The sequence below is a fragment of the Holophagales bacterium genome (assembly GCA_016719485.1).
Classification (GTDB): Bacteria; Acidobacteriota; Thermoanaerobaculia; order UBA5066; family UBA5066; genus UBA5066.
This window is the reverse complement of the sequence record JADJZB010000009.1, coordinates 1-57,671: the sequence shown is the minus strand read 5'-3', so window position 1 is coordinate 57,671 and position 57,671 is coordinate 1. Positions and strand designations below refer to the sequence as shown.

Annotated in this window: 50 protein-coding genes (1 of these 50 running past the window's edge); 29 read left to right on the top strand and 21 right to left on the bottom strand. The window is 72.0% G+C overall.

Annotated elements, in window-relative coordinates:
* Nucleotides 1–294, bottom strand: the 5' end (the start) of a protein-coding gene (locus tag IPN03_07975) for a sigma-70 family RNA polymerase sigma factor (protein MBK9373662.1). Its footprint begins 363 nt before the window's first position; the window shows 294 of its 657 coding nt (coding positions 1–294); its start codon is at nt 292–294; its stop codon lies off the left edge, out of view.
* Nucleotides 295–429: 135 nt separating this feature from the next.
* Between IPN03_07975 and IPN03_07970 the strand changes: the two genes are divergently transcribed.
* From IPN03_07970 to IPN03_07960, 3 genes are read left to right on the top strand one after another with little or no spacing between them, the layout of a single operon-like run.
* Nucleotides 430–1,659, top strand: a complete 1,230-nt coding sequence (locus IPN03_07970; protein MBK9373661.1) for a 3-deoxy-D-manno-octulosonic acid transferase — start codon at nt 430–432, stop codon at nt 1,657–1,659.
* On the top strand, nt 1,656–2,681 hold the full coding sequence (gene lpxK / locus IPN03_07965; protein ID MBK9373660.1) for a tetraacyldisaccharide 4'-kinase: 1,026 nt from the start codon (nt 1,656–1,658) through the stop codon (nt 2,679–2,681). Before IPN03_07970 ends, lpxK begins: the two co-directional genes overlap by 4 nt.
* Nucleotides 2,682–2,683: 2 nt before the next feature.
* The gene (locus IPN03_07960; GenBank protein ID MBK9373659.1) at nt 2,684–3,574 is read left to right on the top strand and encodes a lysophospholipid acyltransferase family protein; all 891 of its coding nucleotides are present in this window, start codon (nt 2,684–2,686) and stop codon (nt 3,572–3,574) included.
* A gap of 309 nt (nt 3,575–3,883) precedes the next feature.
* Here IPN03_07960 and IPN03_07955 read toward each other — a convergent pair whose 3' ends face one another.
* Nucleotides 3,884–4,471 carry an HNH endonuclease gene (locus IPN03_07955; GenBank protein ID MBK9373658.1) on the bottom strand — a complete coding sequence of 196 codons (588 nt, stop codon included), beginning with the start codon at nt 4,469–4,471 and terminating at the stop codon, nt 3,884–3,886.
* 26 nt (nt 4,472–4,497) lie between these two features.
* Here IPN03_07955 and waaC point away from each other — a divergent pair, with 26 nt between their 5' ends.
* From waaC to IPN03_07915, 8 genes are all read left to right on the top strand, one after another.
* Nucleotides 4,498–5,514 carry a lipopolysaccharide heptosyltransferase I gene (gene waaC / locus IPN03_07950; GenBank protein MBK9373657.1) on the top strand — a complete coding sequence of 339 codons (1,017 nt, stop codon included), beginning with the start codon at nt 4,498–4,500 and terminating at the stop codon, nt 5,512–5,514.
* The gene (locus tag IPN03_07945; GenBank protein MBK9373656.1) at nt 5,480–6,388 is read left to right on the top strand and encodes a DUF3108 domain-containing protein; all 909 of its coding nucleotides are present in this window, start codon (nt 5,480–5,482) and stop codon (nt 6,386–6,388) included. Before waaC ends, IPN03_07945 begins: the two co-directional genes overlap by 35 nt.
* A gap of 46 nt (nt 6,389–6,434) precedes the next feature.
* Complete coding sequence (gene pilB / locus IPN03_07940; GenBank protein MBK9373655.1) at nt 6,435–8,162, top strand: type IV-A pilus assembly ATPase PilB; 1,728 nt, start codon at nt 6,435–6,437, stop codon at nt 8,160–8,162.
* Between the two features lie 58 nt (nt 8,163–8,220).
* Nucleotides 8,221–9,351 (top strand): type IV pilus twitching motility protein PilT, encoded by a 1,131-nt coding sequence (locus tag IPN03_07935; protein MBK9373654.1) that lies wholly within the window; start codon nt 8,221–8,223, stop codon nt 9,349–9,351.
* Between the two features lie 21 nt (nt 9,352–9,372).
* Complete coding sequence (locus IPN03_07930) at nt 9,373–10,578, top strand: type II secretion system F family protein (protein MBK9373653.1); 1,206 nt, start codon at nt 9,373–9,375, stop codon at nt 10,576–10,578.
* A 167-nt stretch (nt 10,579–10,745) separates the two neighbouring features.
* Nucleotides 10,746–12,461 (top strand): PAS domain-containing protein, encoded by a 1,716-nt coding sequence (locus IPN03_07925; protein ID MBK9373652.1) that lies wholly within the window; start codon nt 10,746–10,748, stop codon nt 12,459–12,461.
* 20 nt (nt 12,462–12,481) lie between these two features.
* Nucleotides 12,482–13,915 carry a sigma-54-dependent Fis family transcriptional regulator gene (locus IPN03_07920; protein ID MBK9373651.1) on the top strand — a complete coding sequence of 478 codons (1,434 nt, stop codon included), beginning with the start codon at nt 12,482–12,484 and terminating at the stop codon, nt 13,913–13,915.
* Nucleotides 13,881–14,390, top strand: coding sequence for a DUF192 domain-containing protein (locus IPN03_07915; GenBank protein MBK9373650.1), 510 nt, complete (start codon nt 13,881–13,883; stop codon nt 14,388–14,390). Before IPN03_07920 ends, IPN03_07915 begins: the two co-directional genes overlap by 35 nt.
* On the opposite strand, the gene IPN03_07910 is transcribed toward IPN03_07915, so the two are convergent.
* The 3 genes from IPN03_07910 to IPN03_07900 are packed head-to-tail and all read right to left on the bottom strand — an operon-like array spanning nt 14,371 to nt 17,456.
* Entirely contained in the window at nt 14,371–16,227 is a 1,857-nt protein-coding gene (locus IPN03_07910; protein ID MBK9373649.1) for a hypothetical protein, read from the bottom strand. The two genes, IPN03_07915 and IPN03_07910, sit on opposite strands and share 20 nt — an antisense overlap.
* Nucleotides 16,208–16,633, bottom strand: coding sequence for a hypothetical protein (locus IPN03_07905; protein MBK9373648.1), 426 nt, complete (start codon nt 16,631–16,633; stop codon nt 16,208–16,210). Before IPN03_07905 ends, IPN03_07910 begins: the two co-directional genes overlap by 20 nt.
* 19 nt (nt 16,634–16,652) lie before the next feature.
* Nucleotides 16,653–17,456 carry a DUF4388 domain-containing protein gene (locus tag IPN03_07900; GenBank protein ID MBK9373647.1) on the bottom strand — a complete coding sequence of 268 codons (804 nt, stop codon included), beginning with the start codon at nt 17,454–17,456 and terminating at the stop codon, nt 16,653–16,655.
* 88 nt (nt 17,457–17,544) lie between these two features.
* Here IPN03_07900 and IPN03_07895 point away from each other — a divergent pair, with 88 nt between their 5' ends.
* Genes IPN03_07895 through IPN03_07885 form a run of 3 tightly spaced genes read left to right on the top strand, consistent with a single transcriptional unit; the run spans nt 17,545 to nt 20,624 of the window.
* Complete coding sequence (locus IPN03_07895) at nt 17,545–18,807, top strand: beta-ketoacyl-[acyl-carrier-protein] synthase family protein (GenBank protein ID MBK9373646.1); 1,263 nt, start codon at nt 17,545–17,547, stop codon at nt 18,805–18,807.
* Nucleotides 18,808–18,813: 6 nt separating this feature from the next.
* Complete coding sequence (locus tag IPN03_07890) at nt 18,814–19,497, top strand: methyltransferase domain-containing protein (GenBank protein MBK9373645.1); 684 nt, start codon at nt 18,814–18,816, stop codon at nt 19,495–19,497.
* On the top strand, nt 19,494–20,624 hold the full coding sequence (locus IPN03_07885) for an FAD-dependent monooxygenase (GenBank protein MBK9373644.1): 1,131 nt from the start codon (nt 19,494–19,496) through the stop codon (nt 20,622–20,624). The genes IPN03_07890 and IPN03_07885 overlap by 4 nt, the downstream gene beginning before the upstream one ends.
* Before the next feature lie 9 nt (nt 20,625–20,633).
* Here the strand turns inward: IPN03_07885 and IPN03_07880 are convergent, their stop codons facing one another.
* Nucleotides 20,634–21,311, bottom strand: coding sequence for a DinB family protein (locus IPN03_07880; protein MBK9373643.1), 678 nt, complete (start codon nt 21,309–21,311; stop codon nt 20,634–20,636).
* Between the two features lie 72 nt (nt 21,312–21,383).
* On the opposite strand from IPN03_07880, the gene nadC reads away from it, so the two are divergent.
* Nucleotides 21,384–22,280 carry a carboxylating nicotinate-nucleotide diphosphorylase gene (gene nadC / locus IPN03_07875; GenBank protein ID MBK9373642.1) on the top strand — a complete coding sequence of 299 codons (897 nt, stop codon included), beginning with the start codon at nt 21,384–21,386 and terminating at the stop codon, nt 22,278–22,280.
* Nucleotides 22,277–23,878: an L-aspartate oxidase gene (gene nadB, locus IPN03_07870; GenBank protein ID MBK9373641.1), complete on the top strand. Its 1,602-nt coding sequence runs from the start codon at nt 22,277–22,279 to the stop codon at nt 23,876–23,878. The genes nadC and nadB overlap by 4 nt, the downstream gene beginning before the upstream one ends.
* Before the next feature lie 863 nt (nt 23,879–24,741).
* On the opposite strand, the gene IPN03_07865 is transcribed toward nadB, so the two are convergent.
* From IPN03_07865 to IPN03_07845, 5 genes are read right to left on the bottom strand one after another with little or no spacing between them, the layout of a single operon-like run.
* The gene (locus IPN03_07865) at nt 24,742–25,188 is read right to left on the bottom strand and encodes an OsmC family protein (protein MBK9373640.1); all 447 of its coding nucleotides are present in this window, start codon (nt 25,186–25,188) and stop codon (nt 24,742–24,744) included.
* A gap of 22 nt (nt 25,189–25,210) precedes the next feature.
* Entirely contained in the window at nt 25,211–26,563 is a 1,353-nt protein-coding gene (locus IPN03_07860) for a hypothetical protein (protein ID MBK9373639.1), read from the bottom strand.
* Nucleotides 26,564–26,573: 10 nt separating this feature from the next.
* Nucleotides 26,574–28,325 (bottom strand): glycosyltransferase family 39 protein, encoded by a 1,752-nt coding sequence (locus IPN03_07855; GenBank protein ID MBK9373638.1) that lies wholly within the window; start codon nt 28,323–28,325, stop codon nt 26,574–26,576.
* 41 nt (nt 28,326–28,366) lie between these two features.
* Nucleotides 28,367–29,533: a hypothetical protein gene (locus IPN03_07850; GenBank protein ID MBK9373637.1), complete on the bottom strand. Its 1,167-nt coding sequence runs from the start codon at nt 29,531–29,533 to the stop codon at nt 28,367–28,369.
* The gene (locus IPN03_07845; protein ID MBK9373636.1) at nt 29,530–29,976 is read right to left on the bottom strand and encodes an ATP-binding protein; all 447 of its coding nucleotides are present in this window, start codon (nt 29,974–29,976) and stop codon (nt 29,530–29,532) included. The genes IPN03_07850 and IPN03_07845 overlap by 4 nt, the downstream gene beginning before the upstream one ends.
* A gap of 52 nt (nt 29,977–30,028) precedes the next feature.
* On the opposite strand from IPN03_07845, the gene truA reads away from it, so the two are divergent.
* Together truA and IPN03_07835 are read left to right on the top strand one after the other, a co-directional pair.
* A complete protein-coding gene (gene truA / locus IPN03_07840) occupies nt 30,029–30,865 on the top strand; it encodes a tRNA pseudouridine(38-40) synthase TruA (GenBank protein MBK9373635.1) in 837 nt (278 codons plus the stop codon).
* A gap of 75 nt (nt 30,866–30,940) precedes the next feature.
* Nucleotides 30,941–32,248, top strand: a complete 1,308-nt coding sequence (locus IPN03_07835) for a thioredoxin family protein (protein MBK9373634.1) — start codon at nt 30,941–30,943, stop codon at nt 32,246–32,248.
* 24 nt (nt 32,249–32,272) lie between these two features.
* Here the strand turns inward: IPN03_07835 and IPN03_07830 are convergent, their stop codons facing one another.
* The 3 genes from IPN03_07830 to IPN03_07820 all read right to left on the bottom strand — a co-directional run bounded on the left by IPN03_07830 (nt 32,273) and on the right by IPN03_07820 (nt 34,136).
* Nucleotides 32,273–32,824 (bottom strand): DUF4149 domain-containing protein, encoded by a 552-nt coding sequence (locus IPN03_07830; GenBank protein MBK9373633.1) that lies wholly within the window; start codon nt 32,822–32,824, stop codon nt 32,273–32,275.
* A complete protein-coding gene (locus tag IPN03_07825; GenBank protein ID MBK9373632.1) occupies nt 32,821–33,684 on the bottom strand; it encodes an ABC transporter substrate-binding protein in 864 nt (287 codons plus the stop codon). Before IPN03_07825 ends, IPN03_07830 begins: the two co-directional genes overlap by 4 nt.
* 293 nt (nt 33,685–33,977) lie before the next feature.
* Nucleotides 33,978–34,136 (bottom strand): hypothetical protein, encoded by a 159-nt coding sequence (locus IPN03_07820; GenBank protein MBK9373631.1) that lies wholly within the window; start codon nt 34,134–34,136, stop codon nt 33,978–33,980.
* Between the two features lie 153 nt (nt 34,137–34,289).
* Between IPN03_07820 and IPN03_07815 the strand changes: the two genes are divergently transcribed.
* Nucleotides 34,290–34,799: a PadR family transcriptional regulator gene (locus IPN03_07815; GenBank protein MBK9373630.1), complete on the top strand. Its 510-nt coding sequence runs from the start codon at nt 34,290–34,292 to the stop codon at nt 34,797–34,799.
* A gap of 6 nt (nt 34,800–34,805) precedes the next feature.
* On the opposite strand, the gene IPN03_07810 is transcribed toward IPN03_07815, so the two are convergent.
* From IPN03_07810 to IPN03_07795, 4 genes are all read right to left on the bottom strand, one after another.
* Nucleotides 34,806–37,100 (bottom strand): UvrD-helicase domain-containing protein, encoded by a 2,295-nt coding sequence (locus IPN03_07810; protein ID MBK9373629.1) that lies wholly within the window; start codon nt 37,098–37,100, stop codon nt 34,806–34,808.
* A 68-nt stretch (nt 37,101–37,168) separates the two neighbouring features.
* Entirely contained in the window at nt 37,169–39,013 is a 1,845-nt protein-coding gene (gene glmS / locus IPN03_07805; GenBank protein ID MBK9373628.1) for a glutamine--fructose-6-phosphate transaminase (isomerizing), read from the bottom strand.
* Nucleotides 39,014–39,016: 3 nt separating this feature from the next.
* A complete protein-coding gene (gene glmU, locus IPN03_07800) occupies nt 39,017–40,429 on the bottom strand; it encodes a bifunctional UDP-N-acetylglucosamine diphosphorylase/glucosamine-1-phosphate N-acetyltransferase GlmU (protein MBK9373627.1) in 1,413 nt (470 codons plus the stop codon).
* A 15-nt stretch (nt 40,430–40,444) separates the two neighbouring features.
* Nucleotides 40,445–41,014, bottom strand: a complete 570-nt coding sequence (locus IPN03_07795; protein MBK9373626.1) for a hypothetical protein — start codon at nt 41,012–41,014, stop codon at nt 40,445–40,447.
* Nucleotides 41,015–41,216: 202 nt separating this feature from the next.
* On the opposite strand from IPN03_07795, the gene IPN03_07790 reads away from it, so the two are divergent.
* On the top strand, nt 41,217–42,752 hold the full coding sequence (locus IPN03_07790) for an FAD-dependent oxidoreductase (protein MBK9373625.1): 1,536 nt from the start codon (nt 41,217–41,219) through the stop codon (nt 42,750–42,752).
* Nucleotides 42,753–42,762: 10 nt separating this feature from the next.
* Entirely contained in the window at nt 42,763–43,296 is a 534-nt protein-coding gene (locus IPN03_07785) for an NUDIX hydrolase (protein MBK9373624.1), read from the top strand.
* Nucleotides 43,297–43,307: 11 nt separating this feature from the next.
* Here the strand turns inward: IPN03_07785 and IPN03_07780 are convergent, their stop codons facing one another.
* Nucleotides 43,308–43,997 (bottom strand): hypothetical protein, encoded by a 690-nt coding sequence (locus tag IPN03_07780; protein MBK9373623.1) that lies wholly within the window; start codon nt 43,995–43,997, stop codon nt 43,308–43,310.
* Nucleotides 43,998–44,075: 78 nt separating this feature from the next.
* Here IPN03_07780 and IPN03_07775 point away from each other — a divergent pair, with 78 nt between their 5' ends.
* From IPN03_07775 to IPN03_07755, 5 genes are all read left to right on the top strand, one after another.
* A complete protein-coding gene (locus IPN03_07775) occupies nt 44,076–48,239 on the top strand; it encodes a PKD domain-containing protein (GenBank protein MBK9373622.1) in 4,164 nt (1,387 codons plus the stop codon).
* Nucleotides 48,240–48,328: 89 nt separating this feature from the next.
* Nucleotides 48,329–49,270 carry a carboxypeptidase regulatory-like domain-containing protein gene (locus IPN03_07770; GenBank protein MBK9373621.1) on the top strand — a complete coding sequence of 314 codons (942 nt, stop codon included), beginning with the start codon at nt 48,329–48,331 and terminating at the stop codon, nt 49,268–49,270.
* Between the two features lie 55 nt (nt 49,271–49,325).
* Entirely contained in the window at nt 49,326–49,946 is a 621-nt protein-coding gene (gene udk / locus IPN03_07765; protein MBK9373620.1) for a uridine kinase, read from the top strand.
* A gap of 65 nt (nt 49,947–50,011) precedes the next feature.
* Entirely contained in the window at nt 50,012–51,118 is a 1,107-nt protein-coding gene (locus IPN03_07760; protein ID MBK9373619.1) for a hypothetical protein, read from the top strand.
* A 60-nt stretch (nt 51,119–51,178) separates the two neighbouring features.
* Nucleotides 51,179–52,639 (top strand): serine/threonine protein kinase, encoded by a 1,461-nt coding sequence (locus tag IPN03_07755; GenBank protein ID MBK9373618.1) that lies wholly within the window; start codon nt 51,179–51,181, stop codon nt 52,637–52,639.
* Between the two features lie 6 nt (nt 52,640–52,645).
* Here IPN03_07755 and IPN03_07750 read toward each other — a convergent pair whose 3' ends face one another.
* Nucleotides 52,646–53,713, bottom strand: coding sequence for a PilT/PilU family type 4a pilus ATPase (locus IPN03_07750; protein ID MBK9373617.1), 1,068 nt, complete (start codon nt 53,711–53,713; stop codon nt 52,646–52,648).
* A gap of 224 nt (nt 53,714–53,937) precedes the next feature.
* On the opposite strand from IPN03_07750, the gene IPN03_07745 reads away from it, so the two are divergent.
* Together IPN03_07745 and IPN03_07740 are read left to right on the top strand one after the other, a co-directional pair.
* Nucleotides 53,938–55,173, top strand: a complete 1,236-nt coding sequence (locus tag IPN03_07745; protein MBK9373616.1) for a tyrosine--tRNA ligase — start codon at nt 53,938–53,940, stop codon at nt 55,171–55,173.
* 4 nt (nt 55,174–55,177) lie between these two features.
* Nucleotides 55,178–56,056, top strand: coding sequence for a prephenate dehydrogenase (locus IPN03_07740; protein MBK9373615.1), 879 nt, complete (start codon nt 55,178–55,180; stop codon nt 56,054–56,056).
* Here IPN03_07740 and IPN03_07735 read toward each other — a convergent pair.
* Nucleotides 56,001–56,309, bottom strand: a complete 309-nt coding sequence (locus IPN03_07735) for a hypothetical protein (GenBank protein MBK9373614.1) — start codon at nt 56,307–56,309, stop codon at nt 56,001–56,003. The two genes, IPN03_07740 and IPN03_07735, sit on opposite strands and share 56 nt — an antisense overlap.
* A gap of 97 nt (nt 56,310–56,406) precedes the next feature.
* Here IPN03_07735 and IPN03_07730 point away from each other — a divergent pair.
* The coding region (locus tag IPN03_07730) for a hypothetical protein (protein MBK9373613.1) at nt 56,407–57,671 on the top strand (1,265 nt) is incomplete at its 3' end.

The following is a 57,671-nucleotide window of genomic DNA, read 5'->3' as shown; positions in this document are numbered from 1 at the left end:
GAGATTGCCGGCGATCCGGAAGAGCCACGTGGAGAACGCGAACGTCGGGTCGTACCGAGGGAGGTTCTCCCAGACGCGGAGGAACGTGAGCTGTGCGACGTCGCGGGCGTCCTCCGTGTTGCCAAGCATCCGGCGCAGAAATGCCACGACGGAGTCCGTCCGGCCGCGAACGAGCTCGGCAAACGCATCCTCATCCCCCGCTTTCGCCAGCTCGGCGAGGCGCCGTTCGTCCCTGGGCTCGATCGTCGTCCCCTCCCGCGGCGCCCGCCGGACGTGAACCAGATGAATGGCCATGCCGGTGGTTCTACGGCTCCCCGCCCGGCATCGTCTAGGCTCCCGTCCCGGACGCTCAGCCCGCCGTTCGCGGCCCCCGCACGCCTATAATGCCGCCTCTCGGATGGGAATCGTAACTTCCTCCAGAAAGGCCGGTTGAGAGATCTCTTCGGTCCGAAGGGACGTTCCGGCCTCCCGGCGTTGATCGCCCGCCGCCTCCTCCCGCCGGGTGGACCGGAGCAGGCCGACGTCTGGGTCCAGGGTGTCTCCGTCGGCGAGGTCGAGCTCGCGCACACGCTCGTCCTCGCCCTCCGGTCCGAGCGACCCGCCCTGTCTCTCCTGGTGACCTCGTCGACGCCGGCCGGGGTCGGGCTCCTCGGACAGCGGTTCCGTCATCTCACCCCGCCCGCCCGGCTCCAGCCGTTCCCGCTCGACCTGCCCCCGTCCGTTCGTCGCCTCCTCGACTCGGCGGCCCCGAGGCTTCTCGTCCTCGTGGAGACCGAGCTATGGCCGGTCCTGCTGAAAGCGGCCCGGCGACGCGCGCTTCCGGTTCTCGTCGCCAACGGTCGCCTCTCCGAGCGTTCGGCCCGCCGTCTCCGCGCCGCAGGACGCCTGTTTCGCGGACCCCTCGAGGCCCTCTCCGCGGTGTCCGCCCGGACGCCCGAGGACGCCAGCCGTTTCGCGTCCATCGGCGTCCCCGAGGCCAGGATCCACGTGGCCGGGGACATGAAGTTCGACCGCCCGCTGCCGCCCGAGCCGGCGTTCGCGGCGCGGGTCCGCGCGCTCGCGGCGGGCCGTCCGGTCCTGGTCGCGGGATCGATCGCCGAGGAAGAGCTCGATTTCGCCCTCTCCCTTCCCCGGGCCCTGGCGACCGGGGGAGCCCCGCCGTTTCTCCTCCTCGCGCCCCGCCGCCCGGAAACCTGGGACGAGGCGGCACGCCGAGCCGGCGAGGCGGGCCTCGGCGTCGCCCGGCGATCGGCACCCGACGGGTCGGGAACGGCCGACGTCTTCCTCCTCGACACGATCGGCGAGCTCGCCTCGAGCTACCGTCTCGGCGACGTCGCCCTCCTCGGCGGGACGTTCGGGACGCGGGGCGGGCACAACGTCCTCGAGCCTCTCCAGGCCGGGCTGCCCGTCATTCTGGGCCCTTCGACGTGGAACATCCGGCGGGCGGTGGAAGCCGCGGGCGCGGCCGCCGTCGCGGTCGGGAGCACACGCGAGGCGACGGCGGCCCTGGCCCGACTGCTCGCGGACACCGGTGCGCGCGCCGCGGCCCGCGCCGCTGCCGAGGCCCTCTTCCTTCGGCACCGGGGCGCCACGCAACGGACGGTCCAGCTCGCGCTCGAGCTCCTCGACGGGCCCGGCGAGCAGCGGGGGCCGGCATGAAGAGCCTCCTCCTCCCCCTCGCCCGCCTCTACGGCACCGGTGTCGCACTCCGCCTCGACCTCTATCGGCGCGGCACGCTCCGCGTGAAGAGCGCGGCCCGCCCCGTCGTCTCCGTCGGGAACGTCGCGGCGGGAGGAACCGGCAAGACGCCGTTCGTCCGCTGGCTCGCGGCCGAGCTCCTCCGGCGCGGCCGCCAGCCGTCGATCCTCACGCGCGGCTACGGCCGCACGAGCCGCGGGACCGTCGTCGTCTCCGACGGACGGGGAACGCTCGCGACGGTCGCCGCGTCCGGGGACGAGCCGGCGCTCCTGGCCCGTGCGCTCCCCTCCGTCCCGATCGTCGCGAATGCCCGGCGGGCGATCGCGGCCGCCCGTGCCGAAACGCTCGAGGCGCCCGTGGACGTGCACCTCCTGGACGACGGCTTCTCCCACGTCGGCCTCGCCCGGGAAGTCGACATCGTCCTCCTCGACGCGACGGCGCCCGATGCGGGGGGCGCCCTCCTGCCGGCCGGTCTCCTGCGCGAGCCGCTGACGTCACTGGCGCGCGCCGACCTCATCGTCGTCACGAAGACCGAGCAGGCCGACCCGGCCCGGGCGCTTCAGATCGCCCGCCGCTACGCTCCCGGCGTCCCCGTCTTCCACGCCCGGACGGTGCTCCTCGGCATCCGCGACCGCGAAGGGACGAGCGTCGACCCGGCGGACCTTCCCGCCGGGACGACCGTGGCCGTCGCCGGCATCGCCCACCCCGCCTCGTTCCGCGCGACGCTCGATGCCGCCGGGGTCGTCCCTGCGGATTTCCTGGCGTTCCGCGACCACGAGCCCTACGGTCCCACCACGGTCGGGCGGATCGAGAAGGCCCTCGAGGAGACGGGAGCCACCGCCGTCGTGACGACGGAGAAGGACGCCGTGAAGCTGGACGCCGTGCTCCGCGCCCCGGTCTTCCGCGTGGCCGTCGAGGCGCGGGTCGTCGAACCTTCCTTCGTTTCCGAGCTCCTCTCTCTGCTTTCGAGGAGGCCCTCCTAGCCGTGGCGTCGAAGAGAAGCTCCCTGCGGAACCGGATCGAGCTGGCGGCCTACCTCGTCCTCAGGAGCCTGTTCCGGATCCTCCCTCTCCGCCTCGCCGACGGCCTCGGGCGGAGCGTCGCCCTTTTCTACCGGCTCGTCGACGGCCGCCGGCGGCGGCTCGTCGCCCGCAATCTCGCGCTCGCCTTTCCGGAGATGTCCCCCACCGAGGTCGACCGGCTCGCCCGGCAGGTCTTCGGCCACCTCGGCAGCCTCGCCGCGGACCTCTTCCGCTCCGAGAAGGTGCCGATCGAGAGGCTTCTCGCCCGCATCGAGATCGTCGGCCTCGAGCACGCCCGCGCGGCGGCCGCCTCGGGGCGGGGGGTCTTCTTCTCCACGCCCCACCTCGGAAACTGGGAGTGGGCCGCGCTCGCCACGGGCGCCCAGGGCTTCCCCGTGACGATCGTCGCCCGGCCGCTCGACAACCCCCTCCTCGACGCGCGCCTGACGGCGATGCGCGAAAAGGCGGGATGCCACATCGTGAGCAAGCGCAACGCCGCGCGAACGCTCCTGAAGACGCTGCGCTCGGGCGGACTCGTCGGCATCCTGGCCGACCAGCGGGCCCAGCCTCCCGACGGCATCGCCGTCCCGTTCTTCGGCAGGCCCGCGCTGACGACGACCTCGATCGCGCGCCTCGCCGGGAAAACGGGAGCCCTCTTTCTCCCGGTCGTCTGCCTGAGGGTCGCCCCCGGCCGCTATCGCCTCGTCTACTCCGAGCCGCTCGACGTGACGACGCTGCCGGCGGAAGATCGCGGCGTGGAGAGGCTCACCGCTCTCGTCACGGCCCTCGTCGAGAGCCAGGTCCGGGCGGCGCCGGAGCAGTGGCTCTGGCTCCATGACCGCTGGCGTTCCTGACCCCCGCACAAATTGAAGAACCCCGGTCTTTCGGCCGGGGTTCCTGAAGCTCGGGCTGTCAGTCTGCGTTTACTTCCTGCTCTCCTCCACAGCCGGGGGGGGCCGTCCTGGCACGCACCGGCTGCTCCCTCCCGTTCAACCTTCCTGCCAGTCTCGCCCGAGACCAGGGGATGGGACGCTAAACCACTGAACAGCAATTGTTTAATAGCACACAGACCGGTTTCCATCCCACCAGGGCGGCGCGCCGTTCACCCCATTCCGTGCACCCCGACTGTCCCGAATGCCGCGCTCGGGACGTCCGTCGACGCGTCACCCGAGCTCGACGGTCCAGTACGCCACGTCGAGGAAGTTCCGCCAGGCCGGGTGAATCCGGCTCGGGGCGAGGAGCCCCAGGGGCGAGGCCCTGGGCTTGGCCGGGGCCCGGCGCAGGGCCATGCCGGCCTCGTCGGGCAGGCGGTTTCCCTTCCTCACGTTGCACTTCAGGCAGGCGCACACGACGTTTTCCCACGAGGAGACGCCACCTCTCGAGAGCGGGACGACGTGGTCGAGCGACAGCTCCGATGTCTGGAAGCGCTTCCCGCAGTACTGGCATCGCGTGCCGTCGCGCACGTAGATGTTGTGGCGCGAGAACTTCACGTCGTACCGGGGCGGGCGGTCGCAGGAGAGGAGCTGGATGACGCGCGGCACCTTGAGGACCATCTCGGGCGTCCGGACGACGTCGGCGTCCCCGGGCTGGACCGGGATGTCACACCATTCCCCCCAGCCGTAGGTCGTGAAGTCGGGGAGGACGGCCCTCACGTGTCCCTTGTAGAAGAGGGTGAACCCGCGTCGCGCGTCCGTGAGGGCGAGGGCGGCGAACGTCCGGTTCAGCACGAGGACTGGCGCGTCGAGCACCATGACGAGGAGAGAATAGCGAATCGACGATGAAGATTCTCCTCGTTCGACTCTCCTCCTTCGGCGACGTCGTCTTCACTCTCCCGCTCGCGAAAGCGCTGCGCGGAGAGGGGGACCGTCTCGCCTGGGCGGTGGAGGGGCCGCTCGCCGAGCTCGTCGCGGGCGCGCCGTACGTGGACGAGGTCCTCGTCGCGACGACGCGGGCCTGGAGGAAGCGCCCCCTCTCCGCGGGAACGCGCGGGGAGCTCCGGGCCTTCCTCTCGTCCCTCGGCGCCTTCGAGCCCGACGTCGTCGTCGACGCGCAGGGGCTCCTGAAGTCGGCGTGGATCACGCTCGCCGCGCGCGCGCGGCGAAAGGTCGGTTTCGGGTTCCGGACGGCGACCGAGAGGGTGAACGCGCTCGTTACGGGCGAGAGGGTCGACGTCCCCGCGGGGACCCACGTCGTCGACCGCGGGCTCGCGCTGGCGGAGCACGTTCTCGGCAGGAGAGGCTTCCCGCGAATACCCGACGTCTCGCACCTCGTCGCGCGACCGGCACCGGAAGTGGACGACTGGCTCGCCGCGAGATCTGCCCGTCCCTTCGCGCTCCTGCAGCCGTTCTCGTCGCGGCGGACCAAGGAATGGAGCGCCGAGGAAACGGCGGCCTTCTGCAGGGCGCTCGCGGAACACGGGCTCGAGCCGATCGTCCGCTGGGGTCCCGGCGAGCGGGAACGCGCCCAGCTGATCGTCGCCGGCTCGGGCGGAGCCGCCTCGCTGGCGCCCGCGAGCCCGCCCGCGGCTTCGGCCCGCCTCGCCGCGCACGCCGCACTCTTCGTCGGCGCGGACACGGGCCCGACGCACCTGGCCGCCGCCGCGGGAACCCCGACGATCGCCCTCTACGGGCCGACCGACCCGGCGCGATTCGGGCCTGTCGGGCCGCGGGTCCGGATCTTGCGTGACGGAAGCGGGGCCTACAATGCCGGCGTGCCCGGCCTTCCCGGCCTGACCTTCAATGCCGTTCTCGACGCTTCCCTTGCGCTCCTCGGCGAGCGGGTGGTCGCCCCGTAAGGGGCGCCGTGCAGCGTCCGCGCTCCTCGCGCTCGCCCTGGCCGGCCCGCTCACGGCCTCCGTCACGGCGAACGTCCTGCCGAACCTCGGACGGGAGGAGCTTCCGAAGAGCAAGGTCGTGGCCGTCCCGTTCGAAGCCGGGGAGACGCTCGTCTACACCGTCTCCTGGCTGAAGATCGAGGGGGGCGAGATGACGCTCGCGACGTCGAGGGAAACGAGCCCCGACGGGGTCCCCGTCCACCGGATCCGCCTCTCGGCCGTCTCGAACGACTACGTCTCGCGCTTCTACCCGGTCGACACGCGATACGAATCCTGGATCGACGCCCGGGACTTCTCCCCCGTGAGGTTCGAGAAGCACGCGCGGGAGGGGCGCTACGCCTCCGACGAGGTCGAGGAGTTCGACCTCTCCCGGCGGATCGCGACCTGGAGGGACGCCAAGGAGCTGCGCGGCGTCGGGCCGATCCCGGAGCGGTTCCAGGACGTGATCTCCTCCTTCTACTTCATGCGGTCGGTCCCGCTCGTCCCCGGTGGGGAGACGCGCGTCGACCTCTACTCCCGCGGAAAAGTCTATCGCCTCGTCGTGGCCGTTCTGGCCCGGGAGAAGGTGGAGACCGAGCTCGGCGTCTTCGACGCCCTGAAGGTCCAGCCCCGGATGCACGATCCGGCTTCGGCCTCGAGCGTGGACCGGAACAAGGGAAAGCTGTTCCTCTGGTTCAGCGACGATGCCCGCCGGCTTCCGGTCATGGCCCGGACGATCCTCCCGATCGGCTCGGTCACGGCCCGCCTCAGCCGCATCAGCGGCGAAGCCCAGGCTCCTCTGGCCCCTCCGGCCGCCGTTCCCCCCTCCCCGACGCCCGCCCCCGCCGCCCGCTGAAAGGTGCGGCCCGCCGGCGGGCGGACGAGCGACTATCATTGCGCCCATGGCGGTCAAGCTCGGAGAACTTCTCCTGAAGGCGAAGCTCATCAACGGCGAGCAGCTCGCGGCGGCGCTCAAGCAGCAGAAGGACTCGGGAGTGAAGCTGGGCGAGACGCTCGTGCGGCTCGGCTTCGTCACCGAGGACGACATCACGGAGACGCTCTCGGCGCAGTTCGGCGTCCCGTCGATCAACCTGACGCACTTCGAGATCGACCCGAACGTCCTGAAGCTGGTCCCCGCGGACGTGGCGCGCAAGTACAACATCCTGCCGGTCAACAAGACGGGCGCCACGCTGACCATCGCGATGGCCGACCCGACGAACGTCTTCGCGATGGACGACCTGAAGTTCATGACCGGCTACAACGTCGAGCCGGTCGTGGCCTCGGAGATCGCCCTCCAGCACGCGATCGACAGGAACTACGGCGCCTCGCACGCCCTCGAGCTGAAGAAGGTCATGGAGGAGATGTCGGCCGTCGACGCCTCCGACACCTCGCTCGAGGTCGTGGACGAGGAAGAGCAGGACGCCATCGACCTCGAGAAGCTCGTCGAGGAAGGGGAAGAGGCCCCCGTCGTCCGGCTCGTCAACATCATCCTGACGGACGCCATCAAGCGCGGCGCCTCCGACATCCACATCGAGCCCTACGAGAAGGAGTACCGGGTCCGGTACCGCGTGGACGGCCAGCTGGCGGAGGTGATGAACCCTCCGAGCAAGCTCAAGGAAGCGATCGCCTCGCGCATCAAGATCCTCGCCAAGCTCGACATCGCCGAGAAGCGGCTCCCGCAGGACGGGCGCATCAAGATCAAGATGAAGCTCGCGGGGAAGGTGAAGGAGCTCGACTACCGCGTCAGCGTCCTGCCGACCCTCTTCGGCGAGAAGATCGTCTGCCGGCTCCTCGACAAGGACAACCTGATGCTCGACATGACGAAGCTGGGCTTCGAGCGGTCGAGCCTCCAGAAGTTCGAGAAGGCGATTCTCCGCCCGTGGGGGATGGTCCTGGTGACCGGGCCGACGGGGTCGGGGAAGACGAACACCCTCTACTCCGCCCTCTCGAGGATCAACACCCCCGACACCAACATCATGACGGCCGAGGACCCGGTCGAGTTCAACCTGCCCGGCGTGAACCAGGTGCAGATGAAGGACTCGATCGGCCTGAACTTCGCCGCGGCCCTCCGGTCCTTCCTGCGGCAGGACCCGAACATCATCCTCGTCGGCGAGATCCGCGACTTCGAGACGGCCGAGATCGCCGTCAAGGCCTCCCTGACGGGCCACCTCGTCCTCTCCACCCTCCACACGAACGACGCCCCCTCGACGATCAACCGGCTCATGAACATGGGCATCGAGCCGTACCTCGTCGCCACGTCGGTCGTCCTGATCGCCGCCCAGCGCCTCATCCGCCGGGTCTGCGCCAACTGCAAGGTCCCGACCGACGTCCCGCCCCAGGTCCTGATCCAGCTCGGCTTCACCCCGGAGGAGTCGAAGACGGTCCAGGTCATGAAGGGGAAGGGGTGCGAGCGCTGCAACGGGAGCGGCCTGAAGGGCCGCGTCGCCCTCGTGGAGGTCCTGGAAATCTCGGAAGAGATCAAGGAGATGATCCTCTCCGGCGCCTCGTCGCTCGAGATCAAGAGGAAGGGCGTCGAGGAAGGGATGGTCACCCTTCGCGGCTCCGGCCTGGCAAAGATCAAGGACGGCCTCACGACGATCGAGGAAGTCGTCCGGGAGACTGTCCTGTAGGAAGGCCCGTTCGTCCGCTGGGGTATGATTCCGGGCAGCTTCGTCACAGGGGGACCCGATGGCAGTCACGCTGCACCAGCTTCTGAAGACTCTCGTCGAGCGCGGCGGCTCCGACCTCCACATCACGACGAATTCGCCGCCGATGGTCCGGGTCCACGGCGACATCCAGCCTCTGGACTATCCCCCCCTCACGGTCCCGGAGACCAAGCAGCTCTGCTACTCGATCCTGACCGACGTCCAGAAGCACCGCTTCGAGGAGAACCTCGAGCTCGACCTCTCCTTCGGGGTCAAGGGTCTCGCCCGGTTCCGCGGCAACGTCTTCATGCAGCGCGGTGCCGTCTCGGCCGTCTTCCGGCAGATCCCCTACGAGATCCTCGGCTTCAAGGAGCTGGGGGTCCCCACCGTCGTGGAGGCGCTCTGCAACAAGCCCAGGGGCCTCGTCCTCGTGACCGGCCCCACGGGCTCCGGCAAGTCGACGACGCTCGCGACGATGGTCGACAAGGTCAACCGCGAGCAGGCCAAGCACATCGTCACGATCGAGGACCCGATCGAGTTCCTCCACACGCACAAGCGCTGCATCGTCAACCAGCGCGAGCTGCACGCCGACACGCACTCCTTCCCGAACGCGCTCCGCGCGGTCCTCCGCGAGGACCCCGACGTCGTCCTCGTCGGCGAGATGCGCGACCTCGAGACGATGGAGGCCGCGCTCCGGATCGCCGAGACGGGCCACCTGACGTTCGCGACCCTGCACACGAACAGCGCCGTCCAGACGATGAACCGGATCATCGACGCCTTCCCCGCCAGCCAGCAGTCGCAGGTGCGGGCCCAGCTCTCGTTCGTCCTGGAGGGGATCCTCTGCCAGACGCTTCTCCCGAAATCGTCGGGGAAGGGGCGCTGCCTCGCGATGGAGATCCTCATCCCGACGCCCGCGATCCGGAACCTCATCCGCGAGGACAAGCTTCACCAGATCTACTCGATGATGCAGACCGGGCAGAACAAGTACGGGATGCAGACGTTCAACCAGGCGCTCGCCACGCTCGTTCACCGCCGCGTCATCACGCAGGAGCTCGCGATGACCACCTCGTCGCTGCCGGACGAGCTCTCCGAGATGATCGCCCGCGGCGTTGGCGTCGTGGGACAGCAGCCGCCCGCGGCATCGGCAGCCGGCGCCGCCGCCCGGCGGCCCTGACGCCCACCGGAAGGAAGAGATATGGCCCAGTTCGTCTGGAAGGGGAAGACCCGCCAGGGCGTCATGACCGGAGGGGTCCTGACGGCCGACTCGAAGGACCTCGTCATCGCCGACCTGAGGAGGCGGTCCATCGAGGTCGCCTCCGTCAAGGAGCGTGGCAAGGAGTTCGCCGTCCCGAAGTTCGGCGCCGGGAAGGTGGCCGCCAAGCGTCTCGCCATCTTCACGCGGCAGTTCTCCGTCATGATCGACGCCGGCCTTCCCCTCGTGCAGTGCCTCGAGATCCTCGGAACGCAGCAGGACGACAAGGCCTTCCAGCGGATCATCCTGGCCGTCCGGCAGGACGTGGAGTCGGGCTCCTCGCTCGCCGACGCCCTCCGGAAGCACCCGCGCGCCTTCGACGACCTCTTCGTCAACATGATCGCCGCCGGTGAGGCGGGCGGCATCCTGGACACCATCCTGCGGCGGCTCTCGACCTACATCGAGAAGGCGGTCAAGCTGAAGGGCCAGGTCAAGACGGCCCTGATCTACCCCGTCTCCGTGCTCACGGTCGCCGCCCTCGTCGTGGCGATCATCCTCTGGAAGGTCATCCCGACGTTCGCGGCGCTCTTCGCGGGGCTCGGCGCGCAGCTCCCGCTTCCGACGAGACTCGTCATCCAGGCGTCCAATTTCCTCGCCAGCTATTTCCTCTTCATTCTCGCTGGCCTGGCCGCGATCATCTTCGCCCTCAAGCGCTACTACACCACCTACAAGGGGCGCCGGGTCATAGACGGGATCCTGCTCAAGCTGCCCGTCCTCGGCGACATCCTCAAGAAGATCGCCGTCGCCCGCTTCTGCCGGACGTTCGCGACCCTCACCTCCTCCGGCGTCCCGATCCTCGACGGCCTCGAGATCACCGCGAAGACCTCGGGGAACGCCATCATCGAGGACGCGATCATGATGGTTCGCAAGTCCGTCGAAACCGGCCGGACCATCGCCGAGCCGCTCGCCGAGACGAAGGTCTTCCCGCCGATGGTCGTCCAGATGATCGGCGTCGGCGAGCAGACCGGTGCCCTCGACGCCATGCTCTCGAAGATCGCCGAGTTCTACGAGGAAGAGGTCGACAACGCCGTCGAAGGCCTGATGAAGCTGATGGAACCGATCATGATCGCCATGCTCGGCACGATCATCGGCACCATCGTCGTCGCGATGTACATGCCGATGTTCGACCTCATCTCGAAGATCGGGTGATCGACGAGTGGATCGGGGAGGCTCGCCACGAGCCTCCCCGCGGCGCCTTCGGCGCCTCCCCTCCAATGGGGAAATTGGGACCGGCAATGACATGAACGCGACGGGCGCCCTCCGGGGCGCCCGTCGCACGTCAGGGGCAGGGCTCTGGCCGTTACAATCGCCGTCTGGTGAGCGAAGTCGTGCGCGCCCTCCCGCGTCCGGCCCCGGAGGCTCTCCGGGGCCTCCTCGCGACGCGGGTCGTCGTCGTCTCGACCCTCCTCGTCTCCGCGCTCCTCATCCAGCTCACCTTCAGCATCTGGCTGCCGCTGAGCCCGATCTACTACCTCGCGGCCGCCGCCTATTCCACCTCGATCCTCGCCCTCTCTACGCTCCGGCGGCTCGACGCCGGAGTGAACGCGGTGATCCAGCTCCTCGGCGACCTCGTCGTCGTGACCGGCCTCGTCTGGATCTCCGGCGGCCCCGACTCCGGGTTCACCTTCCTCTACCTCGCCGTCGTCGTCTCCGGAACGCTCCTCTTCGGAAAGGGGGGAGGCCTCGTGACGGCCGGCCTCGCGTCGGTCTTCTACGCGGTGCTCCTCCAGCTGATGCAATCCGGGGCCTTCCCTCCGCCGAGCACCGACGGGCTTCCGCCCCGGATCTGGACGAGGGGACAGCTCGCGGGCAACGTCGTGACGAACGTCGGCGCCTTCGCCGCGACCGCGCTTCTCGTGGCGGCCGCCTCGGAGAAGCTGCGCGACGCCCGGCTCCTCGCCGAGCGCCGGAGGGAGGAGGTCTCGCGCCTGCAGGCCCTCCACACCTCGGTCCTCTCCTCGATGTCCTCCGGCGTCGTCACCGCGGACCCGGAAGGGAGGATCACGTTTGCCAACCCGCCCGCCTGCGAGCTCCTCATGCGGCGGCCGGAGGAGCTGATCGGGCGGCCCCTCATCGAGACCGGGCTCGTCTCGGAGGAGGCCCTTCGGACGGAGGAGAGCCCCGGGGGCGACGTCCTGCGCTTCGAGGGGAACCAGACGCCCCTCGGCCCCGGTTTCTACTTCGGCGTCACCGTGACGCCGCTGCGCGACGGAGACGGGCAGGTCACGGGCCGGATCCTGATCTTCCAGAACCTGACCGAGCTGAAGAAGCTGGAGGGCGAGGTCCGGCTCAAGGAGAAGCTCGCCGCGGTTGGCGAGCTGGCGGCAGCAATCGCCCACGAGATCCGCAACCCGCTCGCCTCGATCTCCGGCTCCGTCCAGGTTCTCTCCGCCACCGCCCCTCCGGGCTCCTCCGAGCGGCGCCTGATGGAGATCGTCGTCCAGGAGTCGCACCGGCTCTCGTCGATCCTCGAGGACTTCCTCAAGTACGTCCGCCCCCGCGAGCAGGCGGTCGAGACGGTCGACGCGGCTGCCGCACTGCGGGACGTCGTCACGCTCCTGACGCACAGCGACGAGGTGACGCCCGGGCACCGCGTCACGCTCGACCTCGAGCCCGAGTCCGTCCTCCTCACGGCCGACCCCGGGCAGCTGAGGCAGGTCTTCTGGAACCTCCTGCGCAACGCCGTGGCCGCGATGCCGGGCGGCGGCGCCCTCGACCTCGTGGCCCGGGTTTCGGACGGCTCCTGGAGCGTCACGGTCGCCGACGAAGGGCGGGGAATGCCGCGGGAGGAGCAGGACCGCCTCTTCACACCGTTCGCCCACACCGTCCCCGGTGGCACGGGACTGGGGCTCGCGATCGTGTACCGTATCGTCGAGGAGCACGGAGGGAAGATCCGCGTGAAGAGCGCACCCGGGAAAGGCACGGCCATCACGCTGTCCCTCCCGCTCGCGGGGCCGTCCCGCAGCGGCGTCGCCGAATCCTCGACGGCCGGGCCCGGGCCGCTTCCGCCCGGGGAGGAGCCTCGTTCGTGACGACCGAGCCCCGAAGTCCCGTGGGCCCGTTGATTCTCCTCGTAGATGACGAGCCCGGCATCACGGGAATGCTGTCGATCGTCTTCGAGAAGGAGGGGTACGCCGTAAGGACGGCCGGGACCTGCGCCGAGGGGCTGAAGCTGGTCGAGGAGACCGCCCCCGACCTCGTGCTGACCGACCTGAGGATGCCCGACGGAACGGGCTTCGACATCCTCCGACGGACCCGTGAGACGAACCCGGAGACGCCCGTCGTCATGATCACCGCCTACACCTCGACGAAGACGGCCATCGAGGCGCTCAAGGCGGGCGCCTACGACTACATCTCGAAGCCCTTCGACGTGGAGGAGCTCAAGCACGTCGTCGGGAAGGCCCTCGAGAGGAAGCGGCTCGCCGACGAGAACGTCACGCTGCGGAGCCGGGTCGAGGAGCGCCCCGCGCTCGGGACCCTCATCGGGGTCTCGCGCCGGATGCGCACCGTCTTCGACATGATCGAGCGGATCGGGCGGACGACCTCCACCGTCCTGATCACGGGCGAGTCGGGCACGGGCAAGGAGCTCATCGCGCGGGCCATCCACCGGATCTCGCCCCGCGCCGGGCGAGCCTTCGTCTCCATCAACTGCGGGGCGCTGCCGGAGAACCTCCTCGAGTCGGAGCTCTTCGGGCACGAGAAGGGGGCCTTCACCGGCGCGGTCAAGGAGAAGAAGGGGCTGTTCCAGGAGGCCGAGGGGGGGACCCTCTTCCTCGACGAGATCGGCGAGACCTCCGTGACGATGCAGGTGAAGCTGCTCCGGGCGCTCCAGGAGCGGGTCGTGAGGCGCGTCGGCGGGAACGTCGAGGAGCCGGTCGACGTACGGATCATCTGCGCGACGAACAAGGACCTCGTCCGGAAGGTGGCCGAGAACACCTTCCGGGAGGACTTCTACTACCGGATCGCGGTCATTCCCCTCCCGATCCCTCCTCTCAGGGAGCGGCGGGAGGACATCCCCCTGCTGGTCCGGCACTTCCTCAGGACGGTCTCGAGGGAGCAGAAGATCCCGGAGAAGAAGATCTCGGCCGAGGCGATGCGCGTCCTGGAGGCGCACCCGTGGCCGGGAAACGTCCGCGAGCTCGAGAACCTGATCGAGCGGACGGTGGCCCTCGAGCCGGGGACCATCATCACGACCGCCTCCCTTCCCGAGAGCTTCCTGCGGCCCGCGGGGGTCCCGGTCGAGTCGTTCCAGAGCCCGTTCGATCTCCCGATCGAGAGCTTCCGGCTCGAGGCGTACCTCGAGTGGATCGGGAAGCGGCTGATGCAGCAGGCGCTCGAGAGGGCGAACGGCGTGAGGAAGGACGCAGCGAAGCTCGTCGGGATGTCGGAGCGATCGTTCCGCTACTACGCCAAGAAGTACGGTCTCGGACACGACGAGGAGGAGGAGCCCTTTGACGAACCCGGTCCGGCGCTCGACGAGGCGTGAGAGGTCGGGGGGCGCCGTCCTGGCGGCGCTCCTGCTGGCGGCCTGCTCCGGAGGGCGGGGCGCGACCCCGTCGGCCTCGCAGACGCCGCCCGCCGCCGGCCCGCGCGTCGTTCTGCCGTCGGGCGCCGTGTTCGCCCTCGAGGTCGCCCGGACCCCGGAGCAGGTCGCACAGGGGCTGATGTTCCGCGAGTCGCTCGCCCCCGGGACCGGAATGGTCTTCCTTTTCGACGCTCCGCGGCCCCAGGCCTTCTGGATGAAGAACTGCCATTTCGCGCTCGACATGGTCTTCACCCTGAAGGACGGACAGGTCGTCGACGTCCTCGAGAACGTGCCGCCGTGCGCGGCCGATCCTTGCCCGAGCTACCCTTCCCGCGCTCCTGCCGACACGGTCGTCGAGCTGACCGCGGGGGACGCGAAGCGCCACGGGGTCGTCCCCGGGGCGCGACTCTCCTTCCTCAGCGTGCCGGAGCGCTGAGCGCCCCGTCCCCGGCGGTGCCGCCGGAGGGCGCCGGGACGAAGCGGAAGAGACCGCGTCCGATCGTGGCGAGATAGAGCCCCTCCGCGCGGCGCGGGTCGCCCGCCCAGCCCGACACGAAGAGACTCCGCTCCGGGAGCGCGATGAGCACGTCGGGACCGCCGTCCGCCGTCCTGTAGAGGAGCCGGCCCTTGTCGGCCTCGATCTCGACACCAATCGGTTCGGGAGGGCGATAGGCGGAGGCCCGCGGCCGGCCGAATCCTCCGGTCAGCGGGCGGGAGGACCCCCGCAGGGCTTCGAGGCCGAAATCCCGTCCATTCCACCAGAGGATCCTTCCAGCGGAACGGACGGCGAGCGCTTCGACGCGGCTCCCGGGAGCGCGGCTCCACAGGACCGCGTCGACCCTCCCCTTCAGGGCGCCGACGCGGGCCCACGACCCGCCTCCGTCGCGCGACTCGAACGCGCCGGCTTCGGTCGCCGCGAAGAGGCGGCCGGAACCGGCAGCCAGGCCGTGGACGGCAACGTCGAGAACTCGCGAGAAGGGATGGCCCGGCGCGCGCGCGAGCCAGAGACCGTCGGGGGTTCCGGCGAGGAGCCGGTCGCCGCTCGCAAGGAGCGCGCGGACCGTTGCGCCGGGCGCGGCAGCGAGGCGCTCCGTCTGACCCGTCGCCGGATCGAGCGCCCAGAGACCTCCGCTCCCCCCGTCCGCGGCGCGGGCGACGACCACAACGCCGGAAGCGGTGACCGCCACGGCCGGGACGCGCGCCTCGGAGAGACCCGTGTTCGACTCGAACAGGGTCACGCCGCCGTCCTCGCTTCTCATGACCCCTTCCGCCTCCGTCGCCACGAGGAGAACGGCCGGATTCGAGGGGTCGAAGAGGAGCGCGTTGACGACCGTCGTCGCGCGGGAGATGCGGCGGAAGCTTCGCCCCTCGTCCGGACTCTCGAAGAGTCCCCCGGTGGTGCCCGCGAGAACCCGCGAGGGGTTGCGCGGGTCGCGCACCACGACGTGCGTCCGGCGATCGGAAAGGCCGTCCTTGTAACGCTTCCAGGTTCCGGCGCCGTCGGTGGTCCGGTAGACCCAGCCGCAGGTCGCCGCCCAGACGTCGTCCGGGTCGGTGGGAGAGAAGTCGAGGTGGAAGACCTGGGTGTCCTCGATCATCCCACCGGCGATCCGCTTCCACGACCGGCCGAGGTCCGTCGACCGGAAGGGATGACGGTAGGAGCCCGTGTAGAGAACGCCCTGCTTGAGCGGATGGAAGGCGAGGAAGGCGAGGCCGCTTCCCGGGTCGAGAGGTGGCTGGGAAATACGCCACGTGAACCCGCCGTCCTCCGAGACCTCGAGCCCGGTGTCGCCTGCGACGGCGACGACTTTCCGGCCCTTCAGGAGCGCGACGGCGACGGCCCTCGCCTCCGCGCGGCTTTCCCATCGCCTCACGACGGCCCACGAGCGCGCCCCGTCGTCGGACCGGACGAGGAGGCCGCCCCGGACGACACCGGTCAGCCCGGCCCAGAGCGTCCCCACACGCTGGGGGTCGGGGACGAGCGCGGTGACGGAGTAGCCCGGGAAGGGCGCCCCTCCCGGCGGCGAGCTCCATGTCCGGCCGCCGTCGGCCGACCGGTAGACGCCCCCGAGGGCGGTTCCCGCGTAGAAGACGCCCGGGGCGCGCGGCTCGGCCACGAGCGACTTCACCTCGGCGCCCGGAAGCGGGTAGCGGAGCCACACCCCTCCCGGAGAAGGGACCTGGGTCTCCCCGGCGGCGAGCAGCGGGCAGGCGGCGGCGACCAGCGCGGCGGCGAGGAGCGCCGCGATCGCGTCAGCCCCCCGACTTCGCATCGCCCCCCGAACCGGCCGGGGCGCCGCCCGTCCCGGTCTTCGATTCGCCTGAAGACTTGCTCTCGCCGGAAGGCTTGCCTTCGCTCGAGGACTTCCCGTCGCCTGACGACTTCCCGTCGCCTGAGGACTTCCCCTCGCCGGGGGACTTTCCGTCGCCGGAGGATTTCGCCTCCGCCGCGGCGCCCGCCGCGTCCTTGTCCTTCGAGCCGGTATTCGCCGCGCTGCCGGACCGCCCGTAGTCGGTCAGGTAGAAACCCGACCCCTTGAACTGTACCGCCGGTGCCGACAGGAGCTTCTTCAGCGGGCCACCGCAGGTCTCGCAGATCGTCGGGAGGGGGTCCGAGAAAAGGAGGATCGTCTCCGTTTCGTGTCCGCACGACTCGCACCGGAATTCGTAGAGAGGCATTGAGGGCTCGACCTTCCTTCTATGACGGCGGGGCGTAGCCGCCACCGCTCGTGCTCCACTGGATCTTCTTCACGGATGTCCGGCTCGTCACGTCGCGCCGGCTGATCAGCTTGAGGACGAAAAACGCGTACAGCAGCTTCGCGTTGTGGCTCGCGTCGGACGGACCGAGGCCGACGAGCTCGCGCAGCGTCTTCGTGCCGTCGACGTGCTGGAGAAGCCGGATCTCGGCCGCCTCCAGCGCCACGTCGCCAATCTCCGCGGGGGCGTAGCACGGGTCGAACACCGTCCAGGACGGACCGAGGAGGGCGATGAGGCGCCGCGCATCGCGGACCGCCTTCACGCCGGCGACGATGGCCGCCCGCGTCGGGATGTCGAGCTGGACGATCTCGTCGGTGCGGAAACGCCCGACCGTGAAGCTCACGGACCCCTCCTCCCAGTCGAACACCGAGTAGAGGATGTCGCGGACCTGTCGCATGACGGAGGCGGTGAGCGCCTCCTGCGTCAGGAGGCCCATGTCGACGAGGACCGCCCCGTGCCGGCGGGTCTCCTCGGCGGCGCGCGCTTCGACGAGCCGCTTCACCGATTCGTCGAACTGTTCGCGCGTGAGCGCGCCGGACCGGAGCAGCACGTTGCCGAGGGACTCCTCCCGGTCGCTCGAGGTGGCGAAGATGACGTCGCCGTTCCAGAGGTAGATCTTTTTCTCCAGCTCGCCCCGGCGCACGAGCAGCACGCCGGGCACACGGTAGTGATGCACCGTCTGGAGGACCTCGGGAAGCGGGGTTTTCGAGAGGTCGCCGCGGAACTCGAAGCGGCTGTCCGACACCGCGTCCATTGTACGGAAATCCGGACGGGACCCGGCTGCTACGATCCCAGCCCATGATTCTCCCTCGGAAACCTGCGATTCCGGCCGCATGAGACGGCGCGTCGCGATCACCGGCCTCGGCTGCGTGACGCCCCTCGGCACCGGCTCGGAGGCCTACCTCGAGGGCCTTCGGGAAGGACGTTCCGGCGTCGGCCGCATCTCCCTCTTCGACCCTGGAATGCTCCCGGTGAAGATCGCCGGCGAGGCGAGGGGTTTCGACCCCGCCGACCACATCCCGGCCAAGGACGCCCGCCACGTCGCTCGCGTCGTCCCGATGGCGATCGCCGCGGCCGGCGAGGCGCTCGCATCCGCCGGGATCGACGCGGAACGGCTTTCGCTCGAGGAGCGACGCCGGGTCTCCGTCCTCCTCGGCTCGGGAGGTGGGCCGGTCGAGTTCTTCGAGAAGATGTACGGTCACTACTATCGGGGCGAGCTGAAGAAGGCCTCGGTCTACGCGATCCCGACCGGCACCATCGGCACCCTCTCCTCGGAGATCTCCATGCGCTTCGGCCTCAAGGGCCCGTCGCACGTCGTCTCCACGGGCTGCACTTCCTCGGCCGACGCGATCGGCTACGCCGTGAAGTCGATCCGGTACGGCGAACGGGACCTCGTCCTCGCGGGGGGCGCGGACGCCGTGATCACCTCCGGCATCATGACCGGCTTCGGCCTGATGCAGATCCTCGCATCGTCGCGGCAGGACGCCCCCGAGACGGCGAGCCGCCCCTTCGACGCCGGCCGGGACGGCTTCGTCCTCGGCGAGGGAGCCTGGTTCTTCGTCCTCGAGGAAATGGAGCGGGCCCGCGCGCGCGGGATCCGCATCCTCGGTGAGGTCCTGGGCTACGCCGCGACCTGCGACGCCTACCACCGCGTGAGGCTCGACGAGTCGGGAGAGGAGCCGGCCCGCGCGATGACCGAGGCGCTCGAGGATGCCGGGATCACCCCCGCCGACGTCGGCTACGTCCAGTACCACGGCACCGGAACCGAGCTGAACGACCGGATCGAGACCCGCGCCACGCGGATCGCCCTCGGCGCGCACGCGGACGGGACCCCCGGCAGCAGCGTGAAGAGCCAGATCGGACACCCGCAGGGGGCCTCCGGCGCCGCCGGGCTCGCGGCCACCCTCCTCTCCCTGAACGCGGGGTTCCTCCCGCCGACGGCGAACCTCGAGACGCCCGACCCCGAGTGCGGCCTCGACTACGTTCCGGGGCGCGCGCGCCCCGCCGACGTGGACGTGGCCCTCGTGAACGGGATCGCCTTCGGCTCGAAGAACACCGCCCTCGTCGTGAGGACGGCGCGCGCCCGCGGAGCCTGACGCGCCATGAGCCTCCTCGTCCCGCCGCGCACCCCCTCCGACGAGATCCTCGACGGAAGCGTGGCAACGGACACCGCCGAGGAGAGCCTCGCCGACATCGAGTGGATCCACCGCGCCCTCGGAGGCCGGGCGATCGTGCGCCGCCACCTCGTCCCGCTCCTCCTGTCCGTGCCGTCGCCGCGCCCGGTCCTTCTCGACCTCGGCGCCGGAAGCGGGCACGTGGGGCGTGCGCTCTCGGGGGAGCTGTCCCGCCGGGGACGGGACCTCGTGACGCTCGACCTCGACCGGCAGCTCCTTCACACGCGCCTCTCCCCCAGGGGAAGGAGCCTGACGGCGGACGCCCTGCGGCTCCCCCTGGCCGACCGCTCGGTCGACGTCGTCTCGTCGACGCTCTTCCTCCATCATCTCGACGCTGCGGCCGTCGCCGCGCTGCTCTCGGAGTCGGCCCGCGTCGCGCGCGTCGCCGTCGTCGCGCTCGACCTGACGCGCCACCGCATCCCGCTCGCGATCAACGCGGTCCTTTCCCGGCTGGCCTACCGGAGCCCGATCACGGGGCTGGACGGGCGCGCGTCGGTCCTGCAGGCCTGGACCATCCCCGAGCTGCGCGCCATCGCCGCCCGGGCCCTTCCGGGCACGCTCGTGAAGCCCGCCGGCCCGTTCGTCCAGGGCTTGCTCTGGAGGCGGACGTGAGCGTCGAGCGGCTCGACACGATCGTCGTCGGCGCGAGCCTCGCCGGGAGCGCCTCGGCCCTCGTCCTGGCGCGCTCCGGTGCCCGCGTTGCCGTCGTCGACAAGGCGACGTTCCCCCGGCCGAAGACCTGCGGCGAGCTCCTCTCGCCCGACGGCGTTTCCACGCTCGCGCGGCTCGGCCTCGACGGGGCCGTCCGCGCCGCCGGCGCCGCGACGATCCGGCGCTTCGCCCTCGTCCGCCCCGACGGGCTCCGTGTCCGCGGCCGCCTCCCCGGCCCGGCACTCTCCCTCAGCCGCGAGCGGCTCGACGCGCTCGTCCTCGACGGCGCGCGGCAGGCCGGCGCCACCCTTCACACCGGCGAGGCCGCGACGTCGGTCGAAGGGAGCCTCGCCGCAGGCTTCACGGTGAAGACCCCGGTGAGAACACTCGAGGCCCGGACCGTCCTCGGCGCCTGGGGACGCTACTCGCCTCTCGACGGCCGCCTCGGTCGCCCGTTCTTCGGGGCCCCCGCGACGCTCTTCGGATTCAAGAAGTTCCTCGCCGGCGAGGGCGGAGCGCGCTTCGACGACCACGTCGTCCTCCACGTCTTCCGCGGCGGCTATCTCGGCCTCTCGCTCGTCGAGGAGGGGCGCGTGAGCCTCGGCGCCCTCGCGACGCCCGCCGTCGCGCAGGAAGCGCACCACGACCTCGACCGGCTCCTCGCGCGCCTCGGTGCCGAGAGCCCGGCCCTGGCGGCCGACCTCGCCGGCCTCGCCCCCGAGCCGGGCCCCGCGCTCGTGAGCGAGCCGGTCCACCTCGGCTCACGCGAAGCCACGTGGGGCGACGTCCTGCTGGCCGGCGACGCGGCGGGCGTCGTCGACCCGTACACCGGCTCGGGGATGGCGCTCGCCCTCCGGACGGGCGAGGCGGCCGGCGCGCTCCTTTCGGAGCACGCCGCCGGGCGGCTCGCGACCGCCGCACTCGCCCCGGAGTGGGCCCGGCGGTGGCGGGCCCTCACGGGCCGCGTCTACTTCTTCTCCCGCCTCTTCCGGCCGGTCTTCCTCGGCGGTTTCGCCACGCGCCTCGTCGTCCCGGCGACGGCACCGCTGGCGGGCCTCGCGGCCCGCCTCACGCGCGGCCCGGCCTGACCCGTCCGGCTACCTCTTCTTCGGGTTCTTCGGGTTCTTCTTCGCCGGGGCCTTCGCGGCCTTCCCGGAGCCCTTCGCCGCCTTCGGCGCCGGTCTCGCGGCGGCCTTGCGTGCCGGGACCTTCGCGGCCGTCTTCGAACCCTTCTTCTTCGCGCCCGCCTTCTTCGGCGGGAAGAGCCCGGTCCGGATCGTCTCGACCTGGGTGAGGTGCACGCGGTCGTGCCCGGCGTAGAGCATGACGATCGTGTCGATCGTCTCTTCGCCCCGCTCGGAGTGGACTCCGACGCGGCCGAACGCCTCGTCGGGAAGGCGCGTGAGAAGCCCGACATTCACCATGCGCGCCATCTCGAAGTCGTCGAGGAGGTCTTCCGTCGTCGCGTTCTCGACGCCGAGCATCTCGACGAAGAGGTCCTGGTCGTAGCCGGCGATCGCGGGCTTGTCGTGCGCCGCGATGAAGCGGTAGCGGGAACCGAGGATGACCTCGCCGTCGGCCAGGTGCGCGACGATCTCCTTGATCGACCACTTCCCCGGCGCCGGCCGGCGGGAGAGCTGCTTCTCGGTGAGGCCCTTCAGGAGCTTCCGGAGCTTCTGCGGCGCCTCGAACATCGCCAGATACGGGTCGTCGTCGCCCATCGCTTCGCGGTATCTGTCGGGGATCACGGGTCCGGCCATCTTCGATTCCTCCATCGTCGGGGCATCCTATCGGAGGGGCGTCCGACGCGCAGCCGCCCGCCCGTCTAGAATGCTCTTCTCGTGAAGATCGATCGACGCCTCGTCGAAGCTCTGGACGACCTCCTGGCGCGCGCGTTCGCGGAAGACGGAGAGGACATCACCACCCTGGCCGTCTTCGGGCCCAAGGCCCGCGTGGCGGGCGACATGGTCTGCCGCGAGGCGGCCGTCGTCGCCGGCGCCGCGTTCCTCCCGCGCGTCTTCGCCTTTCCCCACCCCCCTGCTTCCGTGGAAGTCCTCGTCGAGGACGGTGTCCGGGTCGGACCGGGAACCGTCCTCGCCAGGGTCGAAGGGCCGGCGGTGACGGTCCTGGCGGCCGAACGGACCGCGCTGAACCTCGTCCAGCGGCTGACCGGCATCGCGACGGCGACGCGGGCCTACGTCGACGCTCTCGAGGGGACGACCGCGCACCTCCTCGACACGCGCAAGACGACGCCCGGCCTGCGCGCCTTCGAGAAGTACGCGGTGCGGTGCGGCGGCGGCACGAACCACCGGATGGGACTCTCCGACGCCTTCCTCGTGAAGGACAACCACGCCGACGGCTGCGGCAGCCTGTGGGACGCGACGCGGCGCGCGACCGACTTCCGGGCGATGAACCGCTCCCTGAAGCGCTGCCTCCTCGAGGCCGAGGCGCGGACGCGCGACGAGGTCCACCAGGCGCTCGAGGCGGGAGCCGAACGCATCCTCCTCGACAACATGACGGTCGTGGAGATGAAGAAGGCCGTCGCCGACGTCGCGCTCTGGAACGAGGCGACCGGCGCTTCCGTGACGACCGAGGCCTCGGGCGGCATGACCGTGGAGAAGGCGCGGAAGTCGGCCCTCGCCGGCGTCGACTTCGTCTCGGTGGGCGCCCTGACGCATTCCGTACGGGCCGTCGACATCGCGCTCGACGTGAAGATCGCCGCGGCCCGGCGGAGCCGGAAGTGAGCCCCGCCGCCGGGCGGATCCGCATCCCGGCGCTCGTCATCGGGACCGGTATCGCCGGCCTGACCACCGCTCTCGCTCTCGCCAAGAGGGGAATCCGCGTCCTCCTCGTGACGAAGGCCGACGACCCCGGCGACTGCAACACGGCCTACGCGCAGGGCGGCATCATCTACTTCGGCAAGCGCGACTCCCCCGGCTCCCTCGTGAAGGACGTCCTCGCCGCCGGCGCCGGCCTCTGCAACGCGGAGGCGGTCCGCTTCCTCGCGCAGGAAGGCCCCCGGGTCGTCGAGGAGATCCTGATCGGGGACGCCGGCGTCCCCTTCACGCGGACGCGCGAGGGGGACCTCGACTTCACGCGCGAGGGGGCGCACTCCGTCGCGCGGATCGTCCACTCGGCCGACGCGACCGGAAGGGCGATCGAGGCCGCCCTCCTCGCCCGCGTGAGGGCCGAGCGGAACGTGAAGATCTGGACCGGGGCGACGGCGATCGACCTGATCACCGCGCGCCACCACTCGACCGACGTCCAGCAGCGCTACGCCCTCCAGGACCCGTGCCTCGGCGCCTACGTCATCGACGCGGCGGGCTCCGTCCACACCGTCCTCGCCGACTTCACGGTCCTGGCCACGGGGGGCGTCGGCCGCCTCTTCCTCCACACGACGAACACGCGGCACGCCATCGGCGACGGCCTCGCGATGGCCGCCCGCGCGGGCGCGGCCGTCCTGAACCTCGAGTACGTCCAGTTCCACCCGACGACGCTCTACCACCCCGACGCCGAACGGTTCCTCATCTCCGAGGCGCTCCGGGGCGAGGGGGCCGTCCTCGTGAACCGCTCGGGCAAGGCCTTCATGCACCGCTACGACCGGGAGCGGAAGGACCTCGCCCCGCGCGACGTCGTCACGCGCGCCATCGTCGAGGAGATGACCACGCGCGGCGAGCCGTGCGTCTACCTCGACCTCGCCCACCACTACGAGGGGAAGGGGAAGGAGTCGATCCGCGACCGCTTCCCGACGATCGCGGCGACCTGCGCGAAGTTCGGGATCGACATCGCCTCCGAGCCGATCCCCGTCGTCCCGGCCGCGCACTACTACTGCGGCGGCGTCCTCGCCGACCTCGAGGGGAGGACGACGATCCGCAACCTCTACGCCGTGGGCGAGGTGAGCTGCACGGGACTGCACGGCGCCAACCGTCTCGCATCCACGTCCCTTCTCGAGGGGCTCGTCTGGGGGGCCCACGCCGCCCGGTCGATCGCCGACCGCATCGAGAAGGGGCCCACGTTCGCGCCGTCGATGTTCAAGGCGATCCCCGACTGGCGGGCCCCGGGCGATGCGCAGAACGAGGACCCCGCCCTCATCCAGCAGGACTGGACGACGATCCGCAACACGATGTGGAACTACGTCGGCATCGTGAGGACCGGGGAGCGCCTCGGCCGCGCCGTGGCCGACATCCGCGACCTCGAGAAGCGCCTCTCGCGCTTCTACCACGAGACGAAGATCTCGCGGGAGATCGTCGACCTGATCCACGGCGTCCACGCCAGCTCGCTGATCGCGCAGGCGGCGCTGAAGAACCCGGTCTCGAGAGGCTGCCACTACCGAAGGAACTGACCAGGGGACCGAGAGAACCGAGAGAACCGAGAAAACCGAGAGAACCGAGAGAACCGAAGTACCGGAGCACCAGCCGGAGCACCGGAGCACCGGGGCACGGGAGCACGGGAGCACGGGAGCTCCAGCTTCACCGTCACGTCTCCTCGGCAGGGGGCCGCGTGCGGTGCGGTACGTCTCACGGCCGCCTGCTGCGCGCGCCCGACCCGCTTCCGAATCCGCTGCGGCCGTGCGGGGGGCCCGCGCGAACTCCTCGCTTCGCTCGTCAAACACGCGCGCGGGCCTGATCCCCGCCCGGTCCTCGCGAATTCGAGCGGGTCCCCGTGCGTGCTCGGGGGCGGCTCGCGAGACGCACCGCCCCACCCGCGGCCAGCGAGCTTCAGCATTCGAACGGGGTCCATTCGAACTCGGGTCCGGTCCTGGGGTCTGGTCTACTCTCTACACTCTACGGGCCTATAGAAGAAACCGGTGCGCTTGGGGTCTGGTCTACTCTCTACACTCTACGGGGCCTGCGGTTCAAGCGCGGACTCGCTCGAGGTGCTGAACTGTCGAGGGTGTGAGCGGGCGGGAGGGGTGTCCTGCGAGCGCCGTCCGAGCACGCGCGGGGCCCCGCACGGCTCCGCGAGCAGGCCGCCGGATCAGGCGCGCGCGCTGTTTGAGCGAAGCGAGTTCGCGCGCGCCCCGGCGGCCCGCGCAGCGGGGCCGATGCGGGTCGCGCGCGCGGAGGAGGCGCCGCGGGACACCCCTCTCGCCCGCGACTCGTGCGGCACGATGAACCGGACTGGTACCGGTCTCTCCGGTGCCTTCGTCCTTCCCCGCCACTCGGGACAGGAATCGCCAGGAGGACGTCGCCGCGCTCCCGCCTCTCAGACCCCGACCGGCGTGACGTGCACCTCGCGCCCGTCGCCTTTCACCGCCTTCGAGACGATGCAGTACTTCTCGGCGAGCGCCAGCGTCTTCAGCACGTCGGCCTCACGCTCCGCCAGGAGCGCGGCGGGGACGTATGCGGAGAGGTCTACCCGCGTGACGCGGTAGCCGCCGGCAGGATCGACGTCGAGCTCGAGGGTGCCGTCGACACGCGGGCTCTCGACCGGCAGGCGGAGCTTCGTCAGGAAGATCGCCCAGGTCTGGACGAAGCAGGCGAGGAGAGCGCCGAGGAGGAGCTCTTCCGGGTTCGTCCGGTCGACGCGCCCTCCGAGCGAGGGCGCGCCGCCGAAGCTCGTGGAGAGGAGGCCCGTCCCGCTCGCGAGAACGCCGGAGCGTTCGGTCGCGTCCCACGTGACGGATGCCGTGAAATGGTGCTCACCGGACATATGTCCCTCCCGTTTGCCGCAGCTACTTTTCCGTATCGGGGAGGCCGTCAGGATTCCAGCCCTTCGGCGCCGTCCAGGCCCGTGCAGAGAAGAAGGTCGCGAGCCCCAGGGCAACGAGGCCCCGGCAACCGGTGCGGGAATCGAACGCATCGATGACGCGGGCGACCTCGGGCGGAGCCGAGGCCGGGGCGACCATCCGGGACCGGGCGAGAAGTCCCACGGGCGCTTCACGCCGCGCGGCCGCCCACGGAGCGCTCGTGTTCGCCTCCTCCTCGGGAGCCAGCGGCGCGACGCCCGTCAGCGCGAGAGAGCCACGGAGGACGGAGAGGAGGAGGGGAAGGTCGCGGAAGACCGGGATCGCCGTCTCGAACCGGAACGTGCGGACCGTTTCGCGGGTCCCTGCCGCCGCGCCGTTGCCGGCGAAAGCGAAGGGCCGCCTCGCGTGCCCCGCGTTGGCGACGAGCGACCAGACGAGGGCGACGGGCCAGAGCGGCAGCGAGAGAAGAAATAGGACGAGGCCGGCGAGCCGGCTCCCGAGCCCGGCGGCCCGCGGCGCCCTCGGGGCGGGGAGAAGGTCGGTGAGAAGCGAGGCCGCGCCCGTCGCCGGGTCGACGACGAGGTTCTGCGAGACGGCGACGCCGGAGAGGGCGACTCCCTCGGGAATGACGGTTCGCGGCAGGACCGACACGCCGTCGAGCACGGCCTTCCCGAGGACGACCGCCTCCTCGGCGACCGTCGTCCCCCCCGAGAGCTTCGCGGAGGCCGCGACGGTCGCGCGGGGGGAGAGGATCGGCTTGCCCTCGGCACGGTCGAGCCCGCTCCATCGCGCGAGACTCTCGACGGGCGCCAGGTCGAGGTCGACCTCGAGAGGGGCGTGCCCCCGGTCGAGAGACCAGTCGGCATCCGCGGGATCACGCGGCAGCTCGGCCTTCTTCAGCGCCTCTGGTCGAACCCGCCACAACCCGAGGAGCCGCTCCCCCGAGACCCCGGCGACGACCGGCTCGGTCCGGCGGCCGGCCCGCCCGAGGAACTCGCCGAAGGCGGCCTCGACGCCCGCGTCGCCTCGCAGGACGAAGGTGTCGCCGTCGAGCCTGTGCTCGAGGCGGCGGAGGACGGACCCCGTCGTCTCCTCCTCCTCGCGGCGCACGAATTCGAGGGCGATCCCCCAGCGGATTCCCTTTCCGAAGCGCTTCTCGACCTCGACGGCGCGCGGCCCGACGACGACGAGCGCCGACCGGACGCCGGCCGCCACGAGGGACTCCAGGGCTCTTTCGAGAATCGGGGCGCCGCCGAGCGGCAGGAGGGCGGGAACGGTCTTGTCCGCGAGAGGGCCTAGGGCGTGCCCGTCGCGGTCCGCGAGGAGAACGGTCGTCATGGGCCGACGATTATGAGGGAGGGCCCGCGACGAACACGCGGAGGCCCGTCGACCTCCCCGCGCGCGCGTCGACCTCGGACGTCACCTCGCGCGTGTGAACGATGAGCCAGGCGCGGATGAGAGGCGCCGGCGCGGCGGCCACGTCGGTCGACGTCTCGCGGTACGCCCAGACGACCGTCGTCCCGAGGCGGGCCTCCTCGGCGATGCGTTCGACGGTGGGGCGGTCGGCCCAGGTGATGCCGGTGCGGAAGAGGCGGAAGGCGAGCGCGTCGGTCTCGGGCGCGCGGAAGGTCACGGCGCGCGGCGGAAGCGGAAGGAGCGAGGGCGCGACCTGGTCGGCCATCGCCCTCGCACCCGTCCTGTGGGCGAGGAAGTCGTGCCGGATCGTCCGGGCCGCCTCCAGCCCCTCCGAGACGAGGAGGACCGAGAGGAAGACGAGCCCGACGCGTCGCCCGAAGCGGCGGGCCGCGTCCCCCGACGCGAGCCACGCGGCCCCGGCAGTGCAGAGGACGATCGCCACCAGGGCCCCCGCGGCCGTGAGGGGGGCCGACACCCCGCCGTCGAAGAGCGGCTCGTGCGACGTGGCGACGAGGAGGGCCGCCAGGACGAGGACGATCGTTCCCGATGCGATCGTCGCCCCCACCTCGAAGCGCGCCCGGATCGAGGAGCGCGGGGGCGTGAGGAGAGCCGCTCCGCCGAGCCCGGCGAGGGCCGAGAGGGCGGGAAGGACCGGCGTCGACGAGAGCTCGAGCGAGCCCGCCACCGCGACGAGGACGACGAGCTCGACGCCGTAAGCGCACCAGAGCGCCATGTGGGAGAGGCGCCGGTCCCCGGCGGTCGCGCCGGAGACGATCTCTTCCTCGCCGAGCGGGCGGGTCAGGTAGGCGATCCCGACACCGACGAGAGGAAGGAGGACGAAGAGTGTCCGCACGATCATCCGCACGTCGGCGCTCACGAGCGCCACGTCGGTCAGCTGGCGCAGCGCTTCCGGCGCGCTGCCGAACGCGCGCGCCAGGTGCGGCGCCAGCGCCTCGGGACGCAGGAGCGCGACGAGGAGGAGCTGCAGGCCCGCGGTCAGGACGAATGACCCCGCGAGCAGGGCGAGCGTCCTCTTCGTCCGCCCGAGGGCGAAGAGACGCGGCCGGAAGAGGAGGGCGACCAGGAGCGGGAGGATGAAGAGGCCGACGGCGTACCCCTTCGTGAGGAACCCGAGACCGAAGAGGATGCCCGCCAGGGGCGCCTCGCCGGGACTGTCCTCCTCGAACGCCCGCAGACCGAAGATGATCCCGCTGAGGCCCAGGAGCGCCAGCGTCGGCTCGACCGTCGCGGCCCGGCTCGCCAGGACAAGAGGAGGCGCGAGGGCGGCGAATGCGCCCGCGATGTGTCCCGCCGGCTGGCCGTAGCCGCGCCTCACGATCCGCTCGAGGACGAACGCGGCGACGAGACCCGCGAAGACGGACGGGAGACGGATCGCCCACTCGTACGGGCCGAACGTCTTCACCATCACCGCGAGGAGCGCCGGGAAAAACACCGGCATCCCGCTCGCGTCGCCGAGCGGCGTCGCGGAGAGCGCGAGGAGCTGGGGGAGCCCCCCCTCCACGATGTTGCGCGCGCCCACCGCCCAGGCCCCCTCGTCGGGTCCGAAGAGATCGGGCGAGCCGAGCTGTACGAGCCGGAGCAGGAGGCCCGCGAAGAGGGCCAGGACGAACAGGAGGCGCCCGGACGCCCCCGGGTCGTCCGCCATCTCGGTCACGGACGTCACGACGGGGGAGTATATGGCCGGCCTCCCCACACTCCGCCCGCTCAGGCTCCGGCGGCCAGCGTCGCCAGGCGCGCCACGAGCGCGTCGCGCGGCGCGTCGTCCGGAAGGTCGAGCAGCACCGGCGCGATCGTCATGTCTCCCGGGTCCCAGTCGAGAAGGGTCGCCAGTGCCGGCGCGAGCCGCTCGGACAGAGGCCAGTCGCGCACCGCGCGCCGGCCGGGAAGCTCGTCGCCGGTGCGGGCCCCGAAGAGTCCCGGCCCCGAGGCGCCACCGTGGCGGGTGGCGAGGGCGCGGAGGTAATCGGTCCACGACGGCAGGCTGCGGGCGAGCCGCTGCTCCTCGAGGAGGCGGAGCACCTCGAGAAATCGATCCGACGCCCGGCCCGCCTGCGTGCGGACCTCGGCGAGGGTCTCCGGCAGGTCGACGCCGCCCGCGGCGGTCACGGCCGCCCGGTGCCTCTCGACGACGTCGCGAAACCGGGTCCGGGTCATCCCGACGTGAATGCCCTCCGGAAGGGTCCCTCCGTCGGCGGGAGCCGCGAGGAGCCGAAGCTCCGCGGCGCGCGCCCGGTCGGTGGGACGGAAACGTCCCGCCGACACGAGGAGAGCCGTGCCGAGCGCCAGGTCGACGTCGCGGATCGCCGCCTGCCCGGCGAGGACGGCGGCGCGCCCGGCGCCGCGGCGGGAGAGCGACCGCTCGGCCGAGAGAAGGGCCGCTCCCCGCCGGACCACGAGGCGGAGCGCCTCGCCCGGCGCGGGCTGCGCGTCGGACAGCGCGGAGAGGGGCTCGAGGAGGTCGGGGGGGCCCGAGACGACGCGCCCCGCCGCGGCGCACTCGATCGACTCGAGCGTCGGCGGCAGGTGCGCGAGCGCCGACAGCGCTGCCGCCGCGACGCGGACGCCGGCGTGGCGCGGCCGGGCCGTGGCGGCGAGGTCCCGGGCGAGGTGCGGCACGAGGGCCGAGGCTCGCCCCGGCGTCGTCCTGAGGACGACGAAGAGCTCGAACGGAGCGCCGGTGACGAATGCGCCCGCGGCGTCGACCGTCGTCGGCGCCTCGCCGCGACCGAGCGCTCCGCCCAGGGCCGCGCCGGCGAGCGCGTCTCCGGCAGAGTCCGCGAGGCGCGACAGGAGAGCCGCGATCGTCTCGCGGCAACGCCGCTCGACCGCGGGGACGGCGGCGGCCGTGAAGGAGCGCTCCGCGTCGGTCACAGGACCTCGAGCTCCTCCGCCTTCACGTGCAGCGTGAGCCGGTTCTTTCCGCCGTCGGAGACGTAGCGCAGCTCGTCGCAGGCCGCGCGGATGATCGGCAGGCCCATGCCGCCCTCGGGCCAGGTCGACGGGTCGTTCGGGTCGGGCTCGCGGGGCGGCGGGACGAGCGTCGGGTCGAAGGCGACCCCCGAGTCGAGGACGGAGAGGGCGATCGTCTTGCCCTCGCGGGCCAGCTCCACCTCGACGCGGCCGCCGCGGCCGCGGTAGGCGTGGCGCACGACGTTCGTCGCCGCCTCCACGACGGCGAGCTCGAGGAGGGATCGCCGGTCGGGGGCGAGGCCCCACTCGGCGAGAACGCCGTGGCACGCGGCCGCGAGGAGGCGGACCGAAGGGAAGTCCGCCTCGACGGAGAGGTGGATCGTCCGGCGTCCTCTCGTGTTCATGAGGCTCCCGACGATGATAGGGCCGGGGCGATCCGCCTGCGACAATGGAAGCGTGATCCCGAATCGCGCCCCCTCGAGCACCTCCGCCCCCTCCGGTGCCGTCCTGCGTGCCACGATCGAATACGACGGCGGGCGCTACCGCGGCTGGCAGGCCCAGATCAACGCCCGTACCGTCCAGGGAACGCTCCTGACCGCGGCCCACGAGCTCTGGGGCGCGGGCGTGAGGGTCCACGGCGCCGGCCGGACCGACGCGGGCGTCCACGCCTTCGGACAGGTCGCCTCCATCCACCTGCCGCCGCGCGCCCGTGTTTCCGACACCGCGGACGCCATGAGGCGCTGGAACGACCTTCTCCCGCCCGACGTAAACGTCGTCGCCCTCGCCGTCGCCGCGCCGACGTTCCACGCCCGGCACGACGCCGTGAAGCGCGTCTACCGCTACCGCATCTCCCGCCGGCGCACCGGCTTCGGGAAGCCCTACGTCTACTGGGTCCGCGATGCACTCGACGTCGGCGCGATGGAGAGCGCCGCCCGGCTCTTCGCGGGACGACACGACTTCAAGAGCTTCTGCGAGAACCCCGAGGGGCACGACTCCACGATCGTCGTCGTCGAGCGCGCGGAGGTGACGGCGCCGGCGGAGGCCGACGGTCTCATCCTCGTGCGGATCTCCGCTTCGCATTTCCTCTGGAAGATGGTGCGGCGCGTCGTCGGCATCCTCATCGAGGTCGGCGCCGGCCGGATGACCCAGGCGCACGTCGCCCGGCTCTTCGTGGAGCGGACCGGCGACCCCGCGCGGCTGACCGTCCCGCCCTCCGGCCTCTTCCTCGAGTCGGTCCGCTACCCCGGCGAGCCCGAGCCGGTCCCTCCACACCCTCTCAGGCCCGCGTTCTGAGCTGCGCGGCCGGAGGGGCGGCCCGCGGCCGCCTCGTTTGACCCCCGGGAACGGACCGTGCTTACATCCCGCCTCATGCGCCGTTACGCCCTCCTCGGGGCCCTCGCCCTCGCCGCCGCCACCCCGCTCGCCGGGAGGGCCGGTGCGCAGGGCATCTCCTTCTCGGAGGGAACCCCGTTCGCCGAGGTGCTGCGCCGCGCGCGCGCCGAGAAGAAGCCCGTCATGCTCGACGCCTACGCGGTCTGGTGCGGGCCGTGCAAGCAGCTCGACCGGACGACCTTCGCCGACGCGACCGTCGGCGCGTGGGCCCGCAAGAACGTCGTCGCCGCGAAGGTCGACGCCGAGAAGGGGGAAGGCCGGATCCTCTCGCAGCGCTACGCCGTCCGCGCGTTCCCGACGATCCTCTTCCTCGACGCGTCGGGGAACGAGCTGGACCGGATTTCCGGCGTCTTCCCACCCGAGGACTTCCTCAAGGCGAGCGAGGCCATCCTCGCCGGGAAGACTCCGATCGCCCAGGCGATCGCCCGCCTCGGCGCCACGTGGGACGACGCACTGGCCGGCAGTGTCGCGGCGCAGCTCGCTCAGCGCAACGATCTCGCGCGGCTCGCGCCGATCGCGCGTCGCGCGGTGGAGGAAGACCCCGCCCTCCTCGAGGCCGGGGCCCGAGAGGCGTTCCTCTACCTCGTCAGCCTCGAGGACGGCACGGGGAAGCTCTCGGCCGAGACGCTCGACCTCGTCGAATCGGTCGCACCCCGCCTCTCCGCGGACCCGCGGGTCGTCATCCTCCGCCTCGCCGCCTCGCGCGAGCAGGCGCGGCGGGGCGACGCGGCCGCGGCCCGCGCCTGGGCGCTCGCCGGGCTGAAGGGCCTCCCCGAGGCTTCGCCCTTCGCGGCCGACCTCTACGACGCCCTCGCGGCCGCGGAGAAGGCCGCGAAGAAGCCCGAGGCCGCCGTCGCGGCGGCACGAAAGTCCGTCGTCCTCGGAGAGAAGTCGGGAGGGGGCTCCTGGGCCCGGGCCTCGCGGCAGGTCGCCCTCGCCGAAGCGCTCGCGTTCGCCGGCCAGACCGACGAGGCGAAGAAGACGCTCGGCGATGCGCTCGGTCCGGCTTCCGGCGACGCGGGCCTTCTCTCGCGCGCGTCCGCCCTGCTCCTCGGCGTGAAGGACGTCCCCGGCGCTCTCGCGTACGCCCGCCGCGCCGTCGAGGTCTCTCAGGGCGGCGACGCGAAGGCGCACGCGGCGCTCGGCGAGGCACTCGCCGCCTCGGGCGACAGGCCGGGGGCGGCCTCGGCGTTCGCGCGGGCCGCCGAGCTCGAGCCCGAGAACCGCGCGTTTCGCCGGCGACTCGACGCGCTGCGCCCGAAGAAGGGCGCCAAGGCCGCCTGAGACGGGCGGCCCCGGCGCGAACGGTCAGGCGGCCGTCGGGCCTTCTGCCGCGGCGTTCGCCGTCACGGCGATCGTCCTCCGCGGCTTTCGCGAGAGAAGGACGAAGAGCGCCGTCGACGCGAGGAGCCTCACGAGGAGGACCGCCGCGGAGAACGCGTGGAGGCGTCCCCACTCCTTCCTCGCCGGGTCCGCCCCGGGGAGCAGCTCGACGAGCGTCGGCAGCCGGTCGCGCAGGGCCATCATCTGCGGGGTGATCACCTCGTGCGAGGCGAACGCCGCCGCCGCGACGACCACCAGGAGCCGGAGCGCGAGCCCCTTCTGGACCTTCGGGAGCGGCTCGACCCGGTCGAGGAGGAGGACGAGGAGGAAGGCGAGAGCCGCCGCCGCGTAGGAAGAGAGGTCGAGGACGTCGAGGAGGGCGCGGTTGACGGCTCCTCCCGCGTGGCGCGAGGGCGATTCCCTTAGGACGGTACCCGCCGTGCCCGCGAAGAAGAGAAGCGCCCCCGTGAACGCCCCGAGGAGGAGCAGCAGCGCGGTCCTGAGCGCCGCGCTCCGCGTGACCCTCTCCAGGCTCATTCCGTCCCGACCCACTCGGGTGTGACCCGTGCGGGGATGGCCCCGCACGCGAACGCGCGGTCGAGGAGGAGGCAGACGGCCTCGCGCCCCTTCTCGCCGTAGTCGCGCGTCCACTCGTTGACGTACATCCCGACGAAACGGTCGGCCTTCTCGCGCGGCAGGCCCCGCGCGAAGCGCATCGCGTCGGTCAGCGCCTCTTCCCGGTGCGCGAGGGAGTACTCGATGGAGCGGCCCAGCGCGCGGGAGACCTTCCCGATCATCACGGTGCCGAGGTCGCGGCGCACCGCGTTGCCGCCGAGCGGCAGAGGGAGCCCCGTCTCCTCCTTCCAGAGGGCGCCGAGATCTCCGAGCAGGCGGAAGCCCTCCTCCTTCCACGTCAGCTGCCCTTCGTGGATGACGACACCCGCGTCGACCTCGCGCGCGACGACCGCCTCGCCGACGCGGTCGAACGGGACCACGACGGGTATCGCCCCCGGCACGCGCATGCGCAGCGCGAGCGCCGCCGTCGTGAGGGCGCCGGGAATGGCGACGCGGCGGCCGTCGAGCGCGGCGAGCGTCGACGGCGCGTCGCCGGCCTCGCGGGCCACGACGCACGGACCGTAGCCGTCGCCGAACGAGGCGCCGTGCGGGAGGAGGACGTACGCGTCGGCGAGATAGGCGTACGCGTGAAACGAGATCGCCGTGATCGCGAGCTCGCGGGAGAGGGCGCGCGCGTTCAGCGTTTCGATGTCGGCGAGCTCGTGACGGAAGACGAGGCCTTCCGTGTCGACGGCCTCGGCGCGCAGGCCGTAGAACATGAACGCGTCGTCGGAGTCGGGAGAGTGGGCCAGGACGAGAGGAGAGACGGAGGCGTTCGTCATCGCGCGCGATGCTACCCGCAAGGCGCGACGCGGCGCGAGGGAAGACCGCCGCGGTGCTCCGCGCGAGACGTTTCCGCCGCGCGCACCCGTCGGCGAAGAAAAATCTCGCGCGTCAAGAAAAAAGTTCTTGCATCCGTTTCGCGTTCCTCTACAATTTCCCTCGGCAAAGAAAAAAACCGATGAAGCGATGGCAGTCACTTCATCGGCCAACGGAAAACCTGGACCCTGGAAACGAGTGACTGACAGGCAGTCGGCAGGTTCGTAGGTCGCGGGCCCCGTCCTTCGAGGGAAGATCAACGTAGCACGCGGTTTTCGAGTCTGTCAATCGAATCTGCCAAGAGGAGGTGACAGACCATGGCAACGAAGAAGGCTGCGAAGAAGGCCGCGAAGAAGGCCGCCAAGAAGCCGGCCGCCAAGAAGGCCAAGAAGTAGGCCTTTCGGTCTATCTCCATCTAATTCAAGGATTTCCGGGATACGGGGGCCACACGGGCCCCCTTTCTTTTTTCCAGGCGGCCGCCGGACGAGCTCCGGCGGCCGTTTTCGTTTTCCACAGGCATTCAACCGGGATTTGCACCTCGGTATAGAAAGACTTTTATACTTCCGCCGTGTCGCTTCCCCACGTCCTCCTGGGGCTCCTCTCGCGCGGTCCGGCGAGCGGATGGGACCTCAAGAACCGGATGGAGAGAGACCTCTCGCTCGGATGGGACGCCGAGCTCACGCAGATCTACCCCGCGCTGCGCCGTCTCCTGCGCGGCGGCTTCGTCACGATGAAGCGCCGCCGTTCGGAGAAGGGGCCGCCGCGCCGCGAGTACCGCGTCACGCCCGCGGGACGCCGCGAGTTTCGCGAGTGGCTCGCCGAGCCGCTCGTCCTTCCCCGCCCGCGCGACGCGTCGCTCGCGCGCCTCGCGTTCCTCGAGCGCCAGCCCCGCGAGCTCCGGACCGCGCGTCTCGTCGAGTACCGCGTCCTCGTCGCCGCGGCGTTGAAGAGGGCGTCGGCGGGCTCGACGGCGGCGCGGCGCCGTTGGCGCGCGCTCCTCGAAGCCGAGCGGGCCTGGGCCGACGCCGAGCGGGCGCTGCTCGAAGCGTCGCCGGAGGAGCCCCAGGCGCCCCGCTGAGGGGAATCAGGCCTGGGTGAGCTGCGAGAAGCGCGCGACGAACTTCTTGCGCCCCGCGCGATCGAAGTAGACCGTCAGCTTCTCCTGGTCGCCAGACCCTTCCACGAGGAGGACGACGCCGACGCCGTACTCCGGGTGCCGCACGCGCCCCCCGCGCCGGAAGCCGGAGGCCGTCGGCGGCGGCGGGGTCCTGCGCATCGTCGGGATCGCGGGCCGCTGCGGCCGTGCCGCCGGGCGCGCGGCGGGGCGCGACGGGGCGACCATTTCCTGCGACTCCCCTTCGTAGTCCGGAAAGAGGCCGCCGCCCCGCTCGGGCGCGCCGAACCGGATCTCTCTTCCGCCGCCCCCCCCGAAGGTCCGGTCCACGACGGCGAGGGCGCGCGCCGGGATCGCGTCGAGGAACGGCGACGGCTCACGGCTCATCCACTCGCCGTGGACCATCCGGCGCAGGACGCGCGAGAGCGTCAGCTTCTCCCGCGCCCGCGTCATACCGACGTAGGCGAGGCGGCGTTCCTCCTCCAGCTCGTCGTCGTCGTCGCGCGAGGAGGCGTGCGGGAGGGAGCCGTTCTCCATCCCCGCGAGGAAGACCTCGTCGAACTCGAGCCCCTTGGCCGCGTGGAGGGTCATCAGGACGATCCCCTTCCTCACGTCGACGTCGTCCGCGTCGGACCGGAGCGTCACGGCGTCCAGGAAACCGGCGAGCGAGCGGTCGCCCTCGTCCTCGTCGCCGGCGCGCTCGTGGTCGCGCGCCGCGGCGAGGAGCTGGTCGAGGTTCTCCCTGCGGGCCTGGTCCTGCGGGTCGTCCGAATCCTCGTAGAGCGCCAGGAGGCCCGTCCCCGTCAGGACCGCGGCCACCGCGGTGCCGGCGCCGATCTCCTCTTTCGCGAAGGTCTCGCGCAGGGAGCCGACGAGGCCCTGGAACTCGACGAGCGCCTTCTTCGCCCGCTCCGTCAGGCCTTCGGGGAGCGAGGAGAGGACGGCGAAGAGGGAGCTCCCCCGCGTGGCGGCCGCGGCCGCGAGCCCCTCGAGGGTCGTCGTGCCGACGCCGCGCGCCGGCACGTTCACGACCCGCCGGAAGGAGACGTCGTCGTCGGGATTCGACAGGAGCCGCAGGTAGGCGAGCGCGTCCTTCACCTCCGCGCGCTCGTAGAAACGGGTCCCGCCCACGAGGAGGTAGGGGAGGCGCGCCCTCACGAGCTCGTCCTCGAAGGGGCGCGACTGCGCGTTCGTCCGGAAGAGGACGGCGACCTCGGCCCCGGGCCTACTCGACTTCAGGCGCGAGATCCGCTCCACGACCTCGCGCGCCTCGTCCCGCTCTTCCGGAAGCACGAGGAGGGTGACCGGCTCGCCTCCCGGCTTCGTCGCTCTCAGCGTCTTGCCGAGGCGGCGCCGGTTCTCGGCGACGACGGCCCCGGCGGCCTCGAGGATCGGCGCGGTGGACCGGTAGTTCCGCTCGAGGCGGATCGTCTTCGCCCCCGGGAAGTCGCGCTCGAACTCGAGGATGTTCGAGACGTCGGCCCCGCGCCAGCGGTAGATCGACTGGTCCTCGTCGCCGACGGCGAAGACGTTCCGGGTCTCTCCCGCCAGGAGACTCACGATCTGGGCCTGCGCCCCGTTCGTGTCCTGGTACTCGTCCACGAGGAGCTGCGTGACGCTCCGGCGGAGAAGGCCGAGGACCTCCGCGTTTCCGGAGAGGAGCTTCGCCGACTTGCCGAGGAGGTCGTCGAAGTCGACGGCATTCGCCTTCCTCAGCTCCTTCTCGTAGGCCGTGTGGAGCTCGGCGAGGCGCGTCCCGACGAAGTCGCCGAAACGCCTCGGGTATTCGTCCCTGGTCCAGCCCGCGTTGCGGGCCCGGGAGATCTTCGACGCGACCGCCTTCGGCGTCAGCGTCTTGTCGGTGATGCCGGCCGCCTTCAGCGCCTGCCGGAAGACGGCGACCTGGTCGTCGGCGTCGAAGACGACGAACCCGCTCGTCAGCCCCGCCTCCGGCGCGAAACGCCGGAGGAGGCGGACCCCGAAGGAGTGGAACGTGCCGACGAAGGAGCGCGGCCGGCGGGACCCGAGCAGGTGCGCGACGCGCTCCTTCATCTCCCCCGCGGCCTTGTTCGTGAAGGTCAGCGCGACGAGCGCCTCCTCGGCGGTGCCGTGGGCCACGAGCCAGGCCATCCGGCGGGTGAGGACGCGCGTCTTGCCCGAGCCGGCGCCGGCGAGGACGAGGAGGGGGCCCGGTCCGGCCGAGACGGCAGCGGCCTGCTCCGGGTTGAGGCCTTCGAGGAGATCGTGATCGCGAGCGTTCAACAAGGGAGGCGGAGGCTCTCCGGGGGGCGCCTCGCCCCCCGGCCCCCGCTCCGGGGGCGACATGCCGGACCCTACTCGACCGTGACCGACTTGGCGAGGTTCCGCGGCTGGTCGACGTCGCACCCCCGCCGCCGCGCCACGTGGTACGCGAGGAGCTGGAGCGGGACGACCGAGACGATGGGCTGGAGGGCCGGGTGGACGAGCGGCACCTCGAGCAGCTCGTCGGCGAACGTCGAGACGTCCTCGTCGCCCGGCGAGACGAGGGCGATGAGCCTCCCCTCGCGCGCCTTCACTTCCCTGAGGTTCGAGGCGACCTTGTCGTAGAGGGCGTCCTTCGGCGCGAGGGCGACGACCGGGAGCTCCCCGTCGATGAGCGCGATGGGGCCGTGCTTCATCTCGCCCGCCGGGTACCCCTCGGCGTGGATGTAGGAGATCTCCTTCAGCTTGAGCGCCCCTTCGAGGGCGACCGGGTAGTGCGCCCCGCGGCCGAGGAAGAGGACGTCGCGCGCGTGGGCGAGGGAACGGGAGAGCTTCTCGATCCTCGGCTCGAGGGCGAGCGCCTGCCCGAGCGCGACGGGGAGGTGGGCGAGGCCCGCGAGGAACGGGTCTCCCGGCTCGAGGCCCCCGAGGCCGCGCGCCTCCCTCGCGTAGAAGGCGAGGAGGGCGAGGGCGACGAGCTGCGTCGTGAACGCCTTCGTCGACGCCACGCCGATCTCGGGCCCGGCGTGCGTGGCGAGGACGCCGTCGACGAGGCGGGCGATCGCCGAGCCGGGGACGTTCACGACGCCCACGGTCGGCGCGCCCGCGCGCTTCGCGTCGGTGAGCGCCGCGACGGTGTCGGCCGTCTCGCCCGACTGCGAGATCCCGACGACGAGAGTCCGCGGCGAGACCAGGCTCCGCCGGTAGCGGAACTCGGAGGAGTAGTCGACCTCCACCGGGATGCGGGCGACCTCCTCGAGGAGGAACTTGCCGACGAGCCCTGCGTGCCAGCTCGTGCCGCAGGCGACGATCACGATCCGGTCGACCCCCGCGAGGAGCTTCGGGGAGACCCCCATCGCGTCTTCGCTGAAGCGCCCCGTCTCCAGCGAGAGCTTGTGCCCGACCGTCTCGACGACGACCGTCGGCTGCTCGGCGATCTCCTTGGCCATGAAGTGGGGATAGCCCCCCTTCTCGGCCGCGACGGCGTCCCACGGGACGCGCCGCGACGGGCGGCTCCGCGGGACCCCGTCGAGACCGCTCACCTCGACGGTCGTCGCCGTCATCCTGACGAAGTCGCCGTCCTCGAGGAAGACGAGGTCGCGCGTGTGCGTCAGGAGCGCCGTCGCGTCGGACGCGACGAAGTTCTCCCCCTCGCCGAGCCCGAGGACGATCGGAGGCCCGTTCTTGGCGACGTAGAGGACGCCCGGCTCGTCGGCCGAGAGGATGACGACGGCGTACATGCCCGTCATTCCCGCAAGGACCGTCCGGACCACCTCGGCGAAGGGCGTGCCGGGACCGTCCGCGCGCGCGGCGCCGATCGCCTGCGCGATGACCTCGGAGTCCGTCTCCGACGTGAAGGGAATGCCCCGGGCCAGGAGCGCCCTCTTGAGCGGAAGGAAGTTCTCGATGATGCCGTTGTGGATGACGACGACCCGGCCCGAGGCGTCGCGGTGCGGGTGGGCGTTCTCCTCGGAGGGACGTCCGTGGGTCGCCCAGCGCGTGTGGCCGATGCCGGTGTGCCCGGCGAGCGACCCCGCCTCGAGGCGCGAGGTGAGGTTGCCGAGCTTGCCCTCGCTGCGCATCACCCGGACGAGACCGTCGTCGCCCAGGGCGGCGATGCCGGCCGAGTCGTAGCCGCGGTACTCGAGGCGCCGGAGGCCGTCCACGAGGATCGGCGTCGCCTCCCGCGGACCGACGTAACCGACGATGCCGCACATGGCCTATCCCCTCTTCGCCTTCTCCGCGAGCTTGCGCTCCCGGTACCGCGTCCCGGCCCCCTCGACCGTCTTCTGCGCAACCCGGGAGGTGGCGAGGGCCCCCGCCGGGACGTCCTTCGTGATCGTGCTCCCGGCGCCGATGAGCGCGCCGTCGCCGATCGTCACCGGGGCGACGAGCTGCACGTCGGAGCCGACGAAGACGCCGGCCCCGATGCCGGTGTGGTGCTTGCCGAAGCCGTCGTAGTTGCAGGTGATGACACCCGCGCCGACGTTCGTCCCCTCGCCGACCGAGCAGTCGCCGAGGTAGGTGAGGTGGTTCGCCTTGGCACCGCGCGCCAGGCGTGCCTTCTTGGTCTCGACGAAGTTCCCGACGTGGACCTCGGGCCCCAGGTCGGTCCCCTCGCGGAGCCTCGCGAACGGCCCGACGACGGCCCTGTCGCCGACGACGGCCTTCTCGATGACGCAGTAGGGGCGCACGGTGACGTTGGCGCCGATCGCCGAGGCGGCGACGACGCTCCCCTGCCCGATCCGCGTGCCGGCTCCGACCGTCGTGGCCCCGGTGATCGTGACGAACGGCTCGACGACCGCGTCGGGCCCGAACGTCACCCCCTCGTCGAGCGTGATCGTCTCCGGACGGATCAGCGTCGCGCCCGCGGCCATCGCGAGGCGGGCCGCGCGCCGTCTCAGGAGCGCGTCGACCTCCGCGAGCTCGGCGCGCGAGTTGACGCCGAGGACCTCGTTCGGGTCGTCGACCGGGATCGCCACGACGCCGAGCCCCTCCTCGACCGCGAGGCCGAGGACGTCGGTGAGGTAGAACTCCCCCTGCGCGTTGTCGTCGGTCAGGCGCGGCAGCTCGCGCTCGAGGACGGACCGCTCGAAAGCGTAGATGCCCGAGTTGATCTCTCCGAGCGCCCGTTCCGCCGGCGTCGCGTCTTTCGCCTCGACGATGCGCGCGAAGCGGCCGTCTCCGTCACGCACGACGCGGCCGTAGGAGCCCGCGTCGCCGAGGCGCGCCGTAAGGACCGCGATTCCCGCTCCGCCGTCGGCGTCGAGGGCCCGCTCGAGCCGGCCGAGCGCGACGGCCGAGAGGAGCGGGACGTCTCCGGCAAGGACGACGACGCGCGCGGCGCCGCCGAGCGCCGGGAGCGCGGCGCGGACGGCGTCGCCCGTCCCGCGCGGCGGGTCCTGGACGACGACGACGGCGTCCGGAGCGGTTCGCGCGAGGTGCGGGATCAGCTCCTCGCGGCCGGCGCCCACGACGACGACGAGGCGCGACCCGGGACGCCCGCCGAGGAACGTGCGCGCCACGGCGACGACGTGGTCGATGAGCGGCCGGCCCGCGGCCTCGTGGAGCACCTTCGGCCGGGCGGACTTCATCCTCACCCCCCGCCCCGCGGCCAGGAGGACGACGGTCACCGGGCCGGGCACGGGTCAACTCCTCCCGACGAGGGCCTCGAAGTGAGGCTCGGAGCGGAGCGAGGCGAGGTCCGCCTCGAGACGCGCCTGGATCCGGTTCTGGGCCGACGCCTCGATCGCGGCACGCAGCCGCTCGACCGCCTCGGCGGGCCGCCCGTTCAACGCGAGGCAGCACGCGGCGAGGTAGGCGAGGCGCCCGTCGGGGTCCGCGTGCCCGTTCGCCGAATGGAGGAGCTCGAGCGCCTTCAGGCAGTTCCCACGGTTCTTCTCGAAGACGGCGGCGTGGTAGATCTCGACCGGCTCGCGCAGGGGTTTCTCCCGGTCGCGCTTCCCGTTTCCGGCCACCGCGAGGTACGTACGGGCGCGGTCGATGAGCTCGTGCTCGTCCGGGTGGAGCGCGAGGACCTCGGCGAAGCAGCGGGCCGCCGGGTCCATCTCCCTCTTGTGGAGGTGCTCCATTCCCTTCTCGAAGAGCTTGCGCGCGTGGGAGAGGTCCCGGGCCGCCTCGCGGTGCGTCGCCGGCGCCTTTCGCGCCGCCCCGGCCGTCTCCGCCTGCATCTCGCGCGCCGCCTTTTCGACTTCCACGAGCGGGATCCCGAGCGCGCGGGAGGCGCTCTGAAGATCCATCCTCCCCAAGTTGGCGCGCAACCAGCGGATTTCGTCCTGCGTCCAGTGCCTGTTCATCCCTTGTCCTCCGGGCACGCCATCGAGCGGCGTATTCTCGTCACGCTCCGTACGCAGGTCAAGGCGTGCCAACCCGCCGCACGTCGCGGATCGTAGAGAGGACGTGACGAAGCGCACAGGCTGGGAGGCGATCGTCGTCGGCGGCGGCGTCGGAGGACTCGTCGCCGCGGGCCTCCTCGCCCGTTCCGGCCGGAAGGTCCTCCTCCTCGAGGCGCACGCGACGCCGGGCGGCTGCGCCGGGTACTACGAGGCCGGCGGCTTCACTTTCGACGCGGGCGCCACGACGCTCATCGGCTTCGACGCCGGTGACCCGCTCGCGACGGTCGCCGGGGCCCTCGGGATCCGGCTGGGTGAGGAACTCTCGCTCGAGCCCGCCGAGGGCGTCGACGTCCGCCTCCCGGGCGTCTCGTTCTTCTACGGGCGCGATCTTCCCGCCTGGGAGGAATCCAGCGCCCGGCTCTTTCCGGGCGCATCCTCTTTCTTTCGTCGGCTCCGGAAGGACGCGTCCCTCCTCTGGGAGACGAGCCGGAGCTGGCCGGTCCTCCCGCTCCTCTCCCCGCGCGACGCCCTGCGCGACCTCCGCCTCCTCTCCCCGCGCCTCCTGCCGCTCCTGCCGTCGTTCGGGATGACCGTCTCGGACGTCCTCGTCCGGGAACGCGCGCCCCACGAGCCCGCGCTGCGCGCCTTCCTCGACCTCGCCCTCCTCATCACCGTCCAGTCCCCCGCCTCCGACGCCCCGTGGTGGAACGGCGCCCTCGGGCTGGATCTCTTCCGCCGGGGCGTCTCGCGTGCCCGCGGCGGAATGCGCGCGCTCGCCGTCGCTCTCGCGTCCGCCGTCGAGCGCGCCGGGGGCGAGATCCGGACCCGGACGCTCGTCACACACCTCACCCCGGCCTCCGGCGGGTGGACCGTGAAGACGGCCTCGGGCGAGGAGCTCGCGGCTCGAACGGTCCTGCCGAACCTCCCGGTCCGGGACGTGGCGCGGCTCCTCGATCCGGGAGCGGCCCCGTTCCACCGCGCCGAGAGCGAGCGCACCCGGCTCGGCGACGGGTGGGGCGCGCTCGTCCTGAACCTCGGTCTCTCGCGCGTCGTGAACGACGACCCGCGCCGCCTGCACCGCCTCGTCGCGACGCGGCTCGACGGACACCCCGGCGACCCGGCGTCGCTCTTCCTCTCCTTCTCGCCTCCGGGCGACCCCGTCGCGCCGCCGGGAGGTCAGACGCTCTCGGTCTCGACGCACGTCGCATCGTCCGCGTGGGCGCCGCTGCGGGGCGAGGAGTACCGACGAAAGAAGGAGGGGGCTCGCCTCCTCCTTCGCGAGGCGCTCGAACGCGAGGTGCCGGGTCTCTCCTCGGCGGTCGCATACGAAGACCTGGGGACGCCGCGGACCTTCCAGCGCTACACGCGGCGGAGCGGAGGAAGCGTCGGGGGCGTCCGGATGACGAAAGGAAATTTCGGCCTGCGCGCCCTCGACCCGACGCTCGGCGCAGAGGGGCTCCACATCGTCGGCGACACCGCGTTTCCGGGTCAGGGGACGCTCGCCGTCGCGATGTCGGCCGCGCTCGCGGCCGAGCGGCTCGGCGCGGTGCGGCTGGGGCGGGACGGGTCGCTGAGGGTCCTCGCGGGTGGAACGCGGTAGGCTCGCCCCGGTGTACGCCCGCCCCGTCTTCTGCACCCAGTGCGGCCAGCGGCTCGAGGAGCGCCACGTGGGGGCGCACCACGAGAGGACGGTCCCCGTCTGCGCGTCGTGCGGCGCAGTCCACTGGATCGACCCGAAGGTCGCGGCGGGCTGTCTCATCGTCCGCGACGAAACGGTCCTCCTCGTCCGGCGCTCCATCGAGCCCGGCTACGGCAAGTGGGTCTTCCCCGGCGGCCACGTCGACCGGGGAGAGACGCTCGAGGCCGCGGCCCTGCGCGAGACGCGCGAGGAATGCGGCGCCATCGCCCGGGTCGACGGGCTCCTCGGCGTCTATTCGTATCCGGGCCGCCCCGTCATCGTCGCCGCCTACCGCGCGACCCTCCTGCCGGAAAGCCCCGAGCCGTATCCGGCCGACGAGACGCTCGAGGTCGGATGGTTCACTCCCGGGGAGATCGGCGGTCTCGAGCTCGCGTTTCGCTCGACCGCGGACGCCCTCGCCGCTCTCCTCGGCCGCCCCTTCCGGAGACCGCCGCTGGAGACCTGACCCGGCGGGCACTACCCGAGACGCACGAGGACCCCGGGGTCGGCGAGGGCGATCGCGACGGCCGCGTCGTTTCCCGCCTGGACGTGGAGCGTCGCCGTCGGATCCGCGACCATGGCGACCTGGCCGGCCCACACGTCGCGCCCCTCGTCGCCGTCGAAGAGCGTCAGCTTTCCGGTGAAGACCGCGACACTCCGGAGCCCGACGACGGCCCAGCGAGCCGCCGGGGGCGGACCGAGGCGAAGGACGGCGTGCGACGCCGTCCTCGCGAGGAGCCTCGCGCCGGTGATGCCCGGTACGCCGTGCCCGATGAGCGCGTCGCGCGGGATGCAGAGGGGCGCCCCCGGTACGCCCGGGACCGCGCCTTCCACGAGCACGGCCGTCCCGTGCGGCAGGTCGATGGAGCCGCCGGGCGACACGACGACGTCGCCGCGCGCGTCTCCCGAGAGGACGACCGCCGCCCACGAGAGCTCGCCATCGAAGGGCGCGGCCGCCGGCCCGAGCCTCGACGGGCCCGGCCTCGCGGGGGACCTCTCGATCGCCGCGACCGCCGACGCGGCGTGGACCGTCACTCCCGGACGGTTCGGCGTCGGCGGCGGGGGCGGTTCGGGGCCGAGGCGCCCGTCCGGGGCCGAGCCGGCCCGCGCGACGTCTCCGCCGGGCGGAGCTTCCTGGGCGTGCCGCCCGAAGAGCCGCTTCCACATGCGCGGAGTCTAAGAGCATCGGGGAATCCCGAATGAACGGCGCCCCGGGTTCGATATCGTGCGGCGAGGAAGCTCCTCTTGCCGCTCGCACGCCATTCCCTCCTGCGCACCTGGGTCCTCTCACTGGCGCTGCTGCAGGCGACGGCGGGTCTCGCGGCCGAAGAGGGGGACCGCCCGCCCCGCCGCCGCGACCTCCCGCGCGCGCGGGCCGAGTGGACGGCGATGTTCCGCCGCGACACCGAGGGCGCCGTCTCGGCGGGCCGCCGACTGCGGGCGCTCCGGCAGGCGTGCGAGGTGCCTGCGGATCCTCTTCTCGCGCGTCCCCCTGCCGGCGGCTTCACCCGCTCCGACGCGGGACCCACGGCGCGGGCCCTCGGGGACGGCCTCGCGTGGCGGCCGCTCGGGCCCTGGGGGGCGAGCTCCGGAACGTCGTGGGGCAGGGTCGCCGGCCGGATCACCGCGCTCGCCGTCCACCCTTCGAACGCCGACGTCGTCTTCGTCGGCGCCGCCACCGGAGGCATCTGGAAGTCGTCCGACGGCGGGCGCAGCTTTCGTCCCGTCTCCGACACCGCACCGTCGCTCGCCACGAGCGCGATCGTCTTCTCCCCGGCGAACGCCGAGGTCCTCTACGCGGCGACGGGTGAAGCCGACAGCGCCTACCTCGAGGGCAATCCCGCGTCCTCGCTCGGGACCTACCTCGGCGCGGGGCTCCTCCGGAGCGTCGACGGCGGCGAGACGTGGAGCCGCGTCGACGTCGACCTGCCCGAGAACGCGGTCGTCTCGCGCGTCCTCGTGAACCCGCGCGACCCGCAGCGGGTCCTCGTCGCCGTCTACATCTTCCACGACGTCGCCGCCGGCCGGTCGCGTCCCGGCGGCACGTATCTCTCGACGGACGGCGGCGTGAGGTTCACCCGCACGTTCGCCCACGCGGCGTCCGACCTCGTGCAGGACCCGTCCTCCCCGGACGGTGTCTTCGCCGCATTCGGCATCGACGGCGGCTGCGCCTCCTGTGCCGCGCCGGGCGGCGTCTGGCGCTCGGCCGACTTCGGCCTCACCTGGTCGCCCTCCCTCACGCGCGACGCACCCGGCGCGCCGATCCCCGTGCAGCCGGGGCAGGTGAAGCTGACGATCTCGGCCACGGTCCCGCCGGTCCTCTACGCCTCCGTCCTCGACGGAGACGACGCGCACGCCGCCGGAGGCGTCTTCCGCTCCGCCGACGGGGGCGGCACGTGGGAGAAGAGGACCGTTCACCCGCAGATGTGCCCGAAGGACGGCTTCAACCAGTGCGGCTACGACCACGCGATCCTCGTCCACCCCACGACGCCCGACCTCCTCTACCTCGGGACCGTCAGCCTCTACGTGTCCAGGGACGGCGCGGCAACGTGGGACGCGCTCGTCGAGGTCTACGCTCCCGGCGCCTCCATCCACCCCGACCAGCACGCGCTCGCCATCCCCGCCTCCGCTCCCGGCACCCTCTGGGTCGGCAACGACGGCGGCCTTTACCGGACGACCGACGGCGGCGCGAGGTTCGAAGGCTTCAACCACGCGCTGGGCCTGATCCAGTTCAACGGCGTCGCCTTCCATCCCTCGATACCGGAGTTCCTGATGGGTGGGACGCAGGACAACGGGAACCTCAGAACCCTCGACGGGCTTTCCTGGACCGACCGGACCGGTGGCGACGGCGGGTTCGTCCTCGTGCGGCAGGACGCCCCCGCAGAGGTCCTGGCGGCCCACTACTACGCCTACCTGAACCACTCGACGACGACCGGCGCGGTCTTCCGCGACGTCACGCCGAGCCCCACGCTCATGCTGGAGGACGGCAGTCCCGCCGAGCCGATGGCGTTCTACCCGCCCGCCGTCGCCGCGCCGGCGGCCCCCGGGACCGTCTTCCTCGGGGCGCAACGCCTCTGGGCGAACGGCGCGTTCGGCGCGGACCCGACCGCGTGGGCACCCCGTTCGACGGAGATGGCCGTCGCCAGCGGGGTCATCACGGCCGTCGACGTCGTCGGCGACGGGAGCGGCCCCGTCTGGGTCGGCGGCTCCCGCGGAGACGTTCTCTTCTCGACGGACGGCGGGGCGACGTGGGCGCGGAGGACCGCCGGCCTGCCCGCGGCGGTCGTCACCGACGTCCGTGCCGTGTCCGGGGACGGCCGCTCTGCGTACGTCGCCTTCGGCGGCTACCTGGGCGCTCCCTCGCGACACGTCTTCGTGACGACGGACGCCGGGCTCAGCTGGACGAACGTCTCGGGCGAGATCCCCGACGTCCCGGTGACGGCCCTCGTCCCGGCGCCAGATGACCCGCGCGAGCTCTTCGCGGCGACCGACGTCGGCGTCTTCCGCTCCACGAACGGCGGCGCCTCCTGGAGCTCCTTCAGCGCCGGCCTCCCGAACACCACCGTCTCCTCGCTCGCCTTCCGTCCCGGCACCCGCGATCTCGTCGCCGCGACGTACGGCCGGGGCATGTGGACGATCGCGATCCCGCCACCCGGAGGGGACGGACCACCGGTCGCCGCGTTCGGCGTCCGCCCCGCGTTGCCCGCGCCGGGCCAGAGCGTGGCCTTCTCCGACCTCTCCTCGGGAGAGCCGTCGTCGTGGCTCTGGTCGTTCGGAGACGGCGGGACCTCGACGGAGAGGAGCCCCCGCCACGTCTTCGAGAGCGCCGGGACGTTTCCCGTGACGCTCACCGCGACGAACGCGGCGGGGGCCTCCTCGACGACGCGGAGCGTGGTGGTGACGCCCGGCGCCGCACACCCGGTCACGCTCCAGGTGCCGGTCGTCCTCGACGTCTTCGGCGTCCCGCCGACGCACTACACCTCGGACCTCATCGTCGTGAACCGGGGCGCGGCCCCGACGCGCCTCACGTTCCGCTACCTCCCCGCGCCGGGGACGCCCGGTGCCGGGGGCCCGCGCGTCGGCGAGTCGCTCGAGGCCGGGCAGTCCCTGCGCGTCGACGATGTCGTCGCGTGGCTGCGCGAGAACGGCATCCCGCTCCCGGCGAGCGGCCCGGCGAGCGTGGGGACGCTGCGCGTCACGTTCGAGGACGTGGAGGACGCCTCCCTCGCCTGGGCCGGGTCGCGCACCGCCACGCCGAACCCGAACGCGACCGTCGGAGGGAGCTATGGCCTCTTTCTCCCGGCCGTCGCGGGGAGCGACGCCCCGGCGGAGGAGGCCGTCGTCGTCGGGCTGAGGGAGGACGCCACCGCGCGCTCGAACCTCGCCCTCGTCGACGTCCCGCCGTCCGAATCCGCCCCGGGCTCCCCCGCGCGTCTCTCGGTCCAGCCCTTCGACGGAGACACGGGCCTGGCCGCGGGCGCGCCGCTCGACGTCGCTCTGGCTCCCGGCGAGTGGCGCCAGCTCGACCGTGTCCTGTCCCGCGTCGCCACCCAGGGCTGGGCGCGCATCACGAGGACCGGCGGGACGAACCGCTTCCTCGCGTACGGGGTCCGCAACGACGGTTCCGGCAGCGGCGCGGGCACGTCGGACGGAAGCCCCCTTCCGGCCGGGACGACGGACGGGCTCGTGCCGATCGTCCTCCGGGCCACCGCCGGCGCGACGACCTTCACGACGCAGCTCGTCCTCGCGAACCCGACTTCGGCGGCCGTCACGGCGACGGTTTCGTACACGCCTTCGACGCTCCTGGGCGGTGGCGCCTCCGGCGGCGGCACCGTGCCGCTCGGCCCCGGCCGGCAGGTCGAGATCCCCGACGTGATGACGTGGCTGGCGGGCGCGTTCGGCGTCGACGTCCCCGCGGCCCCCGCGAGCGCGGGCGGAACGCTCCTCGTCCGCGGCGCCGTCGCGCTGGCCCGCACCTCGAACCCGAATCCCGACCCGGCCGTCGGCGGCTCGTTCGGGCTCTCCTACCCCGCCCTCGGTGCGGCGGCGCGGGCGCGGACCCTGTGCTGGGTCCTGGGCCTCGAGCAGGACGACGCGACGCGCGCCAACCTCGCGATCGCCGACGCCCGCACGGGGGACCCCCGGGAGGTCGCCTACGTCGTGGAGATCTTCCCCGACGCTTCGCCGGGTGCCGCTCCGGCACTCGCGAGAAGGGTCGTCCTCGCCGGAGGCGGGTGGACGCAGCTCTCGGGAATCCTCCTCGAAGCGGGTCTCGCGCACGGCCACGCCCGCATCCGCGTCGAGTCCGGGAGCTCCGATTTCGCCGCCTACGGGGTCCTGAACGACGGCGCGGCCCCCGGGAGCCGGACCTCCGACGGGAGCTACATTCCGATGACCGGCCTCCGCTGAGGTCGTTCCTGCCAATCCCGGGCGAGAAGAACGGCACGGCTTTCGCTAGAATGCCCCGTTGGTGGCTCCGGCCACCACCGGAGGTAGAGATGAACCAGAAGAAGATCCTTTCGGCCGGACTGATCGCGATTCTCTTCGCCGTCAGCGGGCTGGCCCTCGCGGGCCCCCAGGCCCGGATCGTGGGGAAGGTCACGGACGGCAAGGGCGCGCCGCTCGAGGGCGTCACCGTGTCGATCACCACGGAGATGCTCGGCAAGTTCAAGGTCGTCCTGACGACCGACAAGGAAGGGAAGTGGGGAACGATCCTCAACGACTCGACCTTCACGTACGACTACCTCTTCGAGAAGAAGGGGTACCTCAGCGTCAGCAAGATGAAGTTCAAGGTCCCCATCGCCTCGACGGGCGAGCTCGACATCGAGCTCCTGACGCAGGACCAGGCGGTCCAGAAGGGCGTCGTCAAGGAGGTCGTCGACCCGTACACGCTGGCCTTCAACGGCGCCGTCGAGAAGTTCCAGGCGGGCGACCTGGACGGCGCGATCGAGGGAGCGAAGAAGGCCATCGAGCTCGGCCCCGCGAAGTCCGGCGCCTACGACATGGCGACGAAGGTCGCCACCGCCAAGAAGGACTGGGACCTCGTCATCCTGTGGGGCGAGAAGGCGCTTTCGCTCGAGGCCGACAACGCTTCGATGTACGGACCCCTGATGGAGGCCTACAAGGCGAAGGGCGACAAGGTGAAGGCGGCCGAGTACGAGAAGATGTTCGTCTCCGCCAACCCCGACAAGCCCGAGATCCTCTACAACCAGGCCGTCGACCTCTACAACAAGGGGAAGTTCAAGGAAGCCGAGCCGATCCTCAGGAAGATCCTCGAGGGGGCGCCCGAGTACGCCAACGCCCACTTCCTCCTCGGCATGTCGTGCGTGAACCTCAACAAGATCCCCGACATGACCAAGCACCTCGGGGAGTACCTCCGGCTCGAGCCGAACGGCAAGGAAGCCGCCACGGCCAAGGAGATGATCGAGGCCTTCAAGTGACGCCGGGCGGCGCGTCCGCGGCTCTGGGCTCCCCCTCGCGCCTGGAGAGCCGCGCGTGACGGCGTCGCCCCTCGCCATCGGCGTCGCCGGAGGAACGGGCTCCGGCAAGACGACCGTCGCCAACGCGATCCGCAACCGCGTGGGAGAGGACCGCATCGCGATCCTCTCCCACGACTGGTACTACCGCGACTGGATCGACCTCCCGAAGGACATGCTCGACCAGAAGAACTTCGACCACCCGGACTCGCTCGAGACCGACCTCCTGGTGAGGCATCTCAAGGCGCTGAAGGGCGGTGCGGCCGTCGAGGTCCCCGTCTACGACTTCAAGACCCACCGGCGCGCCCCCGAGACGCGCCGGATGGAGCCCCGCAAGGTCGTCCTCGTCGACGGCATCCTCATCTACGCCGAGCCGGAGCTGCGGAAGCTCTTCGACGTGAAGATCTTCGTCGACACCGACGCCGACGTCCGCCTCATCCGCCGCATCCGGCGCGACATCGCCGAGCGGGGACGGACGCTGGAGAGCGTCGCGGCGCAGTACGAGTCGACCGTCCGGCCGATGCACCTCGAGTTCGTCGAGCCGTCCAAGCGCTACGCAGACCTCATCATCCCGGAAGGGGGCGAGAACGCCGTCGCCCTCGAGTTCCTCTTCGCGCGCCTCGAGAAGATCCTCGCCTGAGCGGGCCTCTCGCGGACCGATAATCCGGTGCACGTCGTTCCGCCCCGGGGGCGGTGGAGGCTGGCATGTCGATCGTCGTTCGCTTCGTCTCCGGTTCCCTCTCGGACCGCGAGTTCTCCTTCCCGAAGGATCTCGTGAGAATCGGCGACGCCGAGGGCGTCGACCTCAGGATCGACCCGTCGCAGCCGTCCGACGGCGGGGCGCGCGGCCGCGTGATCGAGATCTCCGAAGAGGGCGGCGGCCTGCGCGTCCGGTCGGCCGGCGACCGGGAGCTGTCGGCCCAGGGCGAGATCCCGCTCGACCACCTCGTGGCCGACGGCGGCGAGGTCCGCTTCGGCGCGTGGGGGCCGGTCTTCACGGTCCGCCACTTCGCGTCGGAGGCCACCCGGACCGCGCCGGTTGCCGTTTTCGACGACAGCGCTTCCCGGCGTCCCGACGACTCCGCCTCCCGGCGGCGGGTCGAGGACACCGCCTCGAGAAAGGGCCGGAGCGTCCTGACCGCCTCCGGTGAAAAGCCCGTCGGCCCGAAGACGGTCATGATCATGATCCAGGACGCCCTCTCGAAAGCCCGGGAGCAGGGAGATGCCGGGTTCGTCGAGAAGGGGACCGTCTTCGTCCGCGAGATCGTCGCCGACACGATCCAGAGCGCGACCCGTTCGCTGAAGATCGGCCTCGTCCTGACCGCAGCGGCCCTGGTCGTCCTCGCGTTCGCCCTCGGCTTCAACGTCTGGAAGACCCGGCAGACCGTCGACAGGGTGACCCGCGCCGCCGACGAGAGCGTCCAGGGCGTGAGGAAGGAGCTCGGGACGCGGGTCGAAGAGATGCAGAAGGAGCGCGACGCCCTCGCCGTGGAATCGGCCGAGGTGGCCCGGAAGATCGGAGAGCTCGAGAAGACCGCCGGCGCGAGCCAGCAGGCCGTCAGCGAGCTGCGCGGCCGACTCTCCGACGCCGACACGCGCCGGAGGGACCTCGAGGGGCGGATGCAGCGGGCCCTGACCGCTCTCGAGGCCGACAAGGCGGCGCTCCAGCGGCAGCTCGAGCAGATGGAGAAGGACCGGGCCGCCGACCGGGCGCGCCAGCAGGAAGAGATGGAGAAGCTCCGGCGCGAATCCGCCGCGCCGCCCGCCGAGCCGGTCGTCCCGGCGCCGACGCCCGTTCCGGTACCCCGCTGAACCGGGAGGAGGGAGTCCGGCACCCGCCGGACCCCCTCTTCCTCTGAGAAGATGCCCGTCGTGATCGTCCGGCCGCACCTCGTTCCGGGCTACACCATCGTCGAACGGCTCGCGACGGGCGGCCTCTCCGGGGTCTTCCGTGCCCTGCGGGATGACGATGGCCTCGAGGTCGCGCTCAAGGTGACGAGCCTCGCCGACCTCGACCCCGAGTTCCGGCCGCAGGAGCGGTTCGAGAGGGAGGCCGACCTTCTCGCCCGTCTCTCGCACACCGCGCTTCCGAAGCTCCACGACTGGGGCGTCACGCTGGAGGGCTACGGCTGGCTCGCGCTCGAGCTGGTGAGGGGCGTGCCCCTCTCGCACTTTGCCCTCCGCCCCGCCTGGGAGCTGGTCCCGATCCTGATCCCGGTCGCCGAGGCGCTCGCGGCGGTGGCGCGGGCCGGGATCGTCCACCGCGACGTCGCCCCCGACAACGTCCTCGTCGCGGTCGAGGACGGGCGCTTCGCCCCGAAGCTCATCGACTTCGGGGTCGCCAAGGACCTCTTCGCCTCCGACTCCGCCGGCCTGACGCAGCACGGGGCCTTCCTCGGCAAGCTCGTCTACGCCCCGCCCGAGCAGCTGCTCGGGCTCCCGAAGGGTCAGACCCTCGACTTCCGGGCCGACGTCTACTCCTTCGGCCTCACCGTCTGGGAGCTCTTCACCGGCAGGCCCGCCGTCGCGGCGCCCTCGCTCCCGGAGATCGTCAACGCCCACCTCGCCCACGCGTGGCCGAAGCTCTCCCTTCCGCCCGCGCGCGGCGGGCCGGCGCCGGGCCTCGTCGACCTCGTCGAGAGGATGACCGCCCGCCGGCGCGAGGACCGGCCCTCCTCCTGGGAAGAGGTCGTCGCCGGCCTCTGGCAGGCGATGGACGAGGTCCGTCCGGTCGCCCGGGAGCTGGAGGAGAAGCGGGCCGAGCTCTCCCCATTCGGGGACGTACCGCCCCCGGAGGCGATCCACCACACGAACGGCGACGACGCTCCGTTCCCCCAGGCCGAGGCGACGCGGACCCACGTGCCGCAACCCGGCATGGGGCCGTCGCTCGAGCCGACGGCGCGCCTCCTCTCGCGGGAGCTCCTCTTCGGGCGCATCGTCCTCCTCTTCGGCATCGCGGCGTTCGTGGGGGCGCTCGCCTTCGCCGTCAACGTCATCGTCTCGGCGCCGGAGGCGCCCGCGGGAGGGATCGGCACGAAGGGCGCGCCCGCTCCCCCGCTCTCCGCGGCCGGCCCCGGTCGACGCGCTCTCTCCGGCCGGCCCGGTCTTCTCCTCGTCGCGCTCGTCCCCGACGGGGTCCTCGAGGAGGTCACGAGCGTCTCCGGGCGCCGCGTCGCCGGCCCCCTGCCGCTCCCCGCCCAGCTCCCGCTCCCCCCGGGGCCGTACAAGGCCATCCTCAGCAGCGCATCGAGCGGCTGCGCCGTGACGGTGGCCTTCGAGGTCCGCGCCGGCCAGACCACACGCGTCCTCGAGACCTGCCTCGACACAGAGTGAGGCGGGCTACCGGAGCAGCGCCGCGAGATCGTCGGCGTGCCCGGCCCTCAGGCGCGCCTCGGCCTCGGTGATCGCCCCCGCCTTCACGAGCCGGGCGAGGGAGTCTTCCATCGTCATCATCCCGAAGCGGCGCCCGAGCGTCAGCTCCGTGTGGAGCTGGTGGAAGGTCCCCCGGCGGATGTGCGCCCGCACGGAGTCGGTCGCGACGAGGACCTCCGTCGCCACGACGCGCCCCGTCCCGTCGGCGCGCGGGACGAGCTGCTGGCAGACGACGGCCGAGAGGGCGAGAGAGAGCTGCTGCCGCACGGTCGCCTGCTGCTCGGCGGGGAAGATGTCCGTGATCCGGTTCACGGTCTGCGGGACGTCGTTCGTGTGGAGCGTCGCGAGGACGAGGTGCCCCGTCTCGGCGGCCGTCAGCGCCGCCCGCGTCGTCTCGAGGTCGCGCATCTCGCCCACGAGGATCACGTCGGGGTCCTGTCTCAGCGCGGCGACGAGCGCCGCGGCGAAGCTCGGGGCGTCGACCCCGACCTCCACCTGCTCGACGATCGACGTCCCGTGCGCGTGCTCGTATTCGACGGGGTCCTCGATCGTCACGACGTGCCGCCGCGAGGTCCGGTTGATCCGGTCGAGGAGGGCGGCGAGGGTCGTGGTCTTTCCGGATCCGGTCGCGCCCGTGACGAGGACGAGACCGCGCGCCGCCTTCGTCAGGTCGTAGAGCGACTCGGGGAGGCCGAGGTCCGAGAGGGCGGCGATCCTCTTCGGCAGGACGCGGATCGCGGCCGCCGTTCCCCCGCGGGTCCGGTGGAGATTCACCCGGAAGCGGCCGAGCGCGCCGACCCGCAGGGAGAGGTCGACCGCCCCGCCTTCCGCGAAGCGGCGACGGCGGTCGGCCGAGAGCGACGGGGAGAGGAGGTCGAACGCGTCGGACGTGCCGAGCGGCTCGCCGCCCGCCGCGGCCACCGGCTCCAGGGCGCCGTGGAGGCGCAGGACAGGCACCGAGCGCGGGACGAGGAGGAGGTCGGTTCCGCCGCGGCGGACCGTCTCCGCCAGGAGCGCGGCGAGGCGCGGCGCCACGTCTCCGTCGGCGAGAAGAGGGGGCGGAGCCAGGCCCGGCGAGGCGGAGGGAGACTCCTCTTCGCGGACGTGCTCGAGAAGCGGCGGCTCCGCGCCAGGTCCATCCCCGGCGGCGTTCAGCGACCGGATCAGGCGGTTCAGGTCGTCGGTCTCCACTCGGGGAGTCTACGGACGGAAAGGGCCTCGCGTCGCGGGCCGGCGGCCTGCGCCACTAGAATCCAGCCGTGCCGAACTTCCTCCCCGTCCCCGAACAGCTCGAGCTCCTCCTCAAGGGCGTCGAAACCTGCGTCCAGAAGGACGAGCTCGCCGCGAAGCTGGAAGCCTCCCGCAAGAGCGGCAAGCCGCTCCGCGTCAAGACCGGCTTCGACCCCTCCGCCCCCGACCTCCACCTCGGCCACACCGTCGTCTTCCGGAAGATGCGCCACTTCCAGGAGCTGGGGCACGAGGTCGTCTTCCTCATCGGCGACTTCACCGGCCTCATCGGCGATCCGACCGGCAAGAAGACGACCCGGCCGCAGCTGACGAAGGACGAGGTCCTCGCGAACGCCGAGACCTACAAGGCGCAGGTCTTCAAGATCCTCGACCGGGAGACGACCGTCGTCGACTTCAACTCCCGCTGGCTCGGCGCCCTCGGCGCCGACGGGCTCGTCCGCCTCGCCGGGCGCTACACCGTCGCCCAGCTCCTCGAGCGCGACGACTTCTCCAAGCGCTTCAAGGCGGGCCAGCCGATCTCCGTCCACGAGCTCCTCTACCCGCTCTGCCAGGGGTACGACTCCGTCGCCCTCGAGGCCGACGTCGAGCTGGGCGGCACCGACCAGCTCTTCAACCTCCTCGTCGGCCGCGAGCTGATGAGGAGCTACGGCCTCGCGCCTCAGTGCGTGATGACGACCCCGCTCCTCGTCGGCCTCGACGGCGTGGAGAAGATGTCGAAGTCGCTCGGCAACCACGTCGGCATCAACGAGCCGCCCGACGAGATCTTCGGCAAGGTCATGTCGGTCTCGGACGACATGATGTGGACCTGGTGGACCCTCCTGACGGACCTATTCCCGCACGACATCGACGCGCTGAAAGCGGCCGTCGCCTCCGGGGCGAAGCACCCCAAGCGGGTGAAGATGGACCTCGCCCGGCAGCTCGTCACCGACTTCCACGGCGCCGAAGCCGCCGCCACCGCCGAGGCCGAGTTCGAGCGCCGCTTCGCGAAGGCCGACGGGCCGGTGAAGGCCGACACCGTACCGCTCCCCGACCCCGCGCCCGCCGACGTCGCCTCGCTCCTCGTCGCCCTCGGCCTCGCCGCGAGCAAGACCGTCGCGCGGCAGAAGGTGAAGGAGGGGGCCGTCGCGCTCTCCGAGGACGGCGTCGCCTTCTCGAAGGTCGACAACCCCGCGGAGCCGTTCGCGCTCGAGAGCGGCGCCGTGCGGTACGTGCGCGTCGGCAAACGCTTCCTGCGCATCGCGCGGTAGTCCGATGCCCGCACGCGCCGTCGTCCGCCGCGCGGGCGGGAAGAGAGTCCTCCTCGTCGGCGGGGCCGGGAGGATGGGGCGCCTCCTCGCGCGCGCCTTCCGCGACGCCGGGCACTCGATCGCGATCCACGACCCGGGAAGGCGCCTGCCGGGCTTTCCTTCGGTCCCGCTCGAGATCGCCGCGGCCGCCGACGCCGTCGTCGTCTCCGTTTCCCTCGAGGCGACGCCGGCCGTCCTCGCCGAGCTCCTCTCCCTCTCGCCCCCCGGCCTCGTCCTCGACGTGGCGAGCGTCAAGGGGCCGCTCCTGCCGCTCTACGCAGAGGCCGCCCGCCGCGGCCTTTCCGTCGCCTCGGTCCACCCGATGTTCGGGCCGGGCGTCCGCTCGTTCGAAGGCCAGAACCTCATCGTCTGCGACGCGGGCGTCCCCGCGGCCACGCGCGCGGCCGCGCGCCTCTTCTCCGGGCAGGGGCTGAAGGTGGCGACGATGCCGATCGGCGCGCACGACGCCTGGATCGCCCGGACGCTCGGCCTCGCCCACCTCCTCTCCCTCCTCGCCGGCTCGGCCCTCGCGCGCGAGGGGGTGAAGGTGAAGAGCCTCGACGGCCTCGCTTCGACGAGCTTCCGCAGGCTCTGCGAGCTGGCGGCCCCGATCCTCCACCAGGCGCCCGACCTGACGCTTCCGATCCAGGCCCGCAACCCCGCGACGCCTGGCCTCTTCGACCTCCTCGAGCGCGAGCTCGCCTCGTGGCGCGCGCTCGTCGAGCGCAACGACGTTGCCGCCTTCGAGCGCAAGCTCGGCGAGGCGCGCTCCGTCCTCGCCGCGCCCGTCACCGCGGCGGCAGCTCGAAGATGTCGACCCCGTCGACCGTCGCGACGAGCCTGAGCTTCGACCGGAAGGCGACGACCGCCTCCGCCTCTTCCCGGCTCCGCGCCAGAGGGTAGAGGCTCGTCGGCGTCCCCCCGCCCCAGCCAGGCGTGACGAGGAGGTGCGTGACGTCCAGCGCGCGGCAGCGCCCGAGGAGACCGGCGCCGTCCGCCCCCTCGGCGAGCCAGAGGCGGAGAGGAGGTTCGTTGAGGACACCCTCGACGACCCACGGCCGTTGGAAGTAGAAGGGCCCCGGGAAGTCGAGCGCCATCACGCGGCCCCCGGGCAGGGCGTTGACGTGCCGGGCCGCACGGTAGCCCGGGATCGCCGCCCGTTCTCACCGCTTCCGCCGTCACGCGACCGGCGAGGTGGTCGAACGCCGAGAACCCGACGAGGAGGTCCGGCGCCGAGGCCGAGGCCGAGATGCCGGCCATGACGAGGGTCGTCGCCGTGAGCGCGCGGGGCCCGGCCTTCGAGAGCGCGACCGCGAGGAACGCGGCGAGCGCAGCGAAGAGCGGGAGGAAGTAGCGTGCCGGCGGGTGCCAGAACGAGGCGGCGACGAGGGAGAAGAGGACGGGCAGGAGGAGGATGCGGAGCCTCTTCTCGCGCAGGAGGACGGCGACCGCGACGAGACCGAGGAGCGCCTGCGGACCGGCGACGTCGTCCCACGCGAAGCCGTCCTGGAACGGGAGGAACCCGACCGCGAGGAGCCCGTGCGCTTCCTTGCGGTAGGAGACCGCCCAGTCCAGCCCCTCCTTCGCCACCCCCGGGATCGGGATCCCGGTGAGCCCGTACCCGATGGGGAAGAACGGGTCTCTCGTGAGAACGAGGTTCCGGACGCCGAACGGCAGGTACGTCACCGCGAGGACGCCGACGAGGAGCGCGGCTTCCCGGAGACGGGTCGCGGCGGGCCGGACCGCGATGGCCGCCAACGCCAGACCGGCAATGAAGGGTGCCGTCGTCATCTTCGTCGCGAAGGCCGCTCCGAGCGCGAGGCCCGCGAGGGTCGACGGGGCGCGCGCGGCGACGAGGAGCGCCGCCACGAGGACGTGGAAGAGGGCGACGTGGTCGACGAACGCGGCGGACGCCGGGGCGGCCGCCACCGGCGCGACGAAGGCGAGGAGCGCCGCGGCAACCGCCGCCGCCCGCGTTCTCCGCCCGCGATGGACGATCAGGGCCAGGGCGCCGGCCGAGAGGAGCGCGAAGCCGGCGTGGACGAGCTTGCAGGCCTCTCCTCCGCCGAGCGCCGTCGCCACGAGGTAGAGCATCGGCGCGAGCTGTGGGAAGTAGCCCGTCACGTCCCAGCGGTAGGTCGAGACTTCGCCGGTCAGGAGATAGAGCTTCGGATGGGCGACCTGGTAGCGGATCCCGTCCGAGTCCAGCAGGGGGAGCAGGAGCGTCGGAACGAGAAGGAGCGCCGCGGCGAGGAACGCCGCCGAGAGGAGCGGGGCCGACCGGGCGAGGGCGGCGAGCCGCCGAAAGAGGCGGCACGCGTCCCGCCGGAGCTCGCCGCCGGCCCGGGCGCCCAGGGCCAGGAGGAGGACCCACACGAACCAGACGGCACGCGTCCCGAAGGCCGTGCCGGCGATCCAGCCGGCCCAGCCCGTCGCGAGCATTCCGACGGAGATCGCGA

Excerpts from the sequence above, each read along its gene's own strand:
- lpxK (MBK9373660.1), top strand. The coding sequence starts at position 1,656 with ATGAAGAGCCTCCTCCTCCCCCTCGCCCGCCTCTACGGCACCGGTGTC.
- IPN03_07955 (MBK9373658.1), bottom strand. The coding sequence starts at position 4,471 with ATGGTGCTCGACGCGCCAGTCCTCGTGCTGAACCGGACGTTCGCCGCC.
- waaC (MBK9373657.1), top strand. The coding sequence starts at position 4,498 with ATGAAGATTCTCCTCGTTCGACTCTCCTCCTTCGGCGACGTCGTCTTC.
- pilB (MBK9373655.1), top strand. The coding sequence starts at position 6,435 with ATGGCGGTCAAGCTCGGAGAACTTCTCCTGAAGGCGAAGCTCATCAAC.
- IPN03_07935 (MBK9373654.1), top strand. The coding sequence starts at position 8,221 with ATGGCAGTCACGCTGCACCAGCTTCTGAAGACTCTCGTCGAGCGCGGC.
- IPN03_07930 (MBK9373653.1), top strand. The coding sequence starts at position 9,373 with ATGGCCCAGTTCGTCTGGAAGGGGAAGACCCGCCAGGGCGTCATGACC.
- IPN03_07910 (MBK9373649.1), bottom strand. The coding sequence starts at position 16,227 with ATGCGAAGTCGGGGGGCTGACGCGATCGCGGCGCTCCTCGCCGCCGCG.
- IPN03_07905 (MBK9373648.1), bottom strand. The coding sequence starts at position 16,633 with ATGCCTCTCTACGAATTCCGGTGCGAGTCGTGCGGACACGAAACGGAG.
- IPN03_07895 (MBK9373646.1), top strand. The coding sequence starts at position 17,545 with ATGAGACGGCGCGTCGCGATCACCGGCCTCGGCTGCGTGACGCCCCTC.
- IPN03_07890 (MBK9373645.1), top strand. The coding sequence starts at position 18,814 with ATGAGCCTCCTCGTCCCGCCGCGCACCCCCTCCGACGAGATCCTCGAC.
- IPN03_07880 (MBK9373643.1), bottom strand. The coding sequence starts at position 21,311 with ATGGAGGAATCGAAGATGGCCGGACCCGTGATCCCCGACAGATACCGC.
- IPN03_07865 (MBK9373640.1), bottom strand. The coding sequence starts at position 25,188 with ATGTCCGGTGAGCACCATTTCACGGCATCCGTCACGTGGGACGCGACC.
- IPN03_07860 (MBK9373639.1), bottom strand. The coding sequence starts at position 26,563 with ATGACGACCGTTCTCCTCGCGGACCGCGACGGGCACGCCCTAGGCCCT.
- IPN03_07845 (MBK9373636.1), bottom strand. The coding sequence starts at position 29,976 with ATGAACACGAGAGGACGCCGGACGATCCACCTCTCCGTCGAGGCGGAC.
- IPN03_07835 (MBK9373634.1), top strand. The coding sequence starts at position 30,941 with ATGCGCCGTTACGCCCTCCTCGGGGCCCTCGCCCTCGCCGCCGCCACC.
- IPN03_07830 (MBK9373633.1), bottom strand. The coding sequence starts at position 32,824 with ATGAGCCTGGAGAGGGTCACGCGGAGCGCGGCGCTCAGGACCGCGCTG.
- IPN03_07825 (MBK9373632.1), bottom strand. The coding sequence starts at position 33,684 with ATGACGAACGCCTCCGTCTCTCCTCTCGTCCTGGCCCACTCTCCCGAC.
- IPN03_07820 (MBK9373631.1), bottom strand. The coding sequence starts at position 34,136 with ATGGAGATAGACCGAAAGGCCTACTTCTTGGCCTTCTTGGCGGCCGGC.
- glmS (MBK9373628.1), bottom strand. The coding sequence starts at position 39,013 with ATGTGCGGCATCGTCGGTTACGTCGGTCCGCGGGAGGCGACGCCGATC.
- IPN03_07780 (MBK9373623.1), bottom strand. The coding sequence starts at position 43,997 with ATGTGGAAGCGGCTCTTCGGGCGGCACGCCCAGGAAGCTCCGCCCGGC.
- IPN03_07770 (MBK9373621.1), top strand. The coding sequence starts at position 48,329 with ATGAACCAGAAGAAGATCCTTTCGGCCGGACTGATCGCGATTCTCTTC.
- IPN03_07760 (MBK9373619.1), top strand. The coding sequence starts at position 50,012 with ATGTCGATCGTCGTTCGCTTCGTCTCCGGTTCCCTCTCGGACCGCGAG.
- IPN03_07740 (MBK9373615.1), top strand. The coding sequence starts at position 55,178 with ATGCCCGCACGCGCCGTCGTCCGCCGCGCGGGCGGGAAGAGAGTCCTC.
- IPN03_07735 (MBK9373614.1), bottom strand. The coding sequence starts at position 56,309 with ATGGCGCTCGACTTCCCGGGGCCCTTCTACTTCCAACGGCCGTGGGTC.